This window comes from Mesorhizobium sp. B1-1-8 (assembly GCF_006442795.2).
Classification (GTDB): Bacteria; Pseudomonadota; Alphaproteobacteria; order Rhizobiales; family Rhizobiaceae; genus Mesorhizobium.
The window spans coordinates 4177690-4232572 of sequence record NZ_CP083956.1; the positions used below are offsets into that span (position 1 = coordinate 4177690).

59 protein-coding genes and 1 pseudogene (1 of these 60 cut by a window edge) are annotated in these 54883 nt (G+C 63.4%); 30 read left to right on the forward strand and 30 right to left on the reverse strand.

Annotated elements, in window-relative coordinates; genetic code table 11:
* The first annotated feature begins 83 nt into the window (after nt 1–83).
* Nucleotides 84–599, forward strand: coding sequence for an antitoxin Xre/MbcA/ParS toxin-binding domain-containing protein (locus FJ974_RS20280; protein WP_226891314.1), 516 nt, complete (start codon nt 84–86; stop codon nt 597–599).
* A 2-nt stretch (nt 600–601) separates the two neighbouring features.
* On the forward strand, nt 602–1036 hold the full coding sequence (locus FJ974_RS20285) for an RES family NAD+ phosphorylase (protein ID WP_140539222.1): 435 nt from the start codon (nt 602–604) through the stop codon (nt 1034–1036).
* Between the two features lie 3 nt (nt 1037–1039).
* On the opposite strand, the gene FJ974_RS20290 is transcribed toward FJ974_RS20285, so the two are convergent.
* The gene (locus FJ974_RS20290; RefSeq protein WP_140539223.1) at nt 1040–1837 is read right to left on the reverse strand and encodes a MipA/OmpV family protein; all 798 of its coding nucleotides are present in this window, start codon (nt 1835–1837) and stop codon (nt 1040–1042) included.
* A gap of 216 nt (nt 1838–2053) precedes the next feature.
* On the opposite strand from FJ974_RS20290, the gene FJ974_RS20295 reads away from it, so the two are divergent.
* The gene (locus tag FJ974_RS20295) at nt 2054–2608 is read left to right on the forward strand and encodes an HdeD family acid-resistance protein (protein WP_140539224.1); all 555 of its coding nucleotides are present in this window, start codon (nt 2054–2056) and stop codon (nt 2606–2608) included.
* Between the two features lie 15 nt (nt 2609–2623).
* On the opposite strand, the gene FJ974_RS20300 is transcribed toward FJ974_RS20295, so the two are convergent.
* Both FJ974_RS20300 and FJ974_RS20305 read right to left on the reverse strand, forming a co-directional pair.
* Nucleotides 2624–3607, reverse strand: coding sequence for a bifunctional riboflavin kinase/FAD synthetase (locus FJ974_RS20300; protein ID WP_413468316.1), 984 nt, complete (start codon nt 3605–3607; stop codon nt 2624–2626).
* Nucleotides 3608–3639: 32 nt separating this feature from the next.
* On the reverse strand, nt 3640–4500 hold the full coding sequence (locus tag FJ974_RS20305; protein ID WP_140539225.1) for a TIGR01459 family HAD-type hydrolase: 861 nt from the start codon (nt 4498–4500) through the stop codon (nt 3640–3642).
* A gap of 308 nt (nt 4501–4808) precedes the next feature.
* Between FJ974_RS20305 and FJ974_RS20310 the strand changes: the two genes are divergently transcribed.
* The 5 genes from FJ974_RS20310 (at nt 4809) to FJ974_RS20330 (ending at nt 12425) form a co-directional block, all read left to right on the forward strand.
* Nucleotides 4809–6710 (forward strand): TadE/TadG family type IV pilus assembly protein, encoded by a 1902-nt coding sequence (locus FJ974_RS20310; RefSeq protein WP_140539226.1) that lies wholly within the window; start codon nt 4809–4811, stop codon nt 6708–6710.
* A 186-nt stretch (nt 6711–6896) separates the two neighbouring features.
* The gene (locus FJ974_RS20315) at nt 6897–8870 is read left to right on the forward strand and encodes a pilus assembly protein (protein WP_181177346.1); all 1974 of its coding nucleotides are present in this window, start codon (nt 6897–6899) and stop codon (nt 8868–8870) included.
* A 99-nt stretch (nt 8871–8969) separates the two neighbouring features.
* Nucleotides 8970–9398: a YybH family protein gene (locus FJ974_RS20320; protein WP_140539227.1), complete on the forward strand. Its 429-nt coding sequence runs from the start codon at nt 8970–8972 to the stop codon at nt 9396–9398.
* A gap of 482 nt (nt 9399–9880) precedes the next feature.
* Nucleotides 9881–11263: an IS1380 family transposase gene (locus FJ974_RS20325; protein ID WP_140539328.1), complete on the forward strand. Its 1383-nt coding sequence runs from the start codon at nt 9881–9883 to the stop codon at nt 11261–11263.
* Nucleotides 11264–11792: 529 nt separating this feature from the next.
* Nucleotides 11793–12425 (forward strand): LysE family translocator, encoded by a 633-nt coding sequence (locus tag FJ974_RS20330; RefSeq protein ID WP_140536472.1) that lies wholly within the window; start codon nt 11793–11795, stop codon nt 12423–12425.
* 10 nt (nt 12426–12435) lie between these two features.
* Here the strand turns inward: FJ974_RS20330 and FJ974_RS20335 are convergent, their stop codons facing one another.
* The gene (locus FJ974_RS20335) at nt 12436–13260 is read right to left on the reverse strand and encodes a DUF2189 domain-containing protein (protein ID WP_140536474.1); all 825 of its coding nucleotides are present in this window, start codon (nt 13258–13260) and stop codon (nt 12436–12438) included.
* A gap of 187 nt (nt 13261–13447) precedes the next feature.
* Between FJ974_RS20335 and FJ974_RS20340 the strand changes: the two genes are divergently transcribed.
* Nucleotides 13448–13963, forward strand: coding sequence for a CAP domain-containing protein (locus tag FJ974_RS20340; protein ID WP_140536477.1), 516 nt, complete (start codon nt 13448–13450; stop codon nt 13961–13963).
* A 116-nt stretch (nt 13964–14079) separates the two neighbouring features.
* Here the strand turns inward: FJ974_RS20340 and FJ974_RS20345 are convergent, their stop codons facing one another.
* Both FJ974_RS20345 and FJ974_RS20350 read right to left on the reverse strand, forming a co-directional pair.
* Nucleotides 14080–14520 carry a hypothetical protein gene (locus FJ974_RS20345; protein ID WP_140536479.1) on the reverse strand — a complete coding sequence of 147 codons (441 nt, stop codon included), beginning with the start codon at nt 14518–14520 and terminating at the stop codon, nt 14080–14082.
* A 167-nt stretch (nt 14521–14687) separates the two neighbouring features.
* Nucleotides 14688–15195, reverse strand: a pseudogene (locus tag FJ974_RS20350) (EmrB/QacA family drug resistance transporter); the annotation flags it as partial.
* Between the two features lie 221 nt (nt 15196–15416).
* Between FJ974_RS20350 and FJ974_RS20355 the strand changes: the two are divergent.
* Nucleotides 15417–17444, forward strand: a complete 2028-nt coding sequence (locus tag FJ974_RS20355) for a putative bifunctional diguanylate cyclase/phosphodiesterase (RefSeq protein WP_140536482.1) — start codon at nt 15417–15419, stop codon at nt 17442–17444.
* A 119-nt stretch (nt 17445–17563) separates the two neighbouring features.
* Here the strand turns inward: FJ974_RS20355 and FJ974_RS20360 are convergent, their stop codons facing one another.
* The 7 genes from FJ974_RS20360 to FJ974_RS20390 all read right to left on the reverse strand — a co-directional run bounded on the left by FJ974_RS20360 (nt 17564) and on the right by FJ974_RS20390 (nt 26142).
* Entirely contained in the window at nt 17564–19096 is a 1533-nt protein-coding gene (locus FJ974_RS20360) for a DHA2 family efflux MFS transporter permease subunit (RefSeq protein ID WP_140536484.1), read from the reverse strand.
* Nucleotides 19097–19394: 298 nt separating this feature from the next.
* Entirely contained in the window at nt 19395–20594 is a 1200-nt protein-coding gene (locus tag FJ974_RS20365) for an HlyD family secretion protein (RefSeq protein ID WP_140536487.1), read from the reverse strand.
* A complete protein-coding gene (locus FJ974_RS20370; protein ID WP_140536756.1) occupies nt 20591–21070 on the reverse strand; it encodes a MarR family winged helix-turn-helix transcriptional regulator in 480 nt (159 codons plus the stop codon). Before FJ974_RS20370 ends, FJ974_RS20365 begins: the two co-directional genes overlap by 4 nt.
* A gap of 190 nt (nt 21071–21260) precedes the next feature.
* Nucleotides 21261–22196 (reverse strand): helix-turn-helix domain-containing GNAT family N-acetyltransferase, encoded by a 936-nt coding sequence (locus tag FJ974_RS20375; protein WP_140536490.1) that lies wholly within the window; start codon nt 22194–22196, stop codon nt 21261–21263.
* 331 nt (nt 22197–22527) lie between these two features.
* Entirely contained in the window at nt 22528–23664 is a 1137-nt protein-coding gene (locus FJ974_RS20380) for an alanine racemase (protein WP_140536492.1), read from the reverse strand.
* Complete coding sequence (locus FJ974_RS20385) at nt 23661–24941, reverse strand: D-arabinono-1,4-lactone oxidase (RefSeq protein ID WP_140536495.1); 1281 nt, start codon at nt 24939–24941, stop codon at nt 23661–23663. The genes FJ974_RS20380 and FJ974_RS20385 overlap by 4 nt, the downstream gene beginning before the upstream one ends.
* 13 nt (nt 24942–24954) lie before the next feature.
* Nucleotides 24955–26142 (reverse strand): MFS transporter, encoded by a 1188-nt coding sequence (locus tag FJ974_RS20390; RefSeq protein ID WP_140536497.1) that lies wholly within the window; start codon nt 26140–26142, stop codon nt 24955–24957.
* 118 nt (nt 26143–26260) lie between these two features.
* Here FJ974_RS20390 and FJ974_RS20395 point away from each other — a divergent pair, with 118 nt between their 5' ends.
* On the forward strand, nt 26261–26887 hold the full coding sequence (locus FJ974_RS20395; RefSeq protein WP_140536500.1) for a TetR/AcrR family transcriptional regulator: 627 nt from the start codon (nt 26261–26263) through the stop codon (nt 26885–26887).
* On the opposite strand, the gene FJ974_RS20400 is transcribed toward FJ974_RS20395, so the two are convergent.
* On the reverse strand, nt 26888–27784 hold the full coding sequence (locus FJ974_RS20400) for a LysR family transcriptional regulator (RefSeq protein ID WP_140536502.1): 897 nt from the start codon (nt 27782–27784) through the stop codon (nt 26888–26890). It abuts the gene before it with no gap.
* Between the two features lie 106 nt (nt 27785–27890).
* On the opposite strand from FJ974_RS20400, the gene FJ974_RS20405 reads away from it, so the two are divergent.
* A complete protein-coding gene (locus tag FJ974_RS20405; protein WP_140536505.1) occupies nt 27891–28658 on the forward strand; it encodes an SDR family NAD(P)-dependent oxidoreductase in 768 nt (255 codons plus the stop codon).
* Nucleotides 28659–28665: 7 nt separating this feature from the next.
* On the opposite strand, the gene FJ974_RS20410 is transcribed toward FJ974_RS20405, so the two are convergent.
* Nucleotides 28666–29517 (reverse strand): hypothetical protein, encoded by an 852-nt coding sequence (locus FJ974_RS20410; RefSeq protein WP_140536507.1) that lies wholly within the window; start codon nt 29515–29517, stop codon nt 28666–28668.
* Between the two features lie 74 nt (nt 29518–29591).
* On the opposite strand from FJ974_RS20410, the gene FJ974_RS20415 reads away from it, so the two are divergent.
* The 3 genes from FJ974_RS20415 (at nt 29592) to groL (ending at nt 32661) form a co-directional block, all read left to right on the forward strand.
* The gene (locus tag FJ974_RS20415; protein ID WP_140536510.1) at nt 29592–30395 is read left to right on the forward strand and encodes a class I SAM-dependent methyltransferase; all 804 of its coding nucleotides are present in this window, start codon (nt 29592–29594) and stop codon (nt 30393–30395) included.
* Between the two features lie 252 nt (nt 30396–30647).
* Nucleotides 30648–30944, forward strand: a complete 297-nt coding sequence (gene groES / locus FJ974_RS20420) for a co-chaperone GroES (protein ID WP_140536513.1) — start codon at nt 30648–30650, stop codon at nt 30942–30944.
* Between the two features lie 64 nt (nt 30945–31008).
* Complete coding sequence (gene groL / locus FJ974_RS20425; RefSeq protein ID WP_140536515.1) at nt 31009–32661, forward strand: chaperonin GroEL; 1653 nt, start codon at nt 31009–31011, stop codon at nt 32659–32661.
* A 69-nt stretch (nt 32662–32730) separates the two neighbouring features.
* Here groL and FJ974_RS20430 read toward each other — a convergent pair whose 3' ends face one another.
* Nucleotides 32731–33339: a TetR/AcrR family transcriptional regulator gene (locus FJ974_RS20430; RefSeq protein WP_140536518.1), complete on the reverse strand. Its 609-nt coding sequence runs from the start codon at nt 33337–33339 to the stop codon at nt 32731–32733.
* 98 nt (nt 33340–33437) lie between these two features.
* Here FJ974_RS20430 and FJ974_RS20435 point away from each other — a divergent pair, with 98 nt between their 5' ends.
* The 3 genes from FJ974_RS20435 to FJ974_RS20445 all read left to right on the forward strand — a co-directional run bounded on the left by FJ974_RS20435 (nt 33438) and on the right by FJ974_RS20445 (nt 35324).
* The gene (locus FJ974_RS20435; protein ID WP_140536520.1) at nt 33438–34448 is read left to right on the forward strand and encodes a zinc-dependent alcohol dehydrogenase family protein; all 1011 of its coding nucleotides are present in this window, start codon (nt 33438–33440) and stop codon (nt 34446–34448) included.
* 33 nt (nt 34449–34481) lie between these two features.
* On the forward strand, nt 34482–34919 hold the full coding sequence (locus FJ974_RS20440; RefSeq protein ID WP_140536523.1) for an OsmC family protein: 438 nt from the start codon (nt 34482–34484) through the stop codon (nt 34917–34919).
* An 81-nt stretch (nt 34920–35000) separates the two neighbouring features.
* Nucleotides 35001–35324, forward strand: coding sequence for a nuclear transport factor 2 family protein (locus FJ974_RS20445; RefSeq protein WP_181177226.1), 324 nt, complete (start codon nt 35001–35003; stop codon nt 35322–35324).
* A 12-nt stretch (nt 35325–35336) separates the two neighbouring features.
* Here FJ974_RS20445 and FJ974_RS20450 read toward each other — a convergent pair whose 3' ends face one another.
* The 6 genes from FJ974_RS20450 to FJ974_RS20475 all read right to left on the reverse strand — a co-directional run bounded on the left by FJ974_RS20450 (nt 35337) and on the right by FJ974_RS20475 (nt 38370).
* Nucleotides 35337–35948: a LysE family translocator gene (locus FJ974_RS20450; RefSeq protein ID WP_140536525.1), complete on the reverse strand. Its 612-nt coding sequence runs from the start codon at nt 35946–35948 to the stop codon at nt 35337–35339.
* Between the two features lie 217 nt (nt 35949–36165).
* Nucleotides 36166–36549 (reverse strand): YkgJ family cysteine cluster protein, encoded by a 384-nt coding sequence (locus FJ974_RS20455; protein WP_140536528.1) that lies wholly within the window; start codon nt 36547–36549, stop codon nt 36166–36168.
* A 2-nt stretch (nt 36550–36551) separates the two neighbouring features.
* Nucleotides 36552–36713, reverse strand: a complete 162-nt coding sequence (locus FJ974_RS20460; RefSeq protein ID WP_181177227.1) for a hypothetical protein — start codon at nt 36711–36713, stop codon at nt 36552–36554.
* Between the two features lies 1 nt (nt 36714).
* A complete protein-coding gene (locus tag FJ974_RS20465; protein ID WP_140536530.1) occupies nt 36715–37122 on the reverse strand; it encodes a hypothetical protein in 408 nt (135 codons plus the stop codon).
* On the reverse strand, nt 37122–37331 hold the full coding sequence (locus FJ974_RS20470) for a hypothetical protein (protein ID WP_226891647.1): 210 nt from the start codon (nt 37329–37331) through the stop codon (nt 37122–37124). Before FJ974_RS20470 ends, FJ974_RS20465 begins: the two co-directional genes overlap by 1 nt.
* A gap of 448 nt (nt 37332–37779) precedes the next feature.
* Entirely contained in the window at nt 37780–38370 is a 591-nt protein-coding gene (locus FJ974_RS20475) for a class I SAM-dependent methyltransferase (protein WP_140536535.1), read from the reverse strand.
* 196 nt (nt 38371–38566) lie between these two features.
* Here FJ974_RS20475 and FJ974_RS20480 point away from each other — a divergent pair, with 196 nt between their 5' ends.
* Nucleotides 38567–39193 (forward strand): TetR/AcrR family transcriptional regulator, encoded by a 627-nt coding sequence (locus FJ974_RS20480; RefSeq protein ID WP_140536538.1) that lies wholly within the window; start codon nt 38567–38569, stop codon nt 39191–39193.
* Between the two features lie 15 nt (nt 39194–39208).
* Here FJ974_RS20480 and FJ974_RS20485 read toward each other — a convergent pair whose 3' ends face one another.
* The 4 genes from FJ974_RS20485 to FJ974_RS20500 form a co-directional block, all read right to left on the reverse strand.
* Entirely contained in the window at nt 39209–39991 is a 783-nt protein-coding gene (locus FJ974_RS20485; protein ID WP_226891315.1) for an SRPBCC domain-containing protein, read from the reverse strand.
* Nucleotides 39988–40308 (reverse strand): ArsR/SmtB family transcription factor, encoded by a 321-nt coding sequence (locus FJ974_RS20490; RefSeq protein WP_140536540.1) that lies wholly within the window; start codon nt 40306–40308, stop codon nt 39988–39990. Before FJ974_RS20490 ends, FJ974_RS20485 begins: the two co-directional genes overlap by 4 nt.
* A gap of 86 nt (nt 40309–40394) precedes the next feature.
* Nucleotides 40395–41150 (reverse strand): SDR family NAD(P)-dependent oxidoreductase, encoded by a 756-nt coding sequence (locus tag FJ974_RS20495; protein ID WP_140536543.1) that lies wholly within the window; start codon nt 41148–41150, stop codon nt 40395–40397.
* Nucleotides 41151–41230: 80 nt separating this feature from the next.
* Complete coding sequence (locus FJ974_RS20500) at nt 41231–41884, reverse strand: glutathione S-transferase family protein (protein ID WP_181177229.1); 654 nt, start codon at nt 41882–41884, stop codon at nt 41231–41233.
* Between the two features lie 229 nt (nt 41885–42113).
* On the opposite strand from FJ974_RS20500, the gene FJ974_RS20505 reads away from it, so the two are divergent.
* Both FJ974_RS20505 and FJ974_RS20510 read left to right on the forward strand, forming a co-directional pair.
* The gene (locus tag FJ974_RS20505; protein WP_140536548.1) at nt 42114–42293 is read left to right on the forward strand and encodes a CsbD family protein; all 180 of its coding nucleotides are present in this window, start codon (nt 42114–42116) and stop codon (nt 42291–42293) included.
* 67 nt (nt 42294–42360) lie between these two features.
* Nucleotides 42361–42954 (forward strand): hypothetical protein, encoded by a 594-nt coding sequence (locus FJ974_RS20510; protein WP_140536551.1) that lies wholly within the window; start codon nt 42361–42363, stop codon nt 42952–42954.
* Nucleotides 42955–43007: 53 nt separating this feature from the next.
* On the opposite strand, the gene FJ974_RS20515 is transcribed toward FJ974_RS20510, so the two are convergent.
* The gene (locus tag FJ974_RS20515) at nt 43008–43700 is read right to left on the reverse strand and encodes a TetR/AcrR family transcriptional regulator (protein ID WP_140536553.1); all 693 of its coding nucleotides are present in this window, start codon (nt 43698–43700) and stop codon (nt 43008–43010) included.
* An 82-nt stretch (nt 43701–43782) separates the two neighbouring features.
* On the opposite strand from FJ974_RS20515, the gene FJ974_RS20520 reads away from it, so the two are divergent.
* The 4 genes from FJ974_RS20520 (at nt 43783) to FJ974_RS20535 (ending at nt 47342) form a co-directional block, all read left to right on the forward strand.
* Nucleotides 43783–44550 (forward strand): NIPSNAP family protein, encoded by a 768-nt coding sequence (locus tag FJ974_RS20520; RefSeq protein ID WP_140536556.1) that lies wholly within the window; start codon nt 43783–43785, stop codon nt 44548–44550.
* A 232-nt stretch (nt 44551–44782) separates the two neighbouring features.
* Nucleotides 44783–46180, forward strand: coding sequence for a class II fumarate hydratase (fumC, locus tag FJ974_RS20525; RefSeq protein ID WP_140536558.1), 1398 nt, complete (start codon nt 44783–44785; stop codon nt 46178–46180).
* Between the two features lie 190 nt (nt 46181–46370).
* A complete protein-coding gene (locus tag FJ974_RS20530) occupies nt 46371–46793 on the forward strand; it encodes a DoxX family protein (RefSeq protein WP_140536561.1) in 423 nt (140 codons plus the stop codon).
* Between the two features lie 138 nt (nt 46794–46931).
* Complete coding sequence (locus FJ974_RS20535; RefSeq protein WP_140536563.1) at nt 46932–47342, forward strand: DoxX family protein; 411 nt, start codon at nt 46932–46934, stop codon at nt 47340–47342.
* Nucleotides 47343–47346: 4 nt separating this feature from the next.
* On the opposite strand, the gene ppx is transcribed toward FJ974_RS20535, so the two are convergent.
* Nucleotides 47347–48882 carry an exopolyphosphatase gene (gene ppx / locus FJ974_RS20540; RefSeq protein ID WP_140536566.1) on the reverse strand — a complete coding sequence of 512 codons (1536 nt, stop codon included), beginning with the start codon at nt 48880–48882 and terminating at the stop codon, nt 47347–47349.
* Nucleotides 48879–51074: an RNA degradosome polyphosphate kinase gene (locus tag FJ974_RS20545; protein ID WP_140536568.1), complete on the reverse strand. Its 2196-nt coding sequence runs from the start codon at nt 51072–51074 to the stop codon at nt 48879–48881. Before FJ974_RS20545 ends, ppx begins: the two co-directional genes overlap by 4 nt.
* Before the next feature lie 237 nt (nt 51075–51311).
* On the opposite strand from FJ974_RS20545, the gene FJ974_RS20550 reads away from it, so the two are divergent.
* The 4 genes from FJ974_RS20550 to FJ974_RS20565 all read left to right on the forward strand — a co-directional run bounded on the left by FJ974_RS20550 (nt 51312) and on the right by FJ974_RS20565 (nt 53466).
* Nucleotides 51312–51557 (forward strand): zinc-finger domain-containing protein, encoded by a 246-nt coding sequence (locus FJ974_RS20550; protein WP_140536571.1) that lies wholly within the window; start codon nt 51312–51314, stop codon nt 51555–51557.
* 10 nt (nt 51558–51567) lie between these two features.
* Nucleotides 51568–52803, forward strand: a complete 1236-nt coding sequence (locus tag FJ974_RS20555) for an FAD-dependent monooxygenase (protein WP_140536573.1) — start codon at nt 51568–51570, stop codon at nt 52801–52803.
* A gap of 62 nt (nt 52804–52865) precedes the next feature.
* Nucleotides 52866–53165, forward strand: coding sequence for a BrnT family toxin (locus FJ974_RS20560; RefSeq protein WP_140536576.1), 300 nt, complete (start codon nt 52866–52868; stop codon nt 53163–53165).
* Nucleotides 53143–53466, forward strand: coding sequence for a BrnA antitoxin family protein (locus FJ974_RS20565; RefSeq protein WP_140536578.1), 324 nt, complete (start codon nt 53143–53145; stop codon nt 53464–53466). Before FJ974_RS20560 ends, FJ974_RS20565 begins: the two co-directional genes overlap by 23 nt.
* Here FJ974_RS20565 and FJ974_RS20570 read toward each other — a convergent pair.
* Nucleotides 53463–54128, reverse strand: a complete 666-nt coding sequence (locus FJ974_RS20570) for a TIGR02117 family protein (protein ID WP_140536581.1) — start codon at nt 54126–54128, stop codon at nt 53463–53465. The two genes, FJ974_RS20565 and FJ974_RS20570, sit on opposite strands and share 4 nt — an antisense overlap.
* 200 nt (nt 54129–54328) lie before the next feature.
* Between FJ974_RS20570 and FJ974_RS20575 the strand changes: the two genes are divergently transcribed.
* Nucleotides 54329–54883, forward strand: partial view of an ABC transporter substrate-binding protein gene (locus FJ974_RS20575; RefSeq protein ID WP_140536583.1) — the 5' portion only. The gene runs 459 nt beyond the window's last position; 555 of the gene's 1014 nt are visible here — the first part of the coding sequence; the start codon lies at nt 54329–54331; its stop codon lies beyond the right edge, outside the window.

Below are 54883 nucleotides of genomic sequence, written 5' to 3' on the forward strand. Positions count from 1 at the left end.
CACCGGGCCCGTAATTCGTATCGCGATCGCGAAAAGGCGCGAAAGGCTCGTCATGGCGTGGCTTTTAGACGAGGCGCGGCGGCTTGAAAAGCCTGAACTCCACGGCATTTCCCGCTAGCAGCCCTCCGCCGTCAGTTTTCTTGCGGCATGAGCCATTTGCGCCTATATTGAAGGGCAAATGGCAACGAGACCAAAACCATGTCCAGCTCGCATATCATTGCTCAGACGAAGGCGCCGCGACGTTGTCCGCAGCGGTAACAGACCGGTTTCTCGTCCCCGTGGCGAGGGTCGAAGGCCTTCGTCAGCGAGGCTTCAGCAATGACGAAATCTACAGAATAGTCGGCCCGCGACGCACGTTGGCTCGCCGCAAAGAGCGAAACGAAGCACTGACGGTTGCCGAATCCGATCGCGTCGTGCGGCTCGAGCGGATTTCTGCGATGGCAGATCGGGTTTTCGGCAGCCATGAAAAAGCCCAGCGTTGGCTTCGCAAGCACAGCAAGGTGCTCGGCGAGACACCTATCAACCTGCTCCAGTCCGAAACGGGCGCCGTACTGGTGGAGGAAGAACTCCATCGCATCGACTATGGCATTTTTGCCTGAGAATGCGGCGCTGGCGTATCTCCAATTATGCCGACCTGTCGGGCATCGGCGGCACGTTAAGTACCGGCCGCTGGCATTCCTTGGGAACACCCATCGTCTACTGCGCCGATCATCCAGCGACGGCGCTTCTTGAGATGCTGGTCCATGTCGACGCGGAAGATCTGCCTCAGACCTATCAGCTTCTGGAAATCGAAGTGCCGGACGGTGTCGCGGTTGCATCCCCGAACCTACCGCCCGATTGGAAGAACAACCCCGCCATGACGCAGCAGCTCGGAACGAACTTCGTCACCGCCGCCACGCATGCGGTCATGGAGGTTCCCAGCGTCATCGTCCCGTTCACCAAGAACTTTCTCCTCAGCCCCAGCCTCCTGGCTCGCGACGGCATCCGCATCGCCAGCGTCACGCAGCATCCGGTCGATACGCGATTGCTGGGATAGGAGTTACATCGTGAAATTGAAGCGGTAGGTGGTCGAGACACCGAACATCCACTGGTTGCGGTCGCCGCGCTCCTTGACCAGGCTGGAATCGGCCGCGGGCCCCATCAGGCGCGAATATTCGGCGAAGACGCTCGCGGTCATCGGCTCCGTCACCTTCCAGGTGATCGCGCCTCCGAGGCCTGTCGACTTCAGCCCGCCGCCCGGATGATATTCGCTCAGGCCCGAAGCCGCCGCTTCCTTGGCGTTGACGCCGTAATAGGCGTCGAAATAGTCCGACGAGGCGAAGGACACGCGCGGACCGCCGGAGATACGGACGGTCGGGGTGATGTCGTAGAAGGCGTCGGCGGCAATGTCGGCGACGAAGCCGTTATGGGCACGGATGCCGTGCCTGAGCTCCGCCCGCGCCCGCATCCATTCCAGCGGATAGAATTCGAAGAAGCCGCCCGCCTCGCCGCCCCAGCGCACCGGGTCGAGGCCTTTCAGCTCGTCCTTGCTGTCGCGCGAGAACAAGAACTTGCCGGTCAAACCGGCGCGCACGCTGCCGTCGTCGATCAGCGCCAGCGAGATGTTGTCGTTGCGCGAGATGAAGCGCGCCTCGGGGCCGATCTTGCCGAGCGAGATGATCGGCTGGGCGCTAAGCATGTAGCGCTTGCCGCCCTCGAAATTCGGTGCGACCAGGCCGGTGGCGCCGAGCGTCAGGTACCAGTCGCCGGAAATCCAGCTGCCCTCGCCTGCCTGGGCTGAGGAGACGGCCATCAGGCCCGAGGCGAGAACCAGCGGAATCGTTCCGACAATATGCATCGTCACCCCTTACGCGAAACAGGCTGGCGGCAACACCCGGCAGCGCTCAAGGCATGACGCGGGTTCGGTAAAATTTGACTTAAAATCTGTAATACCGGCGCCAGCGCCTGGTGTTTTCACGCCCCGGCCGCCGGCCTGTTCGCTGGACGGGCACGGCCATCGGGATTACCCTCGTTTCACCGCACATGTGCGGCGCATTCCGGAGGGAGACGGACCATGACCTTGCAAGGCGATGCCCTGAAGGACGCGATCGGCCAGACGCGGGGCAAATGGGGTTGGTTCGTGGCGCTCGGCGTTCTGCTGCTTATCTTCGGCGGCATCGCCTTCGGCAATCTGATGATCGCCACCGTCGCCTCGGTCTATGTCGTCGGCTGGCTGATGCTGATGGCCGGCGCGATCGAGATCATCCATGCCTTCGGCGTCAAGACCTGGGGGCGCTTCTTCTACTGGCTGCTCAGCGGCCTGCTCCACGCGGTCGCCGGCTTCTTCGCCTTCGACAATCCGCTGCTCGCCTCGGCGGTGCTGACGCTGCTGCTGGCGATCGCTCTCGTCGCTTCAGGACTGCTGCGGGCCTGGGTTGCCTACAATCACCGGCCGGAGCAAGGCTGGGGATGGCTGCTCGCGGCGGCCATCATCACCATCCTGCTCGGCCTGATCATCGCCATGGGCTGGCCGGTCAACAGCCTGTGGGTGCTCGGCATGTTCCTGGCCATCGACCTGGTGTTCCAAGGCTGGAGTTTTGTCGCTATCGGGCTGGCGTTGAAGCGGTAGCCCGGCGACCAAAGATCAGAACGCGATGGCTTGATCCAGCTCCGAAAGCGGCCTGATGCCGGCGAGCAGCGCCCTCGCCTCGGCCTCGTCCTGCCTCATCTGCGCCACCAGCGCGTCGAGCCCGTCGAACTTCAGCTCCGGACGCAGGAAGCTGAAGAACGACACCTGGCAGGTCTCGCCGTAGAGATCGCCGGAGAAGTCGAACAGGAAGGTCTCGAGCAGCGGGGCGCCATTGTCGTCGACGGTCGGACGGCGGCCGAAGCTGGCGACACCGTCATGGAGGGAGCCGCCGCCGCGCCGGAAGCGCACGGCATAAATCCCCTCCTTCAGCGCTGCTTCCGGCGAAAGCCTCATGTTGGCGGTCGGGAAGCCCAGCGTGCGGCCGAGCCGCTGGCCGCCGATCACCGCGCTCTCGACGGTGAAGCGGTAGCCGAGCAGGCCGGCGGCCTCTTCCACCTTGCCTTCGCAAAGCAGGGCGCGGATGCGGCTCGACGAGACCACCTCGGCGCCCTCATCGCGAAAAGCGTCGACCAGCGTGACGCCAAAGCCGTGCCGTTCGCCAGCCGCCATCAGGAAGGCCGGGCCGCCCTGGCGGTCCTTGCCGAAATGGAAGTCGAAGCCGGTGACGGCGTGGCTGATGCCGAGGTTCTTTTCCAATATGTCGGTGACGAAAGCCTCGGCCGAGAGCGAGGCGAAATCGCGCGAAAACGGCTGCTCGACCAGCGCGGCAAAGCCAAGCTCCGCCAACAGCCGCGCCTTCATCGGCGGCGGCGTCAGCACGAAAAGCGGCACGTCGGGCCTGAACACCTTGCGCGGATGCGGTTCGAAGGTGAGCACCAGGGCCGGCACGCCGCGGCGGCGTGCCTCGGCCAGCGCGCGCTCCAGCACCGACTGATGGCCGCGGTGGACGCCGTCGAAATTGCCGATCGCCACCACGCCGCCGCGCAGATGGGCAGGCAGCGGCGCGACCGCCGAAATGCGTTCGAAAGCTTGCATCATGTGAAAGTGCCCGTCATGGCAACGTCACCAGCCTATTGCAGACGCGCAATGACGGCGACCGGCCGATAGCCGTGCTTGTCGAGAAAGGCCGCCAGCCTTTCGGGATCCGGCCGCAGCGGGTCGCCATAGTCGCGCGCATGGATGCCACCCGAAACGTAGAGCACGTCGAAGCCGTTGTCGGACGCGCCTTTGACGTCGGTCATCATGCCGTCGCCGATGGCCAGGACATTTCTACGCTCGACCGCGTGGCCGAGCAGGCCGGCAATTTCCTTCATGGCAAGGTTATAGATCGGCGCGAAAGGCTTGCCGGCGATCAGCGTGCGGCCACCAAGCTGCGCATAGTCGCGGGCGAGCGCACCCGCGCACCAGATGATGCGCTCGCCGCGCTCGACCAGGATGTCGGGATTGGCGCAGATGAACGGCAGGTTGCGGGCCCGCAGCCGCATCAGCAGTTCCGCATAGTCGGCAGGCTTCTCCACCTCGTCGTCGAAGAGCCCGGTGCAGACGACGCCGGTGGCTTCGAATTCCTCGACGAGGTCGACGCCGAGGCCGTCGTAAAGGTTGAAATCGCGCTCGGGGCCGATATGGAAGATCTGTCTCGGACCCTCGGCGATCAGGTCGCGGGTGACGTCGCCGGAGGTGACGACGCGGTCATAGGCATCGGCGGGAACGCCGATGACATTCATCTGCGCAATGACGTCGGCGCTGCGGCGCGGCGAATTGGTGATCAGCACCACCGGCACGTTTGCCGCGCGCGCCCTGGCCAGCGCCTCGGCCGCTGCGGGGAAATGCCACTCGCCGTTGTGCACAACACCCCAAACATCGCACAAAATGGCGGCGTAGGTTCCGGTCAGGGGGTCAAGCGAAGCGATGATGTCGGGCGAATCCGCCATGCCTTTTTCCTGATCCTGATCCCTGGCATAGGCCGCGGCCCCCATCCTGCAATTCCGGGGCCGCCGCGGCCGGTCCCGCATAACCGAAGCGCTTCGTCCTGTCACCAGCTTTCGCCATGCTTGGGGGCCGGCGGTTGGGGCCCACCTCAACCGTCCGTCCGGCACCACAGGGTTAACGCCCGGTCAAACGGCAGCACGATGTTGATGCTTTCGCCAAGGCTGAAATTTAACGATTGGCGACCATGGTAGTAGCTCGATTACGACCATAGTCGTATCTCAACGTCGATCTTGGCGGGGGCTAAGAAGCAATGATCCGAAGATTTCTACGCGACAGACGGGGCAACTATGCCCTGGTGACTGCCATTACGATGGTGCCGTTGATGGCCGCCGTGGGGCTTGCCGTCGACTATGCCGAGCTGGTGCGGCAGAAGCAGGAAACGCTGAACGCGCTCGACGCCGCCGGCATCGCGACGGCGCAGCAGATCGTGACCGGTGCGAGCGACGACGCCGCGAAAGCTTATGCCAAGAATTTCTTCGAGGCCAATCTCAGGCACGTCCTGCCGGCCAACACTGCGCTCACGGTCACCTTGCCCAACAACAACACGGGCGGCGGCACGCTGAAAATGCAGGCCACGTTGACGTACCATCCCTACTTCATGCCGGCAGCCGTCATGCTGCTCGGCGGGAGCATGGGAAACACCAAGGTCGACATCGTTGCCAAGTCAGAGGTCAGGCTGAAAAACACGCTCGAGGTGGCGCTGGTGCTCGACAATTCAGGCTCGATGGGCATCAACGGCTCCGGTACGGGTCAGCCCCGAATAGAACTACTCAAGACTGCCGCAACCGAGCTGGTTGATACGCTGGCAAAACAAGCTGATCAAATGAAGCAGATCAGCAAGCCGGTCCAGTTCTCTCTGGTTCCCTTTTCAGCTTCAGTCAATGTTGGTCCAGCCAACAACGATAAAGCCTGGATGGATCTGGATGGTATTTCGCCGATCCACCATGAGGATTTCGACTGGTCGACGATGTACAAGAGCGCGCCTGGAGCCGATCCCAACAAGTACATTGAGAAAGTTGGCGATGCCTACTGGAAGCGAGGCAGCGGTTGGGGCGCGGGACAGAACACTACAATGACCCGCTTCAAACTCTATCAAGACATGATGGCCACGACCCGGACCTGCACCAAGAAGAGGTCCAACGGTAGTTGCCAAACCTATTCCACTCCCACAACGGGACAATATGAAGCCTGGAAAGGCTGTGTCGAGGCGAGGCCTTACCCCTACAATGTGGACGACACGACGCCGACAACGAGCAAGCCCGCAAGCCTGTTCGTCCCGATGTTCGCGCCGGACGAGGCCGGTAATCTGTGGACCGACAGCACCCACACAAGCACGGCGTCCTGGGGCTACAGCAACAATTGGTGGGTGGATTCGGCAGATAGCCTGGCCGTCGCGAAACGTCAGTCAGACATGCGGAAATATTTCATTACGAAACCGTACACCGCACCCGCGGAGCCGACTGACGGTGGACCCAATGCGGGGTGCACGACTTCCGCCATCACGCCGCTGCAGGACATAACCACCACCGCAGGCAAGACCACTCTCACAAACGCTATCAACGCGATGACGCCGACGGGCAACACCAATGTGCCGGAGGGGCTTGCCTGGGGCTGGCGAACGCTTTCCAGCAATGAGCCCTTTGCCGAAGGCCGCGACAACAACGAAAAAGGCAACGATAAGGTGGTCATCGTGCTGACCGACGGCGCCAACACCTATAGCGCCTTCAACGACGGAAACTATGCCAAGAACAGATCGACTTATGCGGCCTATGGGTACACAGGATTGACATATCCTGGATCGGGAACCGTCACCCGCCTGTTTATGAATACGAGTGCTGCAGTCGGCAAGACCAACTACACGGACTCCAATTATACCGCCGCCCTCGACGAACAAATGCAGGCGCTGTGCGCCAACGCCAAGGCGGCCGGCATCATGGTGATGACGGTCTCGCTCGATCTCGTCGACACCAAGGCTGACGAAAAGAAAGCCATGGCAGCACTCAAGGCCTGCGCGTCGGACTCGCGTTTCCGCAAGGATCCCACCGATGCGAGCAAGGCCGCCAAGCTCTATTGGAACGCGACCGGCGCGACGCTGTCGGACGACTTCAAGGAAATCGCCAACGAGCTGTCGAACCTGCGCATCGTCAGCTGATCGGCAAGGACAGGGAACAGCGCCCCGCCATGGCGGGGCGTTGCCCGTTGGCCGCCCCTGCCGGGATTTGGTTAGCGCCTAGTGAAGCGGCGATCATGCAATAGAGCGGTTTCCCAAACCGGTCCTTCAGCGTCTTGTGAAACCATGGTGGCAATAAAAAGTCCGCAGGCGGGGCCCTTACCACAGATGCGCGAATTCTGGCGTCGATTTTGCCGTGACCGGCGCGGCAACTATGCCCTTGTGACAGCCATAGCCATGGTGCCGCTGATGGGCGCTGTGGCAATGGCCGTCGACTTCACCGAGCTCAACCGCCAGAAGCAGATGGTGCTGAACGCGCTCGACTCCGCCAATTTCGCCGCCGCGACGCGGCTGTCGCAAGGCGCCACGGACGACCAGGTCAGAGCCTACGCGGTCGACTTCTTCAACGCCAATCTCAACAATATCGATCCCGCCAACGTATCGCTCGATGTCACGCTGCCAAGCAACACCTCAGGCGGCGGCCTGCTGACCGTGTGCACGACGCTCAACTACCATCCCTATTTCTATCCGGCGGCGGCGCTGCTTGCCGGCGCATCCGAAGCGGATGCAAACAAGTTGATCAAGCTCAAGCTTTGCTCCCAGGTGCGGCTGAAGAACACGCTGGAAGTGGCGATGGTGCTCGACAATTCGGGCTCGATGAGCATCCTCGGCACCGGTGCGGGGCAGAAGCGCATCGACCTGCTCAAGCAGGCGGCCAAGCAGCTCGTCGACACGCTGGCGCTGCAGGCCGCACAGATCAAGCAGATCGACAAGCCCGTGCAGTTCAGCCTCGTGCCCTTTGCGGCTTCCGTCAATGTCGGGCCGCAGAACGACAATGCCTCGTGGATCGATACTTACGGACTGTCGCCGGTCAGCAACGAGAATTTCGACTGGTCGACGCTCAATGCGCCCAACAAGTATGCGCAAAAAATCAACGGCATCTGGTACAAGAAGGGCACCGGCTGGGGCGACGAGGAAGGCCAGATCCTGACCCGCTTCGAACTCTATCGCGACATGAAGGTGGTGACCAGCCACGAGCGGGTCGCCGGCAGCGCGCGTGTCGTCTGCGACTCCTACCGCTCGAACCACACCTGCAGGAGCAGTCACACCGAATACGATTATGTCGACACCTACGGTCCGTTCGCCAGTTGGCAGGGCTGCGTCGAGGTGCGGCCCTATCCTTACAACGTCAACGACACGCCGGCCTCAGGCGGGCCAAACAACACCGGCATCGGGATCGGCGATCCCGCCACCATGTTCGTGCCGATGTTCGCGCCCGACGAGCCCGGCAATGTGTGGAAGGTGACGCAGGACCCCAACGAGCCGAACCCGGTAACCTACGGCGCGGCCAACAACTGGTGGAACGACGACCCGTCGAGCACCACCGGCAAGACGCGGCAGTCCAACATGGCCAAATACTTTCAGCCGCGGCCGATCGATGCGCCGGTGCTGGCCAAGGGCGCCGGGCCGAACTACAGCTGCACCACCACGCCGATCACGCCGCTCACCGACGTCACCAATGCGGATGGACTTGCCGCGATCAAGGCCGCGATCGACCTGATGCAGCCCAACGGCAACACCAATGTTCCCGAAGGCATGGCGTGGGGCTGGCGCACGGTCTCCAGCACCGAGCCCTTCACCGAGGGGCGGCCGGAAACCGAGCGCGGCAACGACAAGGTGGTCATCGTGCTCACCGACGGCGAGAATACCTATTCGACCGTCAATTCGGACCCGGCCGGCAACAAGTCGACCTATGCGGCCTATGGCTATACCGGTGTCGGCTACAACGGCACCTCGGTCACCCGCCTGTTCGGCGGCACGTCGGGCGCCATCGGCCAGTTCAACTATTCGTCGAGCAACTACACGGCCGCGATGAACGAGCAGATGGCGACGCTGTGCAACGACGCCAAGGCGGCCAACATCATGGTGATGACGGTGGCGCTCGACATGTCCTCGACCAGCGCCAGTGACGTCAAGGCGATGGACGCGCTGAAGGCCTGCTCGTCGGACTCGCGCTTCCGCAAGGACCCGACCGACCCCAGCAAGCCCGCCAAGCTGTTCTGGAACGCGACCGGGGCAACGCTGTCCGACAATTTCAAGGAAATCGCCAACGAATTGTCGAATTTGCGCGTTGTTGGGTAAGGCACATAAACTGGTGCCGACGCGCCAAGAAGCGAAAAGGCAGGATTGGGGGCTGGTTTTCAGATAGTATCCTATCTCCCTTCATCTGAGGATGCTGAGATGCTGTCCGACCTCGTGAAACTCATCGAGCAGGATCATTTGGCCGTGGATGCCTTCGTCAAGGGCGATCCCGAGCCTTTGAAGAGTCTCTACTCACAACGGGATGACGTCGTCATCGCCAACCCGTTCGGCCCGCCGGCCAAAGGATGGAAGAAAGCTGCCGAAACAATGGACCGTGCCGCTACCAACTACCGGGACGGAGAGGTTATCGGCTTTGAGCGCATTTCCGAGTACGCAACGACGGATTTGGGCTACATCATTGAGATCGAGCGGGTCCGATCCAAGGTCGGCGGCAGCGACAAGCTGGTGCCGATTGCACTTCGAACCACCACTATATTTCGGCGGGAGGAAGGCGCATGGAAGATCGTCCTTCGTCATGCCGATCCTATAACCTCACCTCGTCCGGCGGCCTCGATCGTCGGTGAGTAGAAAGCTACCAACGCCTGAAAATGAGTGCCCTCGTTTTGGGGCTACGCAGCGCACGTTTATATGGACGTGACAAGAACCGACCCGAGCAAGCCCGCCGAGCTGTTCTGAACGCGACCGGCGCAACGCTGTCCGACATTTCAAGGAAATCGCGGACGAGCTGTCGAATTTGCGGGTGGTGGGGTAGCGCAATCGGGGCTTTGGAAGAAATAGTACCGGCGCCGAAGCTGTCGATCTCCCCCCTTGCGGACCCCTTGCGGACCCCTTGCGGACCCCTTGCGGGGGGAGACGTCTCGGTCCACCCTCCGCAGCTGCAGCGCAACTGCTGCGGAGGACGGGCAGGACAGAGGGGGATGTGAAGGAACGCCGACCTTTCGCCTTCGTCATCCTAGCCCGAATATCTCACCAAAAGAAGTGCATCGGCCCCGAGAATCTGAGAAACTGCTTTTGCAACAAAGAGTTATCAGATTCAGGAACGGGGTCCGATGCAGACACACTGTACTTCCGAGCAGCTTGAATTTGAAGGCTTCGACGGCCACAAAGTTGTGGCTGGTTTCGACGGCGGAGCCATTACCTCAGACGCGGGCGCCTTGCTTCTGCGTCACGTTGATCGGGCCATCGGGCTGTTCGACCGGGTGGCCTCGTGCTTCGTCGATTACCGCGATCCGGATCTCACGGTTCACAGCGTCCGCACGTTGGTCGGGCAACGCATCGCAGCGATCGCGCTGGGATACGAGGACATCGACGACCACGACACGCTTCGCCACGACCCGGTGCTCGCACTTGTGTCGGAACGCTTGACGCCGAAGCGAGACGATTGTGCGGTGCTTGCTGGCAAGTCGACGCTCAACCGGCTGGAGCATGGCCGGGTCGGGGAGCCGACGCGCTATCACAAGATCAGCTACGACAGGCTAGCGTTGGAGGCCTTGTTCGTGGACCTGTTCCTAAAAGCCCACGACAAGCCGCCGGCCGAGATCGTGCTCGATCTCGACGCCACCGATGATCCGCTGCACGGCCGGCAGGAAGGCAGGTTCTTTCACGGCTACTACAACTGCTACTGCTACCTGCCGCTCTACATCTTCTGCGGCCGGCACCTTTTGGCGGCAAAGCTCAGGCGTTCCAACATCGATGCCAGCAAAGGAGCGGTCGAGGAGGTTGAGCGGATCGTGACCCAGATCCGCAAAACCTGGCCCAGGGTCCACATCATCCTGCGCGCTGATTCCGGCTTTGCGCGCGAGGAACTGATGGCCTGGTGCGAGATCAATCGCGTCGACTACGTCTTCGGCCTCGCCCGCAATGAACGGCTGGAAACCAAGATCGCCCCGACCTTGAAGGAAGCCTGCCTGGCATCTCGGGCAAGCGGGCAGGCCGCCCGGGTCTTCCGCGACTTCAGGTGGTCGACAAAAGACAGCTGGTCGCGCCGCAGGCGGGTCGTGGCCAAGGCCGAATGGACGACGCAGGGCGCCAATCCGCGCTTCATCGTGACGTCACTCAAGCCGGGGCGCTGGGCGGCACGGGTGCTTTACGAGGAGCTCTACTGCGCCCGCGGCGACATGGAGAACCGGATCAAGGAGTGCCAGCTCGACCTCTACGCTGATCGCACCAGTGCCAACACCATGCGCGCCAATCAGCTGCGGCTGTGGTTCGCCTCGTTTGCGTATGTCCTGATCTGCGCCTTGCGTCGCCTCGGTCTTGCCCATACCCGGCTCGCCAACGCCAGTTGCGGCACGATCAGATTGAAACTGCTGAAGATCGGCGCGCAGGTGCGCGTCTCGGTTCGTCGCATCAAGGTGGCGATGGCCTCAGCGTGTCCCTATGCCGAGGAGTTCGCCCTGGCTCACGCCCGAATACGTGCCGCGGCTCTGTAATGCCGCCGGACCTGAACCCTTCTCACAAACAATAGAGGACACATTGCTGAAGACCTGACCGTCGCCACACCGCGGCGCTGATCGCCGCCGTCCTCGAACTCCACAGCCATGCCAATGGCCGCGCCGCCTCAAAGCGCAGCCCGGCGATAGATTCGGTGAGAGAAGCGGGCTAGGGCGGAGCAAGGAGCGAAGCGACGCGCGCAGACCCTAGGATCCATGCCGTTACTTACGAGCGTTGCAGCGGTGCAGAATTCTGAGCCGCCGGGTTCTTCGGAGACCGTCACGGCATGGATCCTCGGGTCAAACCCGAGGATGACGAAGCGTTGGCGGAGCCGAAGAACCAAGTGCTGAGAGGTTGGCGGGACAGCATCCCCTCTGCCTTGCCAGGCATCTCCCCGCAAGGGAGGAGATTGGCCGTCATTCGCTGCTTTCGCCAATTATCAGCGCTGGCGCAAAGGCTACCGCCCTCAAGCTCTTGCGGACGGCGAAGGCGCGTGGTGAACGTTCCACCACCGCTGGAGATCGCCTCATGCCCGACGCCGCCAACCATTTCGCCTTCGCGCTGATCTGCCTCGGCATGGTGCTGACGCCGGGGCCGAACATGATCTACCTGATCTCGCGTTCGCTGTCGCAAGGGCCGAAGGCCGGGCTGGTCTCGCTCGGCGGCGTGGCGCTCGGCTTCCTGTTCTATGTGCTGTCGGCCGCCTTCGGCATCACCGCGCTGCTGCTGGCGGTGCCCTTTGCCTATGACGTGCTGCGCATCGCCGGCGCGCTTTATCTGCTGTGGCTCGCCTGGCAGGCGCTAAGGCCCGGCGGACGCTCGCCCTTCCAGGTCCGTGAATTGCCGAAGGACAGGCCCCGCAAACTGTTCGTCATGGGGCTGATGACCAATTTGCTCAACCCGAAGGTGGCGGTGCTTTATCTCTCGCTGCTGCCGCAGTTCATCAACCCGGCCAAGGGCCATGTGCTGTCTCAGCTTCTCGTCCTCGGCGCGACCCAGATCTCGATCAGCCTGACCGTCAACGCCATCATCGCGGTGACCGCCGGCTCGATCGCCACCTTCCTGGCCGGACGACCGTTCTGGCTCGTCGTCCAGCGCTGGATGATGGGCACGGTGCTGACGGCGCTGGCCCTGAAGATGGCCACCGACGCGCAGCGTTAAACAATATCCGCTACATCGGCCGGCGAACGGGCCGGATCTGCTCCGGCTCTACCACCCTGCGGTAGAGATGCCAGGTCGCGTGGCCAAGCAGCGGCATGACGACGGCGAGTCCGGCAAACAGCGGGATCGATCCGATCACCAGAAGCACCGCGACCGTCAGGCCCCAGAGCGCCATCTGCAGCGGGTTCGCCACCACCGCGCGCGCAGAGGTCTCGATCGCCGAGACAGCGCCGACATCGCGGTCGAGCAGCAGCGGGAAGGCTATCACGGTGGTGGCAAGCACCACGACCGCGAAGACGAAGCCTGCGGCATTGCCGAGCAGGATCAGCGTCCAGCCCCTGCTGGTCGTCAGCACGTCGCGCAGGAAGGCCCCGACCGAAGCCGGCGGCTCGGCGCCGAACAGGCTGGTGTAGATCGTCTGCGCAGTGAACAACCACAGAAGGAAGAGCGCGAACAGCAGGACGCCGATCACCGCGATCGAGGGCAGTGCCGGCGAATGGCGCACGTCGAGCGCATGGTGCCAGCGGCTGCTCATGCCGAGCTCGCGCCGGCGGCTGATCTCATAGAGACCGATGGCCGCGAAGGGGCCCATCAGCGCGAAGCCCGACATCAGCGGATAGACGAGCTGGATGGCGTTGGAGCCGGACGTCCATCGCGTCAGGATCAGGCCGACGACCGGGTAGATCAGGCACAGGAAGACATAGTGCGAGGGCTTGGCCCAGAAATCCTCGGCGCCGAGCTTCAACGCCTCCCAGAGGTCCGACGTCGTGATGTGTCGTACCGTGGGCTGCACATGCATCCCGTGCGCGTCCGCCATGACATGAAAACCAGCCATAACCGTCCTCCGTTTGGTATCGGGGGCGGTCACCGCCTGGGTGGCCGCCCAAGACTGCCACTTAAGTACCTGTGGCAGCATAGCCGATTTGCCAAGGATTGTCGTCGCAGATCGTGTTTCGCCCGTCGTCACGCGATTTTCATCGCCCTGCCCGGCAAAAGCCATGATCGCCGGTATCAGAGGCCGGATGAGCATATCGACGTCCGAAGCATCCTCCCCTCTCACTCTCGACAGACGCATCTTTCTCAAGGCCGCCGGCCTTGCCGCGCTTGCCGGCATCGCCGCCTGCAGCACCGTTTCGGTGCCGACCGGCGAAGGCGCCGGCGTCTCGTCCTCCGCCACAGCGACGCTGGCCGGCATTCGCGCCACGGCCGGGCTGCCCGCGCTGGTTCCCGATAGGCAGTTGGAGCAGGCCGCGCTGCAGCAGGCCGGCTACATGGCCTCGCGGGAGCGCATGAGCCACACCACCGGCTGGGGCAAGGATTTTGCCTCGCGCATGAAGGGCGACGGGGTGCGCGGCGCCGCGGGCGAGAACATCGCCGAAGGCCGCTTCGACCAGCAGAAGCTGTTCGACATCTGGATGCATTCGGACGGCCACCGCCGCAACATGCTCGACCCCGACTTCAGCCGCTTCGGGCTGGCCTATGTGCGCGACGGCCGCGATCCCGGCCTTCGCTACTGGGCCCTGGTGCTCGGCCGCTAGAGCGTTTCACCGTTTCACGGAAACGGTGAAACACTCTATCTCTTTGTTTTTACGCAATTCCGGACGGAAAACCGTGTCGCACTTTTCCTGGAATTGCTCTAGCGGAGTGGCGGCGCTTACTTCAGCGCTATGCTCATGCCGCTGAGATCGGCGTTGACTTGCAGGCCCACCTGCCTGCCTGTGAGTTGGAGTTGGGCGCCCTTGTCATTGGTCATGACGATCACCTGAGCCCCTCTGCCGAGCGCGCCGCCACCGCCTGCCGCACCATATACACCCGTCACGTCCCGGGCGCGTCGGATGTGGCGCACGGTACCCTGGAAATAGGTCTTGGAAGCGCCGAAGGCGAGGCCGCCCGAGATGCCGCCGACCGAGATGGGATAGCGGCGACCATGGAAGGTCAGGGTGCCCTCGCCGCCGGTGCCACCGATGAAGAAGGCCGCCTTGTAGACGGAGAAGCGGATCGAGCCGCTGTCGGCATGCGCGGCGCTGGCAAAGCTAACTCCCGCGGCGGCGATGACGGCAACCGCGACTGAACGAAATCCGGACGAAATCTTCATGATGAGAGCTCCTCAAGGTTGCCGCTTACCCAGGCGGCCGGCCACGTCGTATCAAAGTCATAGCCGAACAGTCTCGCCCGCCATTTGTTCCAGGCACGCGGCCTGAATCCGGCTGCGAGACCTGCACGAAGCGGGCGAACCGGCCGCAGTTTTGTTCAGCCGCAATGTCAATCCATATGGGCTGCCGGCGCGCCGCCGGCTGGTGCCGCCTTCGGCTTGCGCAGCAGCAAGACGAAAGGAATGGCAATCAGCGTCATCACCATCAGGATTTTGAAGTCGTTGACGTAGGAAATCATCATCGCCTGCAGGTTCACAAGCCTGTCGACCTGCGACAGCGCCATCCGATCGCCGCCCGCGGCTGCAGGCGAGGCCACCCAGAGATTGGGGTTGTAGGGATTGATGAAGGCCGAAAGCTCGCTGTGGTTGATCTGCGTGTTGCGCACCATGAGCGCCACACACCACCGACACGCCGATCGACGAGCCGAGATTGCGCACTAGGCTGAACAGCGAGGTCGCATCGGTGCGGTAGCGCGCGTCGAGCGTGGCGAAGGCAACGGTCGACAGCGGCACGAACACCATGCCCATGCCGAGGCCATGGACGATGCCCGAAGAGATGATCAGCCAGTAGTCCATCTGCGGCGTGAAGCTCGCCATGGTGTAGCGTGGCGCGCATGTCGGCGAGGCGAGCTGCCCAGCCGGCCGAGGCATCGCGCCGGATAAAATCGCCAAGCGCCGCGGACGGATAGGAACCGACTTTTTACCAATCGACTTCAAAAACACGCTCCAGCGGCTTGAAAACACGCGACCATTGCCTGCGATGACCGCCTTTAAGACATTGCTAATCGATTGATTGGATTGATTGGCTGGTTTGCTGTGCAACCGTCCGGCTGGTCAGAATGCGTTATCATCGCTGGCGAAAGAACATCTTTCTTGGTCGGTCGGATTTTCTTTTTTCGAAGGTGCCGCATATCGTTGCCGGCATTTATGCGCTGGTCAGCGCGGTGTGGATTGCATTCAGTGACAGACTGCTGGTCAGCCTTGCCGGAGGCTACAGCCAATACCAGCACCTCCAAACGTATAAGGGATGGCTGTTCGTTTCTGCTTCGGCGCTGATCATGTTCCAGTTCCTCCAGAACGCGTGGAAAGCCATCGTTGCCGCCTACGAGACCGCGCTCGAAAGCGAGGGGCGTCTCGAATTGGCGCTGGCCAGCGCGGACGGCGGCGTTTGGGAACTGAACCTCGCCGAAGGCGAGGAAGCGATTGCTTTTGTCTCCCCGCAGCTTACCGCCCGACTGGGACTCCCGCCGACGCAGCGGCTTACCTTGGACGAATTTCGATGCAGAAGGCACCCCGATGATGTCGACCGGGTTGACCAGACGTTCGAGGCTTTCATCAAGTCTGGCAGCCAAGGCTCGTACGAAGATCGCTATAGGGTGCGGGCAAACAACGGATCTTACCGTTGGGTGCATTCGCGCGGGAAAATCGTCGCCGGCAAGGACGGCATGGCGCAACGAATGGTCGGCGTTTCCCTTGACATCACAGAACAGATGGAGGCCGGGGAACGAGTCAGGCAGCTCCTGCGCTATGACCCTCTGACCGGTTTGGCGAAGCCGCAGAAATTTCTTTCGGATATCGATGACGCGCTTGCCAGGATGAGTTCCGGTAGCATGGTCGGAATCGTTCAGGCGAAGCTGCTCGACCTCGACCAGCTCATCGGCGACTCAGAGATTTTGGAGGACGCAAAGATTGTTCGGGCAATCGGCGATCGTCTGCAGGCGCTCTCGGAAGCCGGATTCGTGGCATGCCGCGTTTCGACGGATATTTTCGCTGTCGCCACCCCTGCACTGAAGACCCCTGAAGCGGTGCAGAACGCCACACGACAGGTTCTGAGCGTCTTTTCGAAGCCGCTACAAGTGGACGACGGATGCGTAAGACTTCGTTTTCTGATGGGCGCTGCGCTCTCCCCGCAGGATGGCGACAATGCGCACATTCTTCTGCGCAACAGCGGCCATGCTCTCGGGCGGGCCGACCGTACCGCCGACGCCGGCATTCGTTGGTTCACCGAAGGAATGGACACCGAATCCCGGAAGCGAAACGACCGCCTCCGGGACCTCGCCGGTGCCGTGGCCAACAGCGAGATCGAGTGCCATTTTCAACCGGTTGTCGATCTTGTGACCGGGCAAACAGCTGGATTTGAGGCGCTGGCACGCTGGCGCAGGAGAGATGAGGGATTGGTGTCTCCGGACCAGTTTATCGGCGCCGCGGAGGAACTCGGTCTCATATCGGAAATCGGGGAAGACATCCTCAGGCAGGCATGCCATGCAGCGGCCCAGTGGCCTGGAGATTCGGAATCGGCGCCGTTTGTGGCCGTCAATGTCTCACCCATTCAACTAAACGACCCTTCTTTCCCCGCCGTTGTTGCACGGGTCCTTGCGGAAAGCGGATTGTCCCCCAGCCGGTTGGAACTGGAGATCACGGAGAACGCTCTTTCAAGCGAACCCACATTGGCGGCGCGGCGACTTACGACCCTCAGACGACTGGGGATTTCGATCGCGATCGACGACTTTGGCACCGGATATTCGTCCCTTGCGCTTTTGAGCAAATTTCCATTCACCCGGCTGAAGATCGACAGGTCCTTTATCGCTGGCTACGGCCAGCGACATGAATCCACGATCATCGTCGACATGATCATTGATCTTTGCCGGCACCTCGATCTGTCGATCACCGCCGAAGGCGTGGAAACGAGCAGGCAAGCCGCGCTGCTGTCCGCTAGAGGCGTTACCCTCGCGCAAGGCTACCGATTCAGTCGTGCCGTGCCGGTGGGGAACGCAACGGCGCTTCTCAGTAGAAAATGGCCGGTTCAAATAGCGATTTCAGCGCCCGAACGGGAACTTCTTGCCCATGAGGGCGGAAGCCGACGGTGAGAGTGCTTAAGAGTCAGTCAACCCGAAATCCCGCCCTGCATGCGAGACGGGAGAAGGAAGTCATGACAGGTCGCGCCAAGAGCCCGCCCCGCTGGCGTGCGAAGGTTGGGAAATGAAGGTCAATCCATATGGGCTGCCGGCGCGCCGCCGGCTGGTGCCGCCTTCGGCTTGCGCAGCAGCAAGACGAAAGGAATGGCAATCAGCGTCATCACCATCAGGATTTTGAAGTCGTTGACGTAGGAAATCATCATCGCCTGCAGGTTCACAAGCCTGTCGACCTGCGACAGCGCCATCCGATCGCCGCCCGCGGCTGCAGGCGAGGCCACCCAGAGATTGGGGTTGTAGGGATTGATGAAGGCCGAAAGCTCGCTGTGGTTGATCTGCGTGTTGCGCACCATGAGCGCCACCACCACCGACACGCCGATCGACGAGCCGAGATTGCGCACCAGGCTGAACAGCGAGGTCGCATCGGTGCGGTAGCGCGCGTCGAGCGTGGCGAAGGCAACGGTCGACAGCGGCACGAACACCATGCCCATGCCGAGGCCCTGGATGATGCCCGAAGAGATGATCAGCCAGTTGTCCATCTGCGGCGTGAAGCTCGCCATGGTGTAGAGCGACTGCGCGGTGAGCAGGAAGCCGACGATGACGAGGATGCGCGCATCAATCCTGTGCATGATGCGGCCGACGAGCAGCATCGAGATCATCGTGCCGACACCGCGCGGTCCCATCACCACGCCGATGGTGACGGTCGGGTAGCCGAAGATCGTCGACAGCATCGGCGGCAGCAGCGACATCGAGGCCAAAATCAGCACGCCCATGACAAAGATGAACGCCAGCCCGGCGACGAAATTGCGGTCGAGGAAGATTTTCGGGTCGATGAAGGGGTGTTCCGCCGTCACCGTGTGGATGATGAACACCCAGAAGCCGGTGATCGACAGGCCAAGCTCGATCCAGATCTCGGGCGAGGAGAACCAGTCCACCTCGCCGCCGCGGTCGAGCATCAGTTGCAGCGCGCCGACGCCGAGCGAGATCATGGCGAAGCCGAAGAAATCGAAGCCGCGCACGCGCTTGGCGATAACAGGCAGATAGGCGGCCATGCCGAGGAAGGCGAGAATGCCGACCGGCAGGTTGATGAAGAACACCCAGCGCCAGTTGAAATTCTCGGTCAGCCAGCCGCCGAGCGTCGGCCCAAGGATCGGCCCCAGCATAATGCCGGCGCCCCAGATGGCCATGGCCTGGCCATGACGCTCCTTCGGGTTGATGTCGAGCAGGAAGGTCTGCGACAGCGGCACTATTGCCGCGCCGAACACGCCCTGCAGCAGGCGAAACAGCACCATCGACTCGAGGCTCCAGGCGAGGCCGCAAAGCATGGAGAAGATGGTGAAGCCGACGACCGCGGTCAGGAACAGTTCCTTGCGGCCGAGACGGTCGGCAAGCCAGCCGGTGACCGGCGTCATGATCGCCGCGGCCACGATATAGGAGGTCAGCACCCAGTTGATGTTGTCTGGCGAAGCGCCGAGGTCGCCGGTCATGGTCGGCAGCGCGACATTGGCGATCGTGGTGTCGAGCGCCTGCATGATCGTCGCCAGCATGAGCGCAACCGTTATCAGGCCGCGGTGCGGCACTTCCTTGAAGGGTTCTGGCTTGCTCATGATGCGAAACTTCCGGCAGGTAACAAAAACATGTACACTGGGTTTCCGGGCGGCAAAGCCTTCCGTTGAGAGACCCTCATCGCGGTGGGACGCGACTATCGATGTGGGGGTTACATCGACCGAAAGTCTCTACCAGAGCGGATGCCTGCCGCCCGGAAACCTGAGGACCGACGGGTCCGTATCGAAGGCTTCAGCTTTCGATCAAGCCGCAATGCGGCCCAGTCCAAAGGCTGATCCTCTCACTTCCTCCCATCAGACCAATCCCTGCTCCTCACCGCTCCCGCCTGGTTCAGCTGATTTACTGTACCTCGCCGGCCGTGGCGTGACCGAAGATCGACGGCAAGCCGCGCGCCACGCCGGTGTCGACGGTGACGCTCGCGCTCATGCCGGTGCGCAGCATCATTTTGGCGTCCGCGTCGGTCAGTTCCAGGCGCACCGGAATGCGCTGGGTAACCTTGACCCAGTTACCGGTGGCGTTCTGGGCCGGCAGCAGCGAGAACTCCGCGCCGGTGCCGGCGCCGATCGCCTTGACGGTCGCCTCGAAAGTCCGGCCCGGATAGGTGTCGACGACGATCTCCGCCTTCTGGCCCGGCTTCATGTGGGTGAGCTGGGTTTCCTTGAAATTTGCGTCGATCCAGGTGTCGCCGGTCTCGACCAGCGCAAATAGCGGCGTGCCGGCGCTGACATACTGGCCGACCTTGAAGGAGGCGGCCTGATAGACGACGCCGTCGGCCGGCGCCCTCACGCTGGTCCGCGCGAGGTCGTAGGCCGCCTTGTCGCGCGCAGCGAGCGCTGCCATCACGCTCGGATGCTTGTCGGTCTCGATATCGGGGTTGCCGCCAAGCGCCGCCCTGGCGCTGATAATGCCCTGCTCGGCCACCGCCAGCTGCTGCTTGGCCTTGTCGAGGTCGTTGCGGGCCTGGTCGAGAGACGACTTGGCGTTGATGCCCTTCTGGGCGAGGTCGGCGGCGCGGTCATATTGCGACTGCGCGTAGGCGACTTCGCTGGTGTCGGATTTTTCCTGCGCCGTCGCCTGGCTGTAGGCGGCGCGCAGCTGCTCAACGTTGAGGCGCGCGGCGGCAACCGCCGCGTCGGCCTGGGCGAGCGCAATCCGGTAGGGCTCGGGGTCGATGACAAAGAGAAGGTCGCCCTGCTTGACCGTCTGGTTATCGGAGATGGCGACCTGGACGATACGGCCCGCCGTGTCGGCGGCCATCGAAATCCTGGCCTGCTGGAGATTGGCGTTCTCTGTCTCCTGATAGCGGCCGCCGGTCACCCAGACAAAGGCGCCGCCGATAAGCAGCGCCGCCGGCAGCGCGACCATCAGCAGCAGGCGGCCGATGCGGCGCTTCTTTTTCGGTGCCGGCGCCGGCTGCGGCATTGGCGCCACCGAGACCGGAGCGGGTGCCGGCTGCGTCTGGGCTTCGGCGACCGGCTGCGCCGGCGCCTCCAGCTCCAGCTTGGTGACATTGTCTTCTATCTTGGCTGCCGCGTTCATGCTGCTGCGCCTTCCGTATTCTTCATCTTTTCCAGGGACGACGTCTCGCCGTCCGTCAGATTCTGCACGATGGTGTCGAGCACCCGGATCAGGATGCGGCGTTCTTCCGCCGATACACCGGTGAGCGATTCCTCATAGACCTCGCCGGCAAGGCTCTTGACCTCGGCATAGGCCGCGTTCGCCTTCTCGGTCGGGAAGATCATGCGCACGCGGCGATCGGCGGCGTCAGGGCGGCGCTCGATCCAGCCACCTTCCTCCATCCTGTCGACCAGGCGCGAGACGCTGATCGGCTCGATTTCCAGAAGTTCGGCCAGCCGCGCCTGCGCCACGCCCGCCTCTTTGGCGACGCGGACCAGAAGCCGCCATTGCGCCGACGACAGGCCAAGCCCGCTGGCGCGCGCCTCGAAGCGCTTGCGCATCAGGCGTTGCACGTCGTGGATCAAAAATCCCAATCTGTCGATGCCATCTGAAACCATGAGCGGCATATATAATAAGCGTGCTTACTATTCAAGCCCCATGCATTGCTCCAGAAGCCGGCAAATCCACATGGCAGCGATGCGATGTGCTCATGGTTAGCGCTCGGTGAACGCCACGGCTCCGAAGATGCGCTGCGCTACGGACCCGGGAATTCGATGCACACAACGGCGATGGCGGGGAGAAATCCGATCAAAGGGCGAGATTCCAGGTCTGGCCAACCAGATCCTTGCCGAAGGAGTGATGGCGTTCTTCTTCAACCAGCTTGAAGCCGGCTGCCTGATAGATGCGACGGGCCGAGGTCAGTATGTCGTTCGTCCACAGCGTTAGCGTCTTGTAGCCTTTGGCGCGGGCGAAGCCGATGCACTCGTCGACCAGCCGCCTGCCGATGCCGAGACCGCGCGCCGAAGGCTCGACATAGAGCAGCCTGAGCTCCGCCACTTTGGGCGATTTGCGCACGACAAAGACCGAGCCGACCACCTCGCCTTCGCGCTCGGCGATCCAACCGCGCTCCCATTGCGGGACGAAGTTCTTGACGAACTCGCCGAGGATTTCCGCCACCAGCGCCTCATAGGTTTCGTCCCAGCCATAGTCCTGCGCGTAAAGCAGGCCCTGGCGATGCGTGATCCAGCCGATGTCGCCGACCTGCAGCGGCCGCAGGATGTAGGGCACCTCGGGCTTGGGACGGTCGCCGAGCAGCTCCTGCACGGTGTGCATGGCCTTGACCAGCCGCTCCTGGTCGGCGGGCGCGAGGCGATCGAGCAGCGCACGCACCTGCTCATGCGAATCCTGGTTGAGGGGCGCGAAGGCCTCCCGCCCCGCTGCGGTCAGCGCGATCGAGGATCGGCGTGCATCGGTCTCGGTGGCGGCGCGCTCGACCAGGCCGCGTTCCTCGAATTTCTTCAGCAGACGACTGACGTAGCCGGGGTCGAGGCCGAGGTCGCGCACAAGGTCGCTGGCGACAAGACCGTCACGATGCGCGAGTTCGTAAAGCACGCGGGCCTCGGTCAGCGAGAACGGGCTCTTCAGGAGGCCTTCGTCGAGGAGACCGATCTGGCGGGTATAGAAGCGGTTGAAGGCGCGTACCGCATCGATGCGCTGCTTGCCGGGGTGATCGTGGATGGTCATGGGGTGCTCCTGTCCAGAGCAGGATTGATTATTTAGTTGACTGAGTCAAGCAAATGGTGACGTCGAAGCACCTCACAACTTCGTCATTCTAGGGCGGAGCAAGGAGCGAAGCGACGCGCGCAGACCCTAGAATCCATTCCGTGACCGATACGTGTGGCCACGTTGCAGACCTTGGTACCGAACGTCGGCATAAACGACCTTCTTCTGCATCCGTATCGCTCTTCGGCAGGCGGAACGGCATGGATTCTACGGTCTGCGCTCCGCTTCGCGTCGCTCCGCCCTAGAATGACGACCCCCGGTCGCCGGCGCCAATCACGAGCGCCGTGACGCCTCACCCCATCGGCAAAACCGGCCAGAATTCCACGATGCGTCCGGCCGAAAACACGGCAATTGCCCCGAATTGCTGCAGGACCGCCTCGCTCTGCGTCGGCCGCAGGAAGGCGTAATCGCCTGGCCTGACGCTCGCCCCAGCGGGAAGTCCCATGAACTGCTGGTTGGAGGACAGGCCGATCAACCGGTTCGGCTTCATGCCTTCGGGGAACGCGGGCTCGGCCATCCATTTGCCGCCATAGAGGTAGCAGCCTTTGCGCGGGAACAGGCCAAGCAGTTGCAGCGTCCGGGACAGAGCCGCCGGACCGGGCAGCACCGGATCGGGTGCCTTCAGGATCGGCATCGCGATGAAGGCCGCCGGCTGGAAGCCGCCGAGGCCGGGCCGGTCGAAATCGGCGGGCAGCACGAAGGCCGAACCGATCGACACTTCGTTGGCTGCCCCGCCCTGATGCAACAGCGCCGTCTTCGAGCCGCCGATGTTCAAGGTGCGGCGCTGGTCCGGCTCGAGGCAGGCGACAAATTCCGCCGCCCTGGCCGATGCTTTCTTCAGCGCCTTTCCAGCGCCGCCGAACAGGCCGGGGATCTCCGGCGCATGCGCCTCATAGGCCATGATGCCTTCGCAGCGCATGCCCGCGGGGATCGTCAGCGCCTTGATGTCCGCTGGACTGATAAAGCCGCCGCGATGCAGCCCGACATCGACCTCGAAGGCAAAGCGCAATTCGGCGCCGAGCTCGGCGGCGAGCGCGCCATATTCGGCCAGCCGCTCCGGCGTGTCGATCAGCCAGCAGACGCGCGACCACCAGCCGGCGCCGCCTCTGGTCAGCGCTGCCCTGGCCGCGCCGGCCGGCATCGGCTTGCCGTAGAGCAGGTCGCCCTCCGGAAACGCGTCGAGCACGGCCTGCGTGACCGGCGGATGGAAGGTCATGAAGCGGTTGGTGCCGATTGCCCTGGCTATATGCGAAAGCAGCGGCAGGCAGGGGAGCGATTTGTCGACCAGCCGCACGGCAAGGTCCGGCGAGAGCCTGTTCTTCACCAGCCCGATGTTGGCGTCCAGCCGATCGCGGTCGACCACCAGGCAAGGCCGAAAAATCTCCGCCGCCTTCAGCGCCCTGGAGAGGTCGACAAAATAGGCACTCATAGCTCGATGCCGAACAGCCCGGCCATATAGGGCGACAAGAAACGGTTCTGGGGATCGATGTCGCGGCGCACCGCCATCGCGTCGTCCCAACGCGGATAGAGTTTTTTCAGATCCGCCGCCTTCAAACCGTGCATCTTTCCCCAATGCGGCCTGCCGCCATATCTGCGGAAGATCGGCTCGGCCGCCCGCATGAAGGGCAGCGGATCGTTCGCCGCATCGTGGTGGATGGCGATCGAACAGGTCCGCCTTTTGTGGAAAGGCGAAAGCCAGAACTCGTCAGGCGCTACCGAACGCACCTCCATCGGGAAATAGACTTCCGGAAAGTGCTTTTCCGTCAGCGCGATGATCTCGGCCAACGCGTTCGGGCCTTCCTCGTAAGGCAGGTGATATTCCATCTCGTTAAATTTGGTGCGACGGTCGCTGGCGTAGACGTTGAGCCAGTCCTGCACGTAGTCCTCGGGCGGGACTTTCTTGACCGCGCCGCGGATCAGCCAACGGCGCAGCCATGGCAGTCGGCGCAGCGCCGTGCGCAGCTTGCGCAGCGTCGCCAGCCCTTCCTCGTCGTCCTCGGTCGGGCGGGGTGTGGGCGCGGCGGCGCTCAGATCGCTGGCGATGAACTGCGCATAGCCGGAAAACGGGATGTAGTAGAATTCGGCCGACCGGTGCGCGGCCATCATCGTCTCGAAATCGCGCAGCATGTCGGCGATCGGCAGCACCCATTTGCGGCGGCGCAGCCGGTAGGTCGCAATGTTGTTCATCGTCACTTCCGTGAGCACGCCGAAGGCGCCGAGCGCGACGCCGGTGGCGTGGATCATGTCCTGATCGCCGGTCCGGCTGAAGTCGCGCAGCCTGCCCCGTCCGTCGACGAATTGCACCGTCTCCAGCTGCGTGTGATAGGCGCCAAGCGTCGGGCCGGAGCCATGCGTGGCGGTGCCGAGCGCGCCGCCGATCGCCTGGCGGTCGATGTCGCCCATATTGGGCAGGCCCTGGCCGACGCCCTGCAGCAGACGCATCAGCGGCCCGAGCCGTGTGCCCGCCCTCACCCTCGCCTGATGCTTTTCAGCGTCGTGCGAGACCAGCCCTTCGATTTTCTCCAGCGAGACGATGGCGCCGTCCGACTGCACCAGCGGCGTGAAGGAATGGCCGGCGCCGGCGACACGCAGCGGGCCGGGTGCGGAGCGGACCAAATCGGCAAGCTCTCCGGCATCTGCCGGCGTGGCGATCAGCTTCGGCGTGGCGCTGACGAAACCCGACCAGTTGCTCCAGCTGTTCGACACCGCCACCTCCGCGTTAGCTCGAAATCCGGCGGCGCCGCGCGATGACGATGAACAATCCAAGCATCGCCACGCTGGCCAGGGCACTGGCGGCGGCGAATTCCGGCACGGGTCGAAAATTCTCGCCATCAATGAGCAGCGAGGCGGCGACCGGACCGATGGCGAGGCCGAAAAGCTGGGCTGCCGGCACCAGCAGCACCGCGTGACGGGTCTCGTCCGCGGTGATCGCCAGCCTGATCTGGTAAGGCACGATGAAAAGCAGGATGAAGCCCATGACCAGCGCGACGGCCCAGAACACCGAAGGCCCCGGTCCCGATGCAAGCAAAGCCGAGCTTATAGCCGCGATGGCGCCGATAACGGTGATCGCAAAACGGTAGTCGATGCGCGCCTCGAAAACGGTCGCGGTCATGGCGCCGATCACCTGCGCGGCAAGGCTTGCCGAGACCATCAGACCGACGGTACGGCCATCGATTCCGAATTGCGCGCCAAGCGGCTCCAGAAATGCCCAGACGGCGCCAAAGAACATGAAGTAGCAGAAGACCGAGAGCAGCGCCGTGATCGACGGCAGGTTCAGGACATTGGCGAATTGTTCTTCCTTCGGCAGGTCGGCGTAGTCGTCCGGCACCGTCCAGGCGACGACCAGCGACAGCAGGCAGACCACGCCAAGCGCAATGAAGCCGCCGGCCGAACCGGCGGCAGGCACGACATAGAGCGCAAGCAGCAGCGCCAGCGCGCACTGCGCCAGTGTCTGCAAGGTGACGAAGTAGCCGCCGATGCGCTCGGCCCGGCGCGAGCGGGCAATCAGCTCGGTGGCGACCGCGACCAGCCCGCCTTCGGCGAGGCCGGCCAGGGCGCGCGCGCCGATCAGGGAATTGGCGGTGACGGCATAGGCGCTCCAGACATTGGCAAGCCCGAGCAGGACCAGAAGCAAAGTGCTCTTCCAGCGCATGTTGCGGGCCGGAAGCAGCATGGCCACGATCGCCGATCCGAGCGCGATCGCAACCATCTCGGCGGTGGCGACCAGCGCCAGCTCATCGCCGGTAACGTGGCCCTCGGTGTAAAGGGCCCCGAGCAGCACCGGCTGCAGACCGAGGATGAGCAGGCCGACCGAGCCGATCCACAGCGCCGAGGCAAGCTGCAGGCCGCTCGGATTGCCGACCAGCCAGTCGCCCTCTTCCGCTTGCGCGGCTTGCGTTGCAGTCAAGAGGCGCCCTCCCTTGCAGCCCGATCAAAAGCTGACAACTTGTCAGCAATTCAGGAAACTGATACTTGATCATGTTTATTGTCAACCGGGAATTTGGACTTCTGGCGAGAGTTGAGCCATGGCTAAAGCAACGCGAGCCGCGACCGAGCTCAGGCGAAGGCCCAAGCAGGAGCGCAGCCGCGAGCGCATCGACGCGATCCTTGCCACGACCATGCGGCTGATCGGCGAAAAAGGCATTGACGCCGTCACCATGAAGGAGGTGGGCGCGCTGGCCGGCGGACCGATCGCCACCGTCTATCATTATTTCCCCAGCAAGTCGGCCATCCTAGCGATGCTCTATGAGCGGTTCTCGCAGGAAAGCCGCGCGCGCTTCGGCGCGATCATCGCGGAGATCCGCGGGCTGGAGGATGTGACGGTGGCGGCGGACCGTTTGCTCGATGACTACTACCAGCGTGTCGCCGCCGACCCAGCGATCCAGGACCTGCAGAACGCGATCCAGGCCGACAAGGCGCTGCAGCATCTCGACATCGCCGAGACGAGGCACCAGGCGAAGATGTTCTGCGACCATGTCGCGCCGATGCTGAAGCCTGAGCAGCGCGAGGCTTTTTCCAGGGTGGTGTTCCTGATCTTCCAGCTTGCCGGCGGCGTCGTGCGGCTGGCGCTGACGCAGGACGAGGCGGAAAGCCGGCGCACGATCGACGACTACCGCTCGATCATCCACACGCAGCTGAAGTTGTTCCTCTGATCAGGGATCGAGCTTCGGGCCAAGAATCTCGACCAGCCAGTCGACGAACACCCTGACGCGCGGCGACAGCTGGCGGCTGCGCGGGTAGAGCACCGAGATCGGCGTCGGCGACGGAGGGTAATCGGGCAGCACCTCGACCAGCCGGCCGGCCTCGAGGTCCGAGACGAAACGAAGCCGCGGCGCCTGGTAGAGGCCGAAGCCCAGCCGCACCAGAGTGGCGCTGGTGTCGGAATTGGCGACGGTGACCCGCGACGGCAGCACCACTTCCCGCATCTTGCCGTCGATGGTGAATTCCAGCGGCATCACTTGCCCGCTGCGGGACGAAACGAAGCCGATCATCATATGGCCGGCGAGGTCGTCGGGTGTGCACGGCGTGCCGTGGCGTTCGAGATAGGCCGGGCTGGCGACGGTGATCTCGCGCGCCATGCCGAGCCGGCGCGCGATCATGTCGCTGTCGGGAAGCGTGCCGGCGCGGATGACGCAATCGACGCCTTCGCGCACGAGATCGACGAGACGGTCGCCTTCGCCGACATGCACGCTCAGCTGCGGATGGCGGGCAAGCAGCGCCGGCAGTTCCGGAATGATGAAGGTGCGCGCCATATGGCCGTTGACGTCGATGCGCAGCCGCCCGCGCACCTCATGCGTGCCGAAGCCGCCTTCGGCATCCTCGATGTCGGCCAGAATGCCGACGCAGCGCTGGTAATAGGCCTCGCCGTCCAGCGTCGGCGTGACGTGGCGGGTGGTGCGCCTGAGCAATTGCACGCCGAGCCGCTCCTCCAGCTGCTTGATGGCGGAGGTCGCGCTGGAGCGCGGCAGGCCGAGATCGGCCGCGGCCGCGGTGAAGCTGTGCCTTTCCACGACGCGGACGAAGAGCCGCATGCTGTCCAGCCTGTCCATGCAATGACTGTTCGCACAAGCTGAATAGTGTTGGCAATCCCCGGCCGATTATATCGACCGGGCAGGCTAGTATATGGATCTCCATCACAAAGAAGGAGATTTCACGATGACCAACTCAACCCGCCCCATTGCCCTCGTCACCGGCGGCAGCCGCGGCCTCGGCCGCAACACCGCGTTCAACCTCGCCCGCAAGGGCATCGACGTGGTGATCACCTACCGCTCCCGCGCCGACGAGGCCAAGGCAGCCGTGGCCGAGATCGAGGCGGCCGGCGGCCGCGCCGCCGCACTCGAACTCGACGCTGGCGCCGTCCCTACCTTCCCGGCCTTCGTCGCGGCTTTGAAGCAGACGCTGCAATCGACCTGGCAGCGCAACCGTTTCGACTTTCTCGTCAACAATGCCGGCACCGGCCTGCGCAAGACGGTCGCCGAGACGACGGAAGAAGAATTCGACGCGCTGATGAACATCCACCTCAAGGGCGTGTTCTTCCTCACCCAGGCGCTGCTGCCGCTGATCAACGACGGCGGCCGCATCATCAACATATCGAGCGGGCTGGCGCGCTTCGCGGTGCCGGGATCGTCGGCCTATGCGATGATGAAAGGCGGCATCGAGGTGTTCACACGCTACCTCGCCAAGGAGCTCGGTCCGCGCGGCATCACCGCCAACACGGTGGCGCCCGGCGCGATCGCGACAGACTTCAACGGCGGCCATGTGCGCGACGACGCCGATATCAACCGCATGGTGGCAAGCGTCACCGCGCTCGGCCGCGCCGGCGTCCCCGACGACATCGGCCCGATGATCGCCTCGCTGCTGTCGGACGACAATCGCTGGGTCAACGCCCAGCGCATCGAAGTGTCGGGCGGCATGAACATCTGAGGCCCGACTATGCGAACTGGCGGATCAGCCCCTCGAAGCCGTCGGCGAGATTGGCGTTGCCGGCGGCGATGAAGGCGGACAGGTTGCGGGCGCGGCCGGGCGTCTTGTTGGCGTCGAGCAGCACCGCCCTGCCCTCGTGCATGACGAAGTCGAATTTGCCGTAGTCGAAGCCGAGTTCGCGCCTTAAAGCGCGGAGCTCGTCCGGCACCGGAACCGCCTCGCGGCGGATGGTGTCGTCGCCCTTGACCAAGCTCTGCGGCGACACATGGCGGGTGCAGCGCTCGCGCTCGCCGCAGAACAGCCAGAAGCGGGCGGCGAAACCGTCCGGCTCCGGCTCCGGAATGAATTTTTCGACCACCAGATCCTCGCGTTCGAACACTTCCGCCGGAATGTCGGCGAGCGAGGCGTGGATCTGATAGCGATCAAAAATCGCGGCACCCGGAAACGGCTCCGGCCTGCCGGCCCGCCGCGACTGACGATTCAGATGCTCTTCCGGCGTTCCCCAATGATTGAGGCTGCTCTTGACGATGACCTGCCCGGTCCAGCCGTCGTCCTTGCCTATCACGGCCCCACTGATGCGTCGTTTCGAGATATCGGTGGCGCCCAGGTTGAGGCAAAAGGGAAAGCCGCGCGCGTATTCGACATACTCGGTCGGGGTCACCGTTGCGTCGACATGCAGCACGGCGATGTCAGCGGCCGGCTTCGCCGAAGTGCCGCTGAGCACGCGCACCGAATGGCCGCGCCGCTTCAGTTCCTCCAGCTGATCAAACAGCATATATGGGCTGTCGCGGCGCATCAGCAGTCCGCGCCGGCTTTGGAAGCGGTCAAATTCATGCGTGATGACGGCGATGCGTGCCATGCGTCCCCACTTGGCTTCTTTAGCGTCGTCGATTATTCAACCGCGTACAATGCGGTATCAGGTTCGGGGTTTGCATGACAGACCACTGGAATGCAATTCGCAAGCACTGGCAGTTGCTCGGGCCGCCGCTGCGACCGCCGGCGGAAGTCGTCGAGACTTACGACCGCGAGCTCGACCTTGCCCGATCCCACGTCGTTATGCTTGGCGTGACGCCGGAACTCGCCGGGCTCGGGGCGAGCATGACGGCCGTGGACGAATCCCGTGACATGATCGCCGGCGTCTGGCCGGGCGACACCGATACACGCAAGGCGATCATCGGCGACTGGTTCGGCCTCCCGTTGCCCGATGCAAACGTCGATGCGCTGATCGGCGATGGATGCCTCTCGGTCATCGGCGGCTTCGATGTCAGGCGGGCGCTGTTTGCGGCCATTGCCCGCGTGTTGAAAGCCGATGGGCGCGCCGGCATCAGGCTTTATGCTTGCCCCGAAACACGCGACGATCCACGGGATGTCCGCGCCCTGGCACTGGCGGGCGGCGTCTCGACCTTCCACGATCTCAAATGGCGCGTGGCCATGACCGCGATCGGCGGCGCGCCGGACTACATCATCCCCGTCACGGGAATCCTCGAACAATTCGATGCGATGTTTCCAGACCGCGACGAGCTCTCGGCGCGCACCGGATGGGAGCTGCCGGTGATCGGCACCATCGACGTCTACAGGAACTCGTCGGTCATCTATAGTTTTACGCCGACAGCGGTGCTCGTCGAGGAGGCCAGGGTTTTCTTCGACGATGTGCGCGTCGCCTCGACCGGCAACTACGGCCTCGCCGAACGGTGCCCGCTGCTGGTGCTGCGCTCGCCACGAAAACCGATGCGATAGGCAAATTCCACGTTGATCCCCAATGGCAATCGGCGCATTCCGGAACCCGGCGATTGCCCAAGCAAAATTTCGCGCCATTGCCCCTCCCCGCGCGCCTTGACTCTCGAAAGCCACCGGCCTATTTCAACGCCACGTTAGCACTCGCCATTGGTGAGTGCTAACTGATGTCCGGCATCGTCGGGCAGGTACTGGTTTGTCCGGCCTCGCCGGACTGAGGAACAGTTCTCACCGTTCTCATTCGAGGAAGAAAACATGGCAAAGTCGAAGTTCCGCCCGCTTCATGACCGCGTGGTCGTTCGCCGGGTCGAATCCGAATCCAAGACCGCCGGCGGGATCATCATCCCGGACACGGCGAAGGAAAAGCCGCAGGAAGGCGAGATCATCGCCGTCGGCTCCGGCGCCCGCGACGAAAGCGGCAAGCTCGTCCCGCTCGACGTCAAGGCCGGCGACCGCGTGCTGTTCGGCAAATGGTCGGGCACCGAAGTCAAGCTCAACGGCGAAGACCTTCTGATCATGAAGGAAGCCGACATCATGGGCATCATCGGCTGAAACATCGGCCTCTTCATCAACTGAATTTTCGGGCTCGTTCCGAGCCCCTGCCAGGAGCTAAAACATGGCTGCCAAAGACGTAAAATTCTCCCGCGACGCCCGTGAGCGCATGCTGCGCGGCGTCAACATCCTCGCCGACGCGGTTAAGGTGACGCTCGGCCCCAAGGGCCGCAACGTCGTCATCGACAAGTCGTTCGGCGCCCCGCGCATCACCAAGGACGGCGTCACCGTCGCCAAGGAAATCGAGCTCGAGGACAAGTTCGAGAACATGGGCGCGCAGATGGTCCGCGAAGTCGCTTCGAAGACCAACGACATCGCCGGCGACGGCACCACGACCGCGACCGTTCTGGCGCAGTCGATCGTCCAGGAAGGCCACAAGGCGGTTGCCGCCGGCATGAACCCGATGGACCTGAAGCGCGGCATCGATCTGGCCGTAGCCGACGTGGTCGGCACGCTGATCAAGAACGCCAAGAAGATCAAGACCTCGGAAGAGGTTGCCCAGGTCGGCACCATCGCCGGCAATGGCGACTCCTCGGTCGGCTCGATGATCGCGGAAGCGATGCAGAAGGTCGGCAATGAAGGCGTCATCACGGTCGAGGAAGCCAAGACCGCCGACACCGAGCTGGAAGTCGTCGAAGGCATGCAGTTCGACCGCGGCTACCTGTCGCCCTACTTCGTCACCAACGCCGACAAGATGGTCGCCGATCTGGAAGACGCCTACGTCCTGCTGCACGAGAAGAAGCTCTCCAACCTGCAGGCCATGCTGCCGGTGCTGGAAGCTGTCGTGCAGACCTCGAAGCCGCTGGTCATTATCTCGGAAGACGTCGAAGGCGAGGCCCTGGCCACGCTCGTCGTCAACAAGCTGCGTGGCGGCCTGAAGATCGCCGCCGTCAAGGCGCCGGGCTTCGGTGACCGCCGCAAGGCCATGCTGGAAGACATCGCAATCCTCACCGGTGGCCAGGTCATCTCGGAAGACCTCGGCATCAAGCTCGAGAATGTCGGCCTCAACATGCTCGGCCGCGCCAAGAAGGTGTCGATCTCCAAGGAGAACACCACCATCGTCGACGGCGCCGGCAAGAAAGCCGAGATCCAGGGCCGCGTTGCCCAGATCAAGCAGCAGATCGAGGAGACCACCTCGGACTACGACAAGGAGAAGCTGCAGGAGCGTCTGGCCAAGCTCGCCGGCGGCGTCGCGGTGATCCGCGTCGGCGGCGCGACCGAGGTCGAGGTCAAGGAAAAGAAGGACCGCGTCGATGACGCCCTCAACGCGACCCGCGCGGCCGTCGAAGAAGGCATCGTTCCCGGCGGCGGCGTCGCGCTGCTGCGCGCTTCGCTGACCATCAAGGCGAACGGCGCCAATTCCGACCAGACCGCCGGCATCAACATCGTGCGTCGCGCGCTGCAGGCTCCGGCCCGCCAGATCGCGGCAAACGCCGGTGCGGAAGCCTCGATCGTTGCCGGCAAGATCCTCGAGAACAAGGGCGCGACCTTCGGCTACAACGCCCAGACCGGCGAATATGGCGATATGATCGCCATGGGCATCGTCGACCCGGTCAAGGTCGTGCGCACGGCTCTCCAGGACGCGGCCTCGGTCGCCGGCCTGTTGGTCACCACCGAAGCCATGATCGCCGAAGCTCCGAAGAAGGAAGCTGCCGGCGGCATGCCGGGCGGCATGCCCGGCGGCGGCATGGGTGGCATGGGCGGCATGGACTTCTAAGAAGTCCAACCCTGCAAGCATATGGAAAGGGCGCCGAAGGGCGCCCTTTTTCGTTGGAGTTCTACGCGCTCAAACAGCAGCGTCGGCACGCTGCGCCACATTGCCGGCGAGCACCGCTTGCTCGACCAGCGCCGCGACTTCGTCAGCCACGGCAAGCAGCGGGGTGCGGTCGCGGGTGGCCCGGGCAATGACCATCAGTCCTTCGAGGGAGGATTCGACCAGCAGCGCCAGCGCCTGCGCGCGCCGCTCCGGCACCCCTGCCCTGACGAAGGCTTGCCGCAGCAGGCCGATCCACTGCTCGAAGGCCGTGCGGCAAATTTCGGCGAGCTCCGGCATGTCGTTGGGCGAATCCAGCACGACCGGCGCGATCGGGCAGCCGAGCGAGAATTCGTTTTCCTCCAGCATGCGCCCCACCGACTGATAGATGTGATGGACGGCGACCGCCGGATCATTTTCCGCCGCCAGCGCCGTGCCCAGTCGTTCGGTCACGTCGGCCACGCTGTCGCGCGTCACCTCGATGACCAGCTGGTCCTTGCCGCCCGGAAAATGGAAATAGAGCGAGCCGCGGGGGGTGCCGCTGGCGCTCAGTATGTCGTTCAGTGAAGTGCCGTGATAGCCGCGCCGCCTCAAGAGCAGTGCGGTCGCCTCGATCATACGGGTGCGTGTATCCGTTGCCATGTCAGCCTCTGTCAGCAATGCGCATTATAGGCCTTGCCCGGAATATAACAACCGGTCTACATAATATGTAAATCGGTCTACATATTCGGGAGACTGCGATGTTGAGTTATCGGCTTGAAGGCCTTGGTGGAATCGAGAAGCTGGTGGCGCGCGAAGAGGCGATGCCGCAGCCGAAGCCGCACGAGATCGTCATGCGCGTGCACGCCACCTCGCTCAACCGCCGCGATACAATGATCCTCAACGGCACATATCCGCTGACGCCGCGCCCCGGCATTGTTCCGCTGAGCGACGGCGCCGGCGAAGTGGTGACGGTCGGCGAAGCGGTGACGCGCTTTGCAGTCGGCGACCGCGTTACCGGCAGCTATTTCGCGCGCTGGGTCGACGGCCGCCTGCATCCAGGCGTGATCGACCAGCTCGGCTGCACGCTCGACGGCATGCTGTGCGAATACGCCGTGCTCGACGAGCAATGGGCGGTGCGGCTGCCCGATCATCTCGACTGGCATGAGGCAGCGACGCTGACCTGCGCCGGGCTGACCGCCTGGAGCGCGCTGACCGGCGCCGAGATTCCGAAGCCGGGGCAATGGGTTCTGGTCATCAGTTCAGGCGGCGTCGCACTGTTTGCCCTACAGTTCGCCAAGCTTCTCGGCTGCCGCGTGGCTGCCGTCACCTCGCGCGGCGGGAAGGCCGACAGGCTGCGGACGCTCGGCGCCGACCTCGTCATCGCCGCTGACGAGACGCCGCAATGGGGCTTGAAACTGCGCGAGACGACGGGCGGCATCGACCTCGTCGTCGAAACCGGCGGCCCCGCGACCTTCGCGCAGTCGCTGATCGCCAGTTCGCTTTACGGCCGCATCGTGCTGCTCACCGTGCACGACCAGAAGGGCAAGTCGGTCGAGATCCCGGGCGCCGTCTACCAGCGCAGCCTCGTCACCATCGGCCGCGTCTTCGTCGGCAGCCGCAGCGGCCTCGAGGCGATGCTCACGGCCGTCGCGGCGCATCGGCTGAAGCCGGTCATCGACAAGGTCTTCCCCTTTGCGGAAGCGCGCGAAGCCTACCGCTATTTCCAGCAGGGCGACGTCTTCGGCAAAGTCGTCATCGGCGGCGCGTGACCCTGCTTTCCATCAACCAGAGGAGAACCGGCAATGACGATTCGTGAAGCTTCGGCCAAATGGCAAGGGACACTCAAGGAGGGATCGGGCCGGCTGCGACTGGGCAGCGGCGTGTTCGAGGGCGCCTATTCCTTCCCTTCCCGTTTCGAGAACGGTCCCGGCACCAATCCGGAAGAGCTGATCGCGGCCGCCCATGCCGGCTGCTTCTCGATGGCGCTTGCCGCCATCCTCGGCAGCGAAGACCACACACCCGACAGCATCCATACGATCGCGAAAGTGCATCTTGGCGCCACCACGGCCGGTCCGACCATCACCCGCATCGAGTTGGAGACGGAGGCCAGCGTTGCCGGCATGGCGGCTGAAGATTTCGAGCGGCTGGCGCAAAAGGCCAAGGCGACCTGCCTCGTCTCGCGGGCACTGGCCGGCGTCGCCATCATCAATCTCAAGGCGAGCCTCGTCGCTGATCATTGAGAACGGAAGGAGCAACGAAATGACACAAGAACTCATCATCGATATGGCACGGCCGCGCGCTCCGCCGAGACGGCCGAAATCATGCGGCGCTACAACGAGGTTTTCCAGCGCCACGATCCTTCCGCGCTGGACGACCTGGTGGCGGAGGACTGCGTGATCGAGAACACCACGCCGGCGCCGGACGGCGCCCGCCGCGTCGGCAAGGCGGCTTACATCGAGCTGTGGTCGGCGATCGCCACCGGACCTGGCACGCGTTTCGATCTTGAAGAGACTTTCGTGGCCGGCGACCGCGCCACGATCCGTTGGCGCTTCTGGATGGCCGACGGCAATTCGCTGCGCGGCGTCAACCTGATGCGCGTCGAGGGTGGACGCATCGTCGAGGCGATGGGTTACGTCAAGGGATAGGGCCTTGTGGCGCTACCGGTCCGCCAGCGCCAGCTTGGCGCCCAGCATGACGAAGGCGGCGGCGAAGCTGCGGCGCATCCAGGTCAGCACCTTCGGCCGTGACACGACATGGCTGCGGACCGAGGCCGCGAACACGCCATAGACGGCAAAGACGATGAAGGTCATCAGCATGAAGACGGAGCTGAGCTCCAGCATCTTCGAAAATGCGTGCGGCTCGGTGGTGCTGACAAATTGCGGCAGGAAGGCAAAGAAGAAGATCGACAGTTTCGGGTTCAGGATGTTGATCAAGATGCCGGAGGTGATCGTCTTTGCGGCAGAGCGCGGGGCGACATTCTCCTCAACACTCAAGCCGCCCTTCTCCTTCAGCGTGTTCCAGGCCATGTAAAGCAGATAAGCGACGCCGAGATATTTCAGTGTCTCGAAGGCGACGGCGCTTGTGTGCAGCACGGCGGCAAGGCCGGTGATGGCGGCGGCCATATGCGGGATGATGCCCAGCGTGCAGCCGAAGGCGGCAATGATCGAGGCACGCGCGCCACGCGAAAGACCGGCGCTCAGCGTATAGAGAACGCCAGTGCCCGGCGAAGCCACGACGATCAGCGACGTCAACAGGAATTCGATGCTCAAGGGTTGTTCCTCCGCAGCCCTGCCCGGCGTGGAAGGTATCGGGCGGCGCGAGGCGAGGCAAGCGGGGGTGCGGAATCTCCCCCATCGAGGGGGAGATGGCCGGCAGGCCAGAGGGGGTCGTCTCACATAGAGCGCCGACACCCTCTTTCGTCGCGGGAAGCATGCCGGCGCTTCACGCGCGGCGACCCCCTCTGGCCGCTTCGCGGCCATCTCGCCCTCAAGGGGGGAGATCAACCGGCGGCAGCCCATGCGCCGCCCTTGCCATCAGGCAATCGTCGCCGCCCGGCATGCAGGCGCGGCAGACGTGGGGGCGGAGATCGTAGATGCCACAGGCGGTGTGCTTGCCGACCTCGCCGCCAAGCGCCGAGCAGCGACCGCCCTCGCAGCGCATGCCGGATAGATCGGCCGACACGAATTTCTCCGGGATGCGGTCAAGCTCGGCATCCTCCTCGGTCGAGAAACGCGGCCAGTCGGCCGAATAGGAGCAGCAGGCGCCGCAGGTTTGGCAGTCGAAGGCGCCACCATCGATAATGGTCGACCAGTCGAAACCGGCTGCCGGGCCGAGCGGGCCGGGCACGCTATGATCGCCGTCGTGCGGCAACGCTATTTCTTTTTCCCGGACTTGCGCGGCGGCGTTGCCGCCGGCGTCTCGAACAGGTCGGTCGCGGCCGGTTCGCCCGCCTTCGGCTCAGCGACGGGCTTGGCCGGCTTAACGGCGGCGGTTGGTGTCGTAGGTTGATCCTTGGCGGAGAATTTTATGGCCATATCAGTTCTCTTCGGCGACACGCGCTGACAGTGCCCTTGGATTGCGCAGGCGGCCGATCAGCGCCGAAACCGCCGTGATGTTCATTTCCTCCGGTGACCAGTTCCTGGCCTCCTCGATGTGATGCGGCGCCAGCTCGCGGTGAGTGCTGCCGCTATAGGCTGCATCACTAAGCGTGACGCGCTCATGGGTTTTGCCATCCTCTCGCACATATTCGATCAGATAGTTCGGGCATTCGGCACGGCTGCGCACGCCAAGTCGCACTTGGGCATCGCCATGGGCGCGCTTGCAGCGCTCAAGTTTCTCAAGGACGCGCCGGACATATTCGATCGGCTTGTCCAGCACATCGACCATATCGGCGATAGTTGAGTCGGCGGCAATCGGCGTCGCCGGGACACGTTTGGTGGCCATCAGCGTTTGCCCGTGCGTTTCGGCAAGGCGGCAGCAGCGAGCGCAGTCGCCCTGTCGTCTGCTTCTTTCTCCAGCCGCAGTTCTCGCAGCCGCGCGGTCTTGGCTTCCCTGGCCTGGCTGACAGCATCCCGTTCGGAGATGATGCGGTTGAGCGACATCGACTGGGTCAGGGTCTTGCTGAAAAGGGACACGGCCTGGTCGCCGGACATCTTCGGAGTGAGAGACAAAATCTTTTCCTGGTTCGGAGCATTCATATTTGCTGGCGCTGCTTAGCACATAGCGACGGAGCTACGATGCACAATCAACCGCCCGGAAACGAAAAAGGCTTCTTTTAGCGCAATGTCAATTTAACGAATGCTGCTCGCAGCAGTGCCGGCACGCAGCGCGGCACCCCTACAAGCGGCGGCAGGCAAAAAAAATTCGTCGGCTGCGGAACCAATGTCCTGGCTGGCGGTTTCGTCCAAGTCGTCAGCAATTCGAGAGCAATCGAGAATGTTGACGGCAAAAAGACGCCTCCCGCGCCGTGAAAAGCGCGAGAGGCGTTTTTCTATCGGGCTAGACCGTTTCATCGTTTCACGGAAACGCTGAACCGCTCTACCTCTTTGTTTTGAAGCAATTCCGAACGGAAAACCGCTTCACACTTTTCCTGGAATTGCTTTAGCGCATTCTGGCGATGCGGTAGACGGCGGCGGGCGGAATGTTGCGCAGCGTCCAGCCGATCCGCACCGCCTCCAGTCCAAGCCCTTCCAGGATCGTTCTCGGCACCGGACAACGCGGCCCGTAGGTGAACTGGTAGAAACAGCCATCGTCACGCATATGCGCGAAAGAGCCGGCGAGAATTGCGGACACTTTCGTTGCTGGAATGGAAAGCAGCGGCAGGCCGCTGATCACCGCGCCTGCGGGACCCGCGAAGGGCAAGGTCGCAGCGCCGATGTCGGCGGCGTCGATGCATAAAAGGCCGGCGCGCGGAAAGCGGCCGGCCAACACGCCGGCGAACTCGGCGCCCTTTTCGACCAGCACCAGATCCGCCTCGGCGACGCCCTGGCCAAGCAGGGCTCTGGTGAAAACGCCGGTTCCCGGCCCGAGCTCGATTATCGGGCCGGTCTGCGGGCCGATAGCGCTCACCATCAATTGTGCCAAGGCCGTGCCGGACGGTGTGATGGAGGCGACCCGCAGCGGATCGAAAATCCAGGCGCGGAAGAAGTGCAAGGCATCGGACCTTATGGATTGCGAGCTGGCGCAGGCCATTAGCGCGCCCTCCCCGCGAGCCAGCGTCGCCAATCGGGCATGGTTCCGTCGACCGTCAAAGGGCCATCGTCACAAGCTTGGCGGATTGCGGACAAGGGATATCTCCTGGTTGATTTGCGAACCGATCTAAACAGTGTTAAGCAAAGTTTTTACCGCGCAATCTGTACGGTGTAAAGATCAAAATTCGAGCGGAACTATGACCAACAAGCCGGAACGCGATGCCTATCATCACGGTGATCTTCGCGAGGCGCTGATCCGGGCGGCCGACACAATCCTGGCCGAGCGCGGGGTCGAAGGTTTCAGCCTGCGCGAGGCAGCACGCCGCGCGCACGTCTCGCCCGCCGCGCCGGCGCACCATTTCGGCAGCTCCGCCGGCCTGCTGACCGAAGTCGCCATTCTGGGCTTCCAGGAACTTGCCCGGCATATCGACATCGAACGAACGGCCGGCAACCCGACCGCCCGGTTGAAGCGGCAGGGCGTCGGCTATGTGCGCTTTGCGCTGGCTTTTCCGGGCCGCTTCCACCTGATGTTCCGGCACGAGCTGCTGCTTTCCGACGACGCACGTCTGGCGGCCGCCTCCGAACAGGCCAAGACGCCGATCGCACAGACGATCGCAGCCTTGCGCGGGCTGCCGGAGGATGCGGAACTTGATACCGGGGCCCGCGCGATGCTGCTTGCGGCATGGTCGGCCGTGCACGGCTTTGCGCATCTGGCGCTGGACGGCAAGTTCTCGGGGCTGACGCCGGAGGCGGGCTCCGCGCATCTGCTCGAAGAGCTTTTGCCGGAAATGCTGGAAACGCTGTGGCCGGAACCGGGCAGCTAGCCTAAGCCGCATGCCCTACATGATCGTGCTCATCATCGGCAGGATCTCATAGCGGAAGCCGCGGCCCGACTGGACGGTCGGGTCGGCGTCCGTCAGTGCCCTGGCGGCGGCCTCGTCCTTAGCGCGCACGATGCCGAGACCCCATGGGCCGGCGGGATCGGCGACCGGGCCGAACAGGATGACGCCGCCCTCACCCAATTTGCCACGAAGATAGTCGGAGTGCTGCTTCATCAACGCCTTTTCGTCATCGGTCAGGGTGTAGGCGAAGTCAGGGCGCGGCGGGATCAGCCGGCAATGGAAAATGCCGGGCGCCTTGATGCCGGTCTCGCCGGCGAGGAAATCGCTCAGCCAGCCCAGCACGCGTTCCCAGCCATGGCCATGGTCGCGGCAGGCGTCCTTGCGCGGGCCAAAGCCTTCGTGGCGCAGCGTTAGCCGGGTGCCGTTCTCCACCGCTTCCAGCGTGTAGGTGACGGTGGTGACATTGTCGCCATCCCATGGCGCCTTCCAGGTCATGGCCAGGCGGTGCGGCGGCTCGACCTCGATATACTCGCCCTGGACATGGAACTCATGGCCGTCGGCGCCCCTGCCCTCCGAGCGCCAGGCGCCGCCCGGCCTGATATCGGCCGTGTGTCTGGTCGTCCGGTATATCGAGTCCGCGCCCCACCAGAGCGGGATCTGGTTCTCGGCGGTGATGGCGCGGAAGACACGTTCGGGCGGCACGGCGATCGTCACCGCGGCAAGGACGGTTCCGGCGGAAACATCTGCAATCGCATGCGGTCTGTCGTTGCTGGCCATCATTCGTTCTCCAGATAGGATTTCAGATTGCCGAGGCTCTGTTGCCAGAAATCGCGATAGGGCAGGATCCAGTCGGCGATGTCCTTCAGCTCCGCCGGCTCCAGCCGGTAGAGCCGCTTGCGGCCGATTTTCTGCTCGGAAACGACGCGCAGTTCGCGCAGTACCCTGAGATGCTTGGAAATCGCCGGCCGGCTCTGCGAGAAGGCGGAGGCCAGTTCGTTGACCGGCGCCGGCCCCTGCCGCAGCCGGTCGAGGATAGCGCGCCGCGTCGGGTCGGCGATGGCGCGAAAGACGGAACTGTCCTGCTCAGCCTGCGGCATAATGCGTATCCATATGGTTACATATTATGCCAAATTGGCGGCGCCGGTCAATTCGCCTCGACGGGCGCCCGATGCGATCGCCCCGATCAGCGTTCCTGGTCGGTCGGACGGATCAGGATCTCGTTGACGTTGACGCGCGGCGGCTGGCTGACGGCGTAGAGAATGGCGTTGGCGATGTCCCCGGCGGTCAGCGCCTCCATGGTGGCGAGGCGATTTTCCAGTCCGGCCTTAAATTCCGCGTTGGTGATGTGGTCGCCGAGCTCGGTGCGCACCAGGCCGGGCTCGATGACGGTGACGCGAACCTTGTCGGCATAGACCTCGCGGCGCAGCGACTCCGAAAAGGCGACGACGCCGAACTTGGTCGCCGCGTAACCGGTCGCACCTGGGTTAGCGACGCGGCCGGCCACCGATGACACGTTGACGATGTGGCCCTTGGCGGTCTTCAGATGCGGCAGCGCGGCCTTGGTCGTGGCCATCAGGCCGAGCAGGTTGAGCTCGATCATGCGGCGCCAATCCTCGAGACTGGCCTCGGCAGCGGGCGAAAGCAGCATGATTCCGGCATTGTTGACGAGGATGTCGAGCCTGCCCCATTGCGCGACGACCTTGTCGACCATGGCAGTGACATCGCCGTCCTTGGCGATGTCGGCTTCGATGGTGAGCGCCTTACCGCCGGTCTTTTCGATGCGGCCGGCCAGTGCTTGAAGGCGATCGGCACGGCGGGCAGCTACCGCCACCTTGGCACCGGCTTCGGCAAGGGCGGCGGCGGTCGCCTCGCCGATGCCGGACGAAGCGCCGGTGACGAGCGCAACCTTGCCGACGAGTGGGGAATTAGCGGATGTCATGATGATATCTCCAGGAGCCCGGCCCACCGCTTCAGATAGGCCGCGCCCGCCGTTCTGGAAGCCCAGCCCGTTGGCGAGGTTTACTCGTCCGGACCAGGCTCCGACCACGGCTCCTTCGCCGCCTCGGCATACCAATGCCGCATCGCCGGCGTCGCCAGCACGGCGTCAACATAGGCGCGGGTGACAGGCGCAAGCTCGCCGCCATAGGTGTCGAAGCGGGTGACGACCGGCGCATACATGGCGTCCGCCGCGGTGAAATGGCCGAACAGAAAGGGCCCGCCCTCACCATATTGCTCGCGGCACTGCCGCCAGATCGCCTCGATGCGCGCCCGTTGCGCCTCGCCCTCGGCATCGAGCGCCTTGTGGGCCTTCGGACGACGCAAATTCATCGGCCAGCCGTAGCGGACCTCGCGGAAGCCGGAATGCATCTCGGTCGCCACCGAGCGCGCCAGCGCGCGGGCATCGAGATCGTCCGGCCAAAGCTTCTTTTCCGGAAACAGGTCTGCCAGATATTCAAGAATGGCGAGGGTTTCCCAGACGATCCTGCCATTATGGTTCAGCACGGGCACCATACCTGTCGGCGAAACTTTGGCAAGGTTGGCTGCGGTTTCGGGTGTACGCAGGCGCACGAAGCCCTCCTCGAACGGAATCTCCAGATGCCGCATCGCCACCCAGGGCCTGAGCGACCAAGAAGAAAAGCATTTGTTGCCGATGTGGAGGGTGAATTCAGCCAAGATGGTCCCCCGATTTTCGTGGCACATTAGCCATGGCCCGGCGAAGCGGCAAAGCGTTTCTGCGGCCATCTTTTGTTTGATGCATGTCGTTTTCGCAAAACCGCTGCACACTTTTTGCGCGACATGCATTGGTCCCGCCACATTTTCTCAATTGGAGGTTATGCCGCGGAACTCAAAAGCCCGCGCGTCCGTTTGTCTTTGCTAATGTATCTCCGGGAGAGATGCCGAGATGGTGAACCTGGACCAGATCGCGGGCGTGGCCAAGCAGGTGAAGGGCTCCGTCAGGCAGGCCGTCGGTAGAGCTACGGGAAGCCGTCGGATGCAAGTCAGGGGCATGGCCGACAAGGCCGCGGGCAAGGTGCAGAAGGCCTTTGGCGACATGAAAGCCGCGATCAAAAGAGTGATGTGATAGGGTCGACAGCGGGCCGCCGCTCAGGCAATGCTTGCCCATACGCATCCAGGGGGAGGACGCCGTCATGAGGACCTCAACGATCGCCATGGCGCTCGCCATGCTGTCGCTTACCGGTGCCGCGCAGGCCGCGCCTTGTGTCGATGCCAAATCCGCCAAAGCCGGTTTCGTGCTGGAAAAGCCGGGCATCCGCAGCGAGTTCCGCCAGGCGCCGGGCGGCATGGTCGCGGTCGCCAACAACTACCAGTCGCAATCGCCGCAGACGCAGTATCTCTATGCCGGGCTGATCGAGGTGTTTCGCGACAGCGACACCGGCCGGCTGTCGATGATCCCGCTTGGCGACATCAAAAAGCTGTTTCCGCTGAAGGCCGGCGCCAAGAGCAAGACCGAGTTTGTGCAACTGTCGACGAAGAAGGCGCCGAAGGGCACCGAAACGCTGGCGCTCGCCGTCAAGGGCAAGGAGACGCTCAGCCTCGGCGAATGCAAATACTCTGTGCTGGCGGTGAGCGAGACGACCACCAGCGATACCGGCGCGGTTATCGACACTTTTACGGCGCTCTATTCGCCCGACCTGCAGGCCGTGCTGGCACGGCGGTATGATGAAGGCACCAGCGCGCAAAGCCAGGTGGGATTCGAGACGATCAAGCCGCTGCCGGAATAGGCTTGAGGCATCGATCGCAGGCGATCCCTTTACACCCCTCTATCTGGCCGACATCAACGGATTGTCTGCCGTCGCAACACCCTGCGGCGACGCCTTGCCACCGAAACGCTCTGTGATGGCGGGCGCTCGACCTCCTCCAACCCGTTCAGACACTCGCTCAGTATCCTGGCATCCTGCGCGGTTTTCGCCATCGACATGGCGCCGGAATAGGCGGCGACCATCAGTGCGGCGAAGCGGTCTGGATCAGTCCCAATCTCTCCGCCGGCCGCCTGATCGGCCCGCACCTTGCCGGCGATCGCTTGCCGCCAGCCGGCGAAAATCCGTGCCAGGGCCGAGCGGAAATCCGGATCGGCAAGCGACAATTCATGCGCCAAATTGTTGAGCGGGCAGCCGCGTACGAAACCCTGCCGTTCCAGTTCCGCCGCCACTGCCTCGAACACTGCGCGCACGCCTCGGCGTGCCGAGGGTGCCGCAAGCACCGGCGCGATCCATGTCTCTTCGACCGCGGCCGCCACCCGTTCCTCGATCACCGCCAAAGCCAGCGCCTTCTTGGTCGGGAAATGGTGATGCAGCGCGCCGCCGGTAACGCCGGCCGCCGCCATCAGGTCGCCGAGGCTGGAAGCGTGATAACCGCGCGCCTGGAAGGAGTCTTCGGCCACGTCGAGCACGCGGCGGCGCAGGCCTTCGGGGTCGTTGGTGCGTTTGCGGCCCGAGGTTTTGGGCCGGACTGGATTCTCTACTGACATTTCCAAACCATAGCAGGTTGACAAAACAGGACAATCAGTCTGTTTTACAAACCGGATGGTCAACCTGTTTTGGAAATGAGCAATGGCTGCTGCGCTGAATGATGTCTCGGAAACCTCTCGGCTTGCGTCGCCGGTGGTGGAGCTTCGTCAATACACGCTGAAGCCCGGCCGGCGCGAAACACTGATTGCGCTCTTCGACCGCGAGTTCATCGAGAGCCAGGAAGCCACCGGCATGACCATCATCGGCCAGTTCCGCGACCGCGACCGTCCCGACATGTTCGTCTGGTTGCGCGGTTTCGAGGACATGGCAGCCAGGGAGAACGCGCTGACCGCCTTCTATGACGGCCCGGTCTGGGCGGCGCATCGCGACGCCGCTAATGCGACGATGATCGATTCCGACGATGTGCTGCTGCTCAGACCCGCCTGGCGCGTCGGCGGCTTTGATTTGTCGGGGCTGCGGCGGCCGGCCTTGGGCCCAGCCGAAAATCCGAGCAGCGGGAGTCACTTGCCAGGTTTTATTGAGATCCGGATTCATTATTTGCGACCCGGTGGCGAGGCCGGTTTTGCCGAGCGTTTCAAAGCCGAAGCCGTACCGCTATTCGGCGCGAACGGCGCGCGGCTGCTCGGCGCCCTCGTCAGTGAGCATGCCGAAAATACGTTTCCGCGCTTGCCGGTGCGGGCGGGCGAGAACGTCTTCATCGCCGTCACCGGATTCGACGATGAAACCGCGCGAGCCGACCTTACCGCTTCGCCGGTATGGCAGGCTTTTCTGGGCCGGGCTGAAGCGGACCTCGCGAAGCCAACGGAAATTCTGCGGCTTTCACCGACAGCGCGATCGTTACTGCGCTAGGCTCCGGCTTGGCGCACCCTTTCATCCAGCCGCTACGGGCGGCAGCATCATCGATGCCTCATTCCTTCGCCACCCTTATCCGTCTCGGCGCTGCGCGCCGAACCATTTTCTCTCACAGGGAGAAGAGGTGCACCTTCAACCGATTTGCACCCTCCCCGTCCGCAATCTCCGCTTGATGCCATTTGTGCAACGCGATACGCCCTTGCCCAATCGACAGACCGGAGAACTTCCCGTGAGCGCTGAGAAGACCAGAACCGAAACCGATACATTCGGTCCAATCGAGGTCGCGGCCGACCGCTACTGGGGCGCGCAGGCGCAGCGTTCGCTGGGCAATTTCAAGATCGGTTGGGAAAAGCAGCCGGCTTCGATCGTGCGGGCCCTGGGCATCGTCAAGCGCGCCGCGGCCGAGGTCAACATCGAGATGAAGCGGCTTGATCCTGCGATCGGCAAGGCGATCGTCGAGGCGTCGCAGGAAGTGATCGACGGTAAGCTCAACGAGCATTTTCCGCTGGTTGTCTGGCAGACCGGCTCCGGCACCCAATCCAACATGAACGCCAACGAGGTGATCTCCAACCGGGCGATCGAATTGCTCGGCGGCGTCTTGGGCTCGAAGAAGCCGGTGCACCCCAACGACCACGTCAATATGAGCCAATCGTCGAACGACACCTACCCGACGGCCATGCATATCGCCTGCGCCGAGCGGATCGTGCATGATTTGATCCCTGCCCTGCACCATTTGCACAAGGCGCTCGCCGCCAAGAGCCGGGACTTCAATCACATCATCAAGATCGGCCGCACCCACACGCAGGACGCAACCCCGCTGACGCTGGGCCAGGAATTTTCAGGCTATGCCGCGCAGGTCGGCTCGTCGATCAAGCGCATCGAATTGACCCTGCCCGCCCTACAGGAACTGGCGCAGGGCGGCACCGCCGTCGGCACCGGCCTCAACGCGCCGGTCGGCTTTGCCGAGAAGGTGGCGGACCGCATCGCCACTATTACCGGCATAGCCTTCGTCACGGCGCCGAACAAGTTCGAGGCGCTGGCCGCCCATGATTCCATGGTGTTCTCGCACGGCGCCGTCAACGCGGCGGCGGCGGCGCTGTTCAAGATCGCCAACGACATCCGCTTCCTCGGCTCCGGCCCGCGCTCTGGCCTCGGCGAGCTGTCGCTGCCGGAAAACGAGCCCGGTTCCTCGATCATGCCGGGCAAGGTCAATCCGACCCAGTGTGAGGCGTTGACGCAGGTCTGCGTGCAGGTGTTCGGCAACAATGCGGCGCTGACCTTTGCCGGCAGCCAGGGCCATTTCGAGCTCAATGTCTACAATCCGCTGATGGCCTACAATTTCCTGCAATCGGTGCAGCTGCTCGCCGACGCCTGCGTGTCCTTCACCGACAATTGCATCGTCGGCATCGAAGCGCGTGAGGACAACATCAAAGCGGCGCTCGACCGCTCGCTGATGCTGGTGACGGCGCTCGCGCCGACCATCGGCTACGACAATGCCGCCAAGATCGCCAAGACCGCGCACAAGAACGGCACGACGCTGCGCGAGGAGGCGCTCGCCACCGGGCTGGTCAGCGAAGCCGATTACGACCGGCTGGTCCGGCCCGAGGACATGACGCATCCGGGGTGAACGCTGAGAGACATTTTTGGCGGCGGGACAATTTTCCCCCGCAGCCGAAGCTGGCGACATGAATTTCGCGCCGGTTGCCTAGATCGCGGAACATAAATCTGTGAACAATGTGTCGCCGCATAGGCGTCTTTGGTGAACAGTCTTCGTCGTCTATCTGACTGGGCATTCAAACGCCATTCGGAGACTCGCCATGTCAATCAACACTTCCGCCGCCGGTACCGGCGCCGCATCCAACAGCTCCACCACGATCCTGCTCGGACGCATCCTGCTCGCCGTCATCTTCCTGCTTTCCGGCTTCGGCAAGCTCACAGCCATTTCCGGCACCGCTGGCTATTTCGGCGCCCTCGGCCTGCCGTTGCCGACCGTGACGGCGGTGGTTGTCGGTCTCATCGAACTGCTCGGCGGCCTTGCCATTCTCGTCGGTTTCCAGACGCGGATCGCCGCCTGGGTGCTCGCCATCTTCACGATTGCCACCGGGCTGGTCGCTCATACCGGCTGGGCCGACCAGATGCAGATGATCCAGTTCCTCAAGAACCTTGCCATCACCGGCGGCTTCATCCTGCTGGCCTCGTCGGGCGCCGGCGCCTATTCGATCGACGCCAAGCGCGGCTGATCTTTTCCTCCCATACTGAAGCCTTCCTCCCAAACTGAAACGAAAGCGGTGCGGAATTTTCCGCGCCGCTTTTTCGTTTTCCGGTTGTGGGCGTAGACTGGCCGGCAGCCGGCATGATGCCGGCAAGGGAGGTGACCAATGCCCCGCAACGCATTGCTTCTTGTCTCGCGGCTTCTGCTCGCTGCGTTGTTCGTGCCCTCCGGTTTCCAGGCACTCACCAATATCGCCGGCACGACCAGCTATTTCACCGGTCTCGGCCTGCCGCTGCCGGCGCTGGCCGCCTGGGGCACCGGCCTGTTCGAAACGATCGCCGGGCTTCTGGTCCTGGTTGGCTTCCAGACGCGGATCGTGGCGCTCTTGCTTGCCGCCTTCTCGATCGCAGCCGGCTTCATCGGTCACTACGGCCAGGGCGCCGATGATGCGACACTCGCTTTCATGCACCAGCAGATGCTGATGAAGGATATTGCCGTTACCGGCGGCTTCCTGGCGCTCGCCATGGCTGGCGCCGGTGCCTGGTCGGCCGACGGGCGTGGCACAGAGGTAACCTGACGCCCTATTTCACCGAAACGCTCGGGCCGCCTTCGACCGCCAGCACCAACCTGCGGTTGGTGATCTTCGCCAACTGCGCCAGCCGGCCGGCGGGGCGCTCGCCATAAAGGTCGGCGAGTGAGGCCGGCAGCACCAGCGCCAGCGAGCCGTTGGGCCGGGTCTCCCATTTCAACCGCGGCATGACGCCCGGCATCGCCGCCGTCAGCAGGTAGATGACACGCATCATCGCCGCCAGCACACGGGCGCGCTCGAGCAGGCGCGGCGGCGCCAGCGCCTTGATCTCGGGCGCGATGTTATCGTTGAAAATGCCGTCGTGGCGGTAGGCGCTGGCTAAAGCCAGATAGGCGCGGCCGGGATGATCGACGCCGATGAAGGATGCGTGCGCGATGATGTTGAGCGACTGCCTGCCGCGATATTCGGGATGCGCGCGCCAGCCGATATCGGCGAGCAGGCAGGCGGCATGGCGGTAGCGCGCCTCATCCACGGTCTCGTCGATGCCGAAGGCCCTGAACGCCTTGCCCGTCCATTCGACGAGGTCGTGCGCGTGGTGGACCGAGCGCGAGCGCAGCAGGGCAAGCTCCTCGGCCGCCGATATCAGCGGATCGGATTTCTGCTCCGCCGCGTCGAGCAGCGAATAGAGGAAGCCTTCGCGCACGCCCTGCGCCGAGACGATGATCTTCGAGGGCTGCATCGCCGCCATGATCTCCTGCAGCACGACGGCGCCGTAGGGCAGCAGCGAGCGGCGGTTCTTGGAGACGCCCTCGATGCCCCTGACCTTTTCGACCTCGCCCTTCGCAACCTGCTTTAGGAAGATTTGGGCGCTGTCGGCCGATATTTCGTAGTGATGCATCACGCCGAGCGGGTAGTTGTTCATCTCCATGTGCAGCCGGGCGAGGTTTCGCCAGGTGCCGCCGACTGCATAAAAGACCCTGCCCTGCCCGCCCTTCAAAAGCTTCGCTCGCGCCAGTTCCTGGCGGGCGATCTTCTGCGCCTGGACCAGCGAGTTCTTCGCCATGTCCTGCAGGCGCAGGCCGCCGAGCGGCAGCGTGATGCCGTCGCCGATCGCCTCGCCATTGATGTCGATCAGCTCCAGGCTGCCGCCGCCAAGGTCGCCTGCGATGCCGTTGGCCGGATGGAAGCCGGAGATGACGCCGAGCGCGGAATAATGCGCTTCCTGGCGGCCGGAAAGCACCCGGATCTCGGTCTTCAGCACATCTTCGGCGCGGTGGATGAAATCGGGGCCGTTGACCGCCTCGCGCGCGGCCGCGGTGGCCAGCACATACATGTGCTCGGCGCCCGCCTGGTCGGAAAGCGCGCGGAAACGGCGGAACTCCTCCATCGAGCGCATCACCGCCTCGGGGTCGAGCTTGCCCGTCGAAACGATGCCGCGGCCGAGACCGGCCAGCATCTTTTCGTTGAACAGAAGCGTCGGCGAGCGCGCCAACCCTTCATAGACGACAAGTCGGATCGAGTTCGATCCGATATCGATGATCGATAACGGCCGCCGGTCCTGAAGCCGGCCCTGGGATACAGAAATCACGCGGCGGCGTTCTTCTTGCGGCGCTTGAACTGAGCGATGCGCCTGGGCGCATGCGATTTCAGCGCATCGCCTCGTCCGGAGAGGCTCGGATTGGTCATGAAATATTCCTGCGCGTTGAACGGCTCCTCGCCCTCTTCCAGCACAACGCGCCGGGAGGTGCCGTCAGCCAATACGTCGAAACTTTGCTGGTTGTCCATGACGTTGCCCAGCATGATCTGGCCAAGCACCTGTTCATGCACAGTCGGATTGGTGATCGGCACCAGCGTCTCGACGCGGCGATCGAGATTGCGCGGCATCAGGTCGGCAGACGAGATGTAGACGATCGCCCCGTCGGCGGGCATGCCATGGCCGTTGCCGAAGCAATAGATGCGGCTGTGCTCGAGGAAGCGGCCGACGATCGATTTCACCCTGATGTTCTCGGAAAGGCCGGGCACCTGCGGCCTCAGGCAGCAGATGCCGCGCACGACAAGGTCGATCTCGACGCCGGCCCGGCTGGCATCATAGAGCGCGTCGATGATGATCGGGTCGACCAGCGCGTTCATCTTCATCCAGATGCGGGCGGGCCGGCCCTCGCGCGCATGGGTGATCTCGTCGGTGATGTGCTTCAGGATGCGGTTGCGCAGGGTGAAGGGCGATACGGCAATGCGCATCTCCTGCGCCGGCTCGGCATAGCCGGTGATGAAATTGAAGAGCTGCGCGACGTCGCGCGCGATCATCGGATCGGTGGTGAAGAAGGACAGGTCGGTGTAGATGCGGGCGGTGACGGGATGATAGTTGCCGGTGCCGAGATGCACGTAATTGCGCAGCTTGCCGTCCTCGCGGCGCACGACCAACGACATCTTGGCGTGGGTCTTCAACTCCAGGAAGCCGAACACGACCTGGACGCCGGCGCGCTCGAGGTCGCGCGCCCAGCGGATGTTGGCCTCTTCGTCGAAACGCGCCTTGAGCTCGACCAGCGCCGTCACCGACTTGCCGGCCTCGGCCGCGTCGACCAGAGCGCGCACGATCGGGCTGTCGTTGGAGGTGCGGTAAAGCGTCTGCTTGATCGCCACCACTTCCGGATCGGCCGCCGCCTGGCGCAGGAACTGCACCACGACGTCGAAGGATTCGTAAGGGTGGTGGACAATGATGTCCTTCTCACGAATGGCGGCCATGCAGTCGCCGCGATGCTCGCGGATGCGCTCGGGAAAACGCGGATTATAGGGGACGAATTTGAGGTCGTCGCGTGGCACGGCGACAATCTCGGAGATCTGGCTGAGCGCCAGCGGGCCGGTGAGCACGCTGATGCGGCTCGACGAGACGCCAAGCTCGCCGGCGACGAAGTCGCGCAATTGGGGCGGCATCAGCACGTCGAATTCGATACGGATGACGGAGCCGCGGCGACGGCGCTTCAGCGCGGTCTCGAACAGGCGCACGAGGTCTTCCGACTCCTCCTCGACCTCGATATCGCTATCGCGGATGATGCGGAACGTGCCGGAGCCTTTGACCTCATAGCCAGGAAAGAGCTTGCCGATATAGAGGCCGACCGCTTCCTCCAGCGGAATGAAGCGGACATGGTGCTTGCGGTCCGGCAGGCGGATGAAGCGCTTCAGCGCCACCGGCAGGCGCAAGAGCGCGCTCATCTCCTCGCCGTTCCTGCGGTGGCGCAACTGCAGCGCGATCGAAAAGCCGAGATTGGGGATGAACGGGAACGGATGCGCCGGGTCGATCGACAGCGGCGTCAGCACCGGAAAAACCTGTTCCTGGAAATGCTCTTCCAGCCAGAGCTTCTCCTCCTTGGTCAGCCCGTCGCGGGTGATGCTCTCGATGCCTTCCCTGTTGAGCAGTTCCATCAGCGTCGACAGGCTCTTCTGCTGGTCCTCCTGCAGGCGCTCGACCTCGCGCAGCAGCTGTTCGAGCTGCTGTTCGGGCGTGCGCCCGTCAGGGCTCCTCAGCGTGATGCCCTCGCGCACCTGGCCGGCGAGGCCGGCGACGCGCACCATAAAGAATTCGTCGAGATTGGCGGCTGAAATCGACAGGAAGCGGACGCGTTCGAGCAAAGGATGGTGTTCGTTCAGCGACTCTTCCAGAACGCGCCGGTTGAATTGCAGCCAGGAGAATTCGCGGTTGACGAAACGGTCGGGATTGCCGCCTTCTGGGTTTGCAGCCTCGACGGTGATGAACTCGCTCTGCACCGGCTTCAGTTCGTTCATGGTTCCCACTCGACGGTTGGCCGCGACGGCGCGATCCTGGTTGATGCGCCGGGTCTGATGCCGGCGTACAAAAATTCCCGTAAACCGATTCCGTTTTCGGGATCATGCGTCTGCCGGCTTAAACTACCCTCTGGCAGGCTTTTGCAACAGTTTGATTTCATCGATCTTGCAAACAGGCCGGTTATGATCCAGATGCAAACGGGCCGAAATCAGGCGCATTCAAATCGGGAGACGATGATGGCAGGCGGTTCCATTCCCCATTTCCAGAACGATGCGGGCCATCCGGTAATCGAGATCGGCGTCAAGGAATTCATGTGCACCGGCGCCAATCCGCCTTTCGACCATCCGCATGTGTTCCTCGATATGGGCGATGACAATGAGAAAGTCTGCCCCTATTGCTCGACGCTCTACCGCTATTCGCCGACGCTGAAGACGACGGAAACGCAACCGCCCGGCTGCCTCTATATCGACCAGGCCGCCTGACGCTCCGCTCATGGACGAGACGCGGTCCCGGCAGATTGTCATCGCCGGGGCCGGCATCGCGGGACTGACGGCGGCGCTCGCCTTTGCCGAGCGCGGCCATCCCGTCACGCTGCTGGAACAGGCAAGACAGCTGGAAGCCGCCGGCGCCGGCCTCCAGCTTTCCCCCAACGCAACCCGCATCCTGCGCAATCTCGGCGTGCTTGACCGGCTGATGCCCAACGCCATCAGGCCGGAAGCGGTGGTGCTGAAGGATGCAGCCACCCTGCGCGAGCTGGCGCGCGTGCCGCTGGGAGAGGCCGGGGAACGACGCTGGGGCGCGCCTTATCTGGTGGCGCACCGGGCCGATCTGCAGGCAGCGTTGACGGCTGAGGTCGCGCAACGGCCCGAGATCGAACTCGTCATCGGCGCGCGGGTGACCGGCATCAGTGCGGGGCCGCACACTATAACAGTGACAGCCGACGCCGACGGCCGCACCATCGAAACCAGTGGCGGCCTGCTGGTCGGCGCCGACGGCGTCTGGTCGTCGGTACTCGCGCAACTTGCCGGCAAGGAACCCGGTTTTGCAAAAAGCCGCTTCTCGGGCGAGCTTGCCTGGCGCTCCACCGTAACGGCGGAGAGCGCCGCCGGACAGGCCTTTGCCGCGGTCGGCGCCGCCGACTGCGTCACGACTTTCCTGCATCCCGGCTTCCACATGGTCGCCTATCCGGTGAGCAAGGGCAGCGCCTTCAACCTTGCCGCCTTCACCAAGGGCGAGCGGATTGCAGAAGGCTGGTCGGGACATGTCGACCCCGGCATCCTCGCTCGGGCCATGCGGAGCACCGCGCCGGCGCTGGCAAGGCTCGTCGCGTTGGCCGGCCCGTGGACGGCGTTCCCGATCCACACCGTCGAACAGCGACGCTGGACGATACCGGAGGGGATCGCGCTCATCGGCGATGCCGCGCATGCGATGACGCCCTTCGCGGCCCAAGGTGCGGCCATGGCGATCGAGGATGCGGCGATGCTTGCCGGGCTTATTGCCGACTTTCCCGGCAACCCACAGCAAAGCCTGACGATCTGGGAGAACCTCAGGCGGCCGCGTGTGGAAAAGGTGTTGAAGCGCGGCGCGCTCAACAGGCTGGCTTGGCATGCCTGGGGGCCAGTGGCGCTGGCGCGTAACCTGGTGCTGACAACGCGTCCGCCGGAGAAACTCGCGGCGGACCTGGACTGGCTGTATGGGTGGGAAGAGCGGAAGATTTTGAGGCGGTAGGACGTCGTGGCAAGTCCTTGACGTAACGACTGTCTGTAGTTACATTTTTATGGTTACGTTATATGGAAGAATTCCGATTTGAATGGGATCTGGAAAAGGCCAACTCAAATCTGCGCAAACATGGAGTCACTTTCGAGACTGCCGTTCGCGTTTTCGCCGATCCCTTCGCGTTGATGGAGCAGGATAGAGTCGAGAACGGTGAATACAGATGGCAAACCACAGGCTTGGTTGACGGCGCGCTGGTGTTATTGGTGGCCCACGCCGACCGAGAAGAAGACGGGATAGAAGTGGTCCGGATCATTTCGGCACGGCGGGCGACGAAAGCGGAAAGAAGACGTTATGAGCAAAACCGTTCGATATAAATTCGATCCGACAAATCCACCACCGCTGACCGAAGCCCAGAAGGCTGAAATCGCAGTTCTGAAGGCGCGACCGGAGGAGGATGTCGACACCAGCGATATTCCGGAATTGACGGAAGAGTTCTGGCGGAAGGCCGTCCGAAATCGGTATTTCAAACCGACCAAGCAGCAGCTGACGCTGCGTCTTGATTCTGATGTTATTGCTTGGTTCAAAGAGCACACGCCGGAAGGTCGTGGCTATCAAAGCGCAATCAACAAGGCACTGCGCGAATATGTGACGAAGCAGGACCGTAAGGCCGGCTAATCATACAACCCCATCGACCACCATAGCGACACCGGCAGCGGGTTCCACCAGCCGGTGCGCAGGCCGGCGGTGCGCAAGCCGGCCGCGGTCCAGGTGTTGCAGCCGACCAGCGCGTTGAAGTGGCCGTTGGCTTCGTAGAAGCGGTCGAACCTCGAATAGCCGGCATTGTCGATGACCACCGGCCCGTTCGGGCGCTGCTGGAAGCTCGCGGCGATATAGTCGAGGAGTGCTGAAAAATGCTCTCCGTCGATATCGAAGCCGGCGACATCGGGATGCGGCTCCAGAACCGCCCCGGCGACGTCGACATGCATTACCGAGGCGTCCACAGTCAGCGCCTTCAGCACCGGCACGGCCTTCAGCTCCGACCAGGTCGGCGTCTCCAGATAGAAGGCGCGGCCGCCCCAGCCGAAGACGAGATAGCGTGCGCTCGGCGCATCGATGGGCAGACCGGCATCGGCCAGGAAGTGAAAGCGCCGGCGCACGCCGTCATCGACAGGAATGGCGATGTCGGTGTGGATCGGGTTCCTCAGCACCAGTATGTGGCGGGTGCCCTCGCCCGCGGCCGCCGCCGGCCACAGCGGGCGCGGCACCAGGGTGCCGAGCAACCCGGCAAGCACCACTGCCACGATCAGCATGGCCAGGAAATGACCGAGTTTTCTCATGCGGCACCGACTGGAGATTTGCCCTCATAGCACGGTTTGCACGCAGTACACCGGCTTCGATCGGCCGTATTGGCAGGGTGCCGGCTTTTGAAAGGTTGATGAAAGGTTGATGACATAGACATCGGCATGCGTCCCCGCAAATGTCGCAAAAGCGATGGGAGAAGAGAGGGATGCGAGGAAACGAACCAAGGGAAGAGGCCATGTCGCTCGCGCGAACACTGCTCGATTCTGCCGCCACCACCGTATTTGTCGCCACGCTTGCCCTGTCCGCGCCGTCGGCGCACGCCGCCGACAAGATCTCGATCATGGTCGGCGGCTACGAAAAACAGATCTACCTGCCCGCCAAGCTTGCCGAGGCGCTCGGCTATTTCAAGGACGAGGGCCTCGACGTCGAGCTGCTCAACGAGCCGGCCGGCGTAGATGCCGAGAACGAGATGCTGGCCGGCGCCGTGCAGGGCGTGGTCGGCTTCTATGACCACAGCATCGACCTGCAGGCCAAGGGAAAGTTCGTCGAATCCGTCGTCCAGTTCAGCCAGGCGCCCGGCGAGGTCGAGCTCGTCTCGACGAAGCACCCTGAGATCAAGTCGCCGGCCGACTTCAAAGGCAAGAACCTCGGCGTCACCGGCCTCGGTTCCTCCACCAATTTCCTCACCGAGTATCTCGCTGTGAAGAACGGCCTGAAGCTTGGCGATTTCACATCGGTGCCGGTCGGCGCCGGCAACACCTTCATTGCGGCCATGCAGCAGGACAAGATC

Coding starts and splice junctions, on each gene's coding strand:
- FJ974_RS20285 (WP_140539222.1), top strand. CDS start 602: ATGCGGCGCTGGCGTATCTCCAATTATGCCGACCTGTCGGGCATCGGC.
- FJ974_RS20290 (WP_140539223.1), bottom strand. CDS start 1,837: ATGCATATTGTCGGAACGATTCCGCTGGTTCTCGCCTCGGGCCTGATG.
- FJ974_RS20295 (WP_140539224.1), top strand. CDS start 2,054: ATGACCTTGCAAGGCGATGCCCTGAAGGACGCGATCGGCCAGACGCGG.
- FJ974_RS20300 (WP_413468316.1), bottom strand. CDS start 3,607: ATGATGCAAGCTTTCGAACGCATTTCGGCGGTCGCGCCGCTGCCTGCC.
- FJ974_RS20305 (WP_140539225.1), bottom strand. CDS start 4,500: ATGGCGGATTCGCCCGACATCATCGCTTCGCTTGACCCCCTGACCGGA.
- FJ974_RS20310 (WP_140539226.1), top strand. CDS start 4,809: ATGATCCGAAGATTTCTACGCGACAGACGGGGCAACTATGCCCTGGTG.
- FJ974_RS20315 (WP_181177346.1), top strand. CDS start 6,897: ATGCGCGAATTCTGGCGTCGATTTTGCCGTGACCGGCGCGGCAACTAT.
- FJ974_RS20320 (WP_140539227.1), top strand. CDS start 8,970: ATGCTGTCCGACCTCGTGAAACTCATCGAGCAGGATCATTTGGCCGTG.
- FJ974_RS20325 (WP_140539328.1), top strand. CDS start 9,881: ATGCAGACACACTGTACTTCCGAGCAGCTTGAATTTGAAGGCTTCGAC.
- FJ974_RS20330 (WP_140536472.1), top strand. CDS start 11,793: ATGCCCGACGCCGCCAACCATTTCGCCTTCGCGCTGATCTGCCTCGGC.
- FJ974_RS20335 (WP_140536474.1), bottom strand. CDS start 13,260: ATGGCTGGTTTTCATGTCATGGCGGACGCGCACGGGATGCATGTGCAG.
- FJ974_RS20340 (WP_140536477.1), top strand. CDS start 13,448: ATGAGCATATCGACGTCCGAAGCATCCTCCCCTCTCACTCTCGACAGA.
- FJ974_RS20345 (WP_140536479.1), bottom strand. CDS start 14,520: ATGAAGATTTCGTCCGGATTTCGTTCAGTCGCGGTTGCCGTCATCGCC.
- FJ974_RS20355 (WP_140536482.1), top strand. CDS start 15,417: ATGCGTTATCATCGCTGGCGAAAGAACATCTTTCTTGGTCGGTCGGAT.
- FJ974_RS20360 (WP_140536484.1), bottom strand. CDS start 19,096: ATGAGCAAGCCAGAACCCTTCAAGGAAGTGCCGCACCGCGGCCTGATA.
- FJ974_RS20365 (WP_140536487.1), bottom strand. CDS start 20,594: ATGAACGCGGCAGCCAAGATAGAAGACAATGTCACCAAGCTGGAGCTG.
- FJ974_RS20370 (WP_140536756.1), bottom strand. CDS start 21,070: ATGGTTTCAGATGGCATCGACAGATTGGGATTTTTGATCCACGACGTG.
- FJ974_RS20375 (WP_140536490.1), bottom strand. CDS start 22,196: ATGACCATCCACGATCACCCCGGCAAGCAGCGCATCGATGCGGTACGC.
- FJ974_RS20380 (WP_140536492.1), bottom strand. CDS start 23,664: ATGAGTGCCTATTTTGTCGACCTCTCCAGGGCGCTGAAGGCGGCGGAG.
- FJ974_RS20395 (WP_140536500.1), top strand. CDS start 26,261: ATGGCTAAAGCAACGCGAGCCGCGACCGAGCTCAGGCGAAGGCCCAAG.
- FJ974_RS20400 (WP_140536502.1), bottom strand. CDS start 27,784: ATGGACAGGCTGGACAGCATGCGGCTCTTCGTCCGCGTCGTGGAAAGG.
- FJ974_RS20405 (WP_140536505.1), top strand. CDS start 27,891: ATGACCAACTCAACCCGCCCCATTGCCCTCGTCACCGGCGGCAGCCGC.
- FJ974_RS20410 (WP_140536507.1), bottom strand. CDS start 29,517: ATGGCACGCATCGCCGTCATCACGCATGAATTTGACCGCTTCCAAAGC.
- FJ974_RS20415 (WP_140536510.1), top strand. CDS start 29,592: ATGACAGACCACTGGAATGCAATTCGCAAGCACTGGCAGTTGCTCGGG.
- groES (WP_140536513.1), top strand. CDS start 30,648: ATGGCAAAGTCGAAGTTCCGCCCGCTTCATGACCGCGTGGTCGTTCGC.
- groL (WP_140536515.1), top strand. CDS start 31,009: ATGGCTGCCAAAGACGTAAAATTCTCCCGCGACGCCCGTGAGCGCATG.
- FJ974_RS20430 (WP_140536518.1), bottom strand. CDS start 33,339: ATGGCAACGGATACACGCACCCGTATGATCGAGGCGACCGCACTGCTC.
- FJ974_RS20435 (WP_140536520.1), top strand. CDS start 33,438: ATGTTGAGTTATCGGCTTGAAGGCCTTGGTGGAATCGAGAAGCTGGTG.
- FJ974_RS20440 (WP_140536523.1), top strand. CDS start 34,482: ATGACGATTCGTGAAGCTTCGGCCAAATGGCAAGGGACACTCAAGGAG.
- FJ974_RS20445 (WP_181177226.1), top strand. CDS start 35,001: ATGCGGCGCTACAACGAGGTTTTCCAGCGCCACGATCCTTCCGCGCTG.
- FJ974_RS20460 (WP_181177227.1), bottom strand. CDS start 36,713: ATGGCCATAAAATTCTCCGCCAAGGATCAACCTACGACACCAACCGCC.
- FJ974_RS20465 (WP_140536530.1), bottom strand. CDS start 37,122: ATGGCCACCAAACGTGTCCCGGCGACGCCGATTGCCGCCGACTCAACT.
- FJ974_RS20470 (WP_226891647.1), bottom strand. CDS start 37,331: ATGTCCGGCGACCAGGCCGTGTCCCTTTTCAGCAAGACCCTGACCCAG.
- FJ974_RS20475 (WP_140536535.1), bottom strand. CDS start 38,370: ATGGCCTGCGCCAGCTCGCAATCCATAAGGTCCGATGCCTTGCACTTC.
- FJ974_RS20480 (WP_140536538.1), top strand. CDS start 38,567: ATGACCAACAAGCCGGAACGCGATGCCTATCATCACGGTGATCTTCGC.
- FJ974_RS20485 (WP_226891315.1), bottom strand. CDS start 39,991: ATGATGGCCAGCAACGACAGACCGCATGCGATTGCAGATGTTTCCGCC.
- FJ974_RS20490 (WP_140536540.1), bottom strand. CDS start 40,308: ATGCCGCAGGCTGAGCAGGACAGTTCCGTCTTTCGCGCCATCGCCGAC.
- FJ974_RS20495 (WP_140536543.1), bottom strand. CDS start 41,150: ATGACATCCGCTAATTCCCCACTCGTCGGCAAGGTTGCGCTCGTCACC.
- FJ974_RS20505 (WP_140536548.1), top strand. CDS start 42,114: ATGGTGAACCTGGACCAGATCGCGGGCGTGGCCAAGCAGGTGAAGGGC.
- FJ974_RS20510 (WP_140536551.1), top strand. CDS start 42,361: ATGAGGACCTCAACGATCGCCATGGCGCTCGCCATGCTGTCGCTTACC.
- FJ974_RS20515 (WP_140536553.1), bottom strand. CDS start 43,700: ATGTCAGTAGAGAATCCAGTCCGGCCCAAAACCTCGGGCCGCAAACGC.
- FJ974_RS20520 (WP_140536556.1), top strand. CDS start 43,783: ATGGCTGCTGCGCTGAATGATGTCTCGGAAACCTCTCGGCTTGCGTCG.
- FJ974_RS20530 (WP_140536561.1), top strand. CDS start 46,371: ATGTCAATCAACACTTCCGCCGCCGGTACCGGCGCCGCATCCAACAGC.
- FJ974_RS20535 (WP_140536563.1), top strand. CDS start 46,932: ATGCCCCGCAACGCATTGCTTCTTGTCTCGCGGCTTCTGCTCGCTGCG.
- FJ974_RS20545 (WP_140536568.1), bottom strand. CDS start 51,074: ATGAACGAACTGAAGCCGGTGCAGAGCGAGTTCATCACCGTCGAGGCT.
- FJ974_RS20550 (WP_140536571.1), top strand. CDS start 51,312: ATGGCAGGCGGTTCCATTCCCCATTTCCAGAACGATGCGGGCCATCCG.
- FJ974_RS20555 (WP_140536573.1), top strand. CDS start 51,568: ATGGACGAGACGCGGTCCCGGCAGATTGTCATCGCCGGGGCCGGCATC.
- FJ974_RS20560 (WP_140536576.1), top strand. CDS start 52,866: ATGGAAGAATTCCGATTTGAATGGGATCTGGAAAAGGCCAACTCAAAT.
- FJ974_RS20565 (WP_140536578.1), top strand. CDS start 53,143: ATGAGCAAAACCGTTCGATATAAATTCGATCCGACAAATCCACCACCG.
- FJ974_RS20570 (WP_140536581.1), bottom strand. CDS start 54,128: ATGAGAAAACTCGGTCATTTCCTGGCCATGCTGATCGTGGCAGTGGTG.